The sequence below is a fragment of the Actinokineospora pegani genome, from assembly GCF_009745975.1.
GTDB lineage: Bacteria > Actinomycetota > Actinomycetes > Mycobacteriales > Pseudonocardiaceae > Actinokineospora > Actinokineospora pegani.
The window spans coordinates 56,427-114,097 of sequence record NZ_WHOL01000039.1; the positions used below are offsets into that span (position 1 = coordinate 56,427).

Genomic DNA, 57,671 nt, shown 5'->3' on the forward strand with positions numbered 1-57,671 from the left:
TGCGCTTCACCGAGCGACAGCTCTACTACGAGCTGTGCCGGGTGCTGCGCCCGTACCACCTCGGCCCCCGGCGCTGGGACTACACCGTGCGGCCCCCGGTGTCCTACAGCGCTTTCCGCGCGGCGCTGGCCGAGGCGGGCCCGGTGCCCGGACTGCTCCCGCCCGCCGCACCGCGTCGTGGCACCGGACTGCACACCGCTGAGCCGGACCTGTTCGACTACGGGCTCCCCCGGCTGCTGGTGTGCGAGTCGGTCGAGGTCGCGGGGATGCTGCGGGCCAACGGGATCGAGGTCGAGTCGGCGTGTCCGGTGGTCGCCGCGGTGGAGCTGCCGTTGGACCCGCGGGTGGTCGGGATGCTGGAGCTGGGGGGTGGCACGGTCTACGCGCTGCACGACGCGACCCCGGCGGGGATGGACTTCCCGGCGGCCGCGGCCGCGGGGGCGCCGGTGGTCGCCCTGGGGCTGCGGCCCCGGCAGGCGTGGTCGCTGCACCTGACCAGGGGGCGTGGCCCCGCGGGCAGGCCCGCGGCGGAGCTGTCCGCTGTGGAGGGGCAGTGGTTCGCCGGGGGCCGGTTCGTCGAGGTGGAGGCGGTGCGGCCCGCGTCGTTGCTGCGCACTGTGCACCGGCTGGTGCGCGAGGTCCGGCCGCGGCGGGACGGGTGGGCGAGCTGGACGGGGTGGCGGCGGTCGGGTTTCCTGACCTGGCCGCGAGGGTGAGGGGAGGGACGCGATGGCAGGAGACAGGCGCGAGGTCCGCGTGACCTACACCGACGAGCTGCTCGCGGACGGGACCGTGCACCGGTCCTATTCCGACGGCAGGCAGGAGTGGCGCGCCAAGTCCGGGCCGGTGGTCTCCTGGCGGGACAACCGGGGCGCGGCGGGCACGGACGAGGCGCTCGGGCGGCGGCTCGTCAAGCGGGTGCGCGCCGACGGCTCCACGCTCTACGGCCGCGACGGCGGCTACGGCCGGACGTTGTGGAGCGACGGCGTGCTCACCGTGAACCAGACGTCCTTCGGCGGGCGCATGGGCGCGGTGCTCGGCGCCGTCGCGGGCGGGGCACTCCTGACCGCCGTCGCCATGCCGCCGCTCACCATGTCGTCCGAGGAGGAAGAGGAGTTGCGCCGCCAAGCCGCCGACAGCGGCTCGGGGGGTGGCGGCGGGGAGGCGGGCTACTCCGGGTGGGACGGCTCCGACGGCTCCGACGACGACTTCGGCTGAGCGGGGGAGCGGGTGCGCTGGATCGCGAGGACGGGACCGGTGGAGCTGGGGCTGCTCGACGGGCCGGGCACGGCCGGGCGGTTCGCCGCGGGCGGGTTGACCGCTGTCGGCGAGGTGACCCTGCACAACGCCGACGCGCTGCGCCGCACCGTGGACGCGCCCCCCGGCTGCGACGACGGGACGCTGCTGCTGGCCGCCTACGCCCGGCGCGGGCTCGACGGGGTCGCGGCGGCGGAGGGCATGTTCGCGCTGGCCGTGGTCGACGGCGACGAGGTGGTGCTGGTCCGGGACCACGTCGGCGCCCGCACGGTGTTCCACGCCCGCGCGGGCGGCCGCTGGGCCGCTTCGACCTCGCTGCGGGCCCTGCGCGACTGGCCCGCGCTCGGCGCCGGGCTGGACCTGGCCGCCGTGCGGTCGTTCCTCACCTTCGCCTACCTGCCGGGGGAGCAGACCCTCGTGCGCGGGGTGCGGGAGCTGCTCCCCGGCCGCTGCCTGCGGCTGCGTCCCGACGGCTCGTCCCGCGAGGACGTCTACTGGGAGCCGCGGGAAGTCCTCGACCCCAAACCCGCGGGCGAGCACGCGGGCGAGCTGCGGGCGCTGCTGGAGGCGGCCACCGCCCGCAGGCTGCCCGTCGCCGAGCCGGTCGCCGTGCTGCTCTCCGGCGGCGTCGACTCCAGCCTGGTCACCGCGCTGGCGGCGAAGCTGCACGACCAGCCGGTGCGCACCTACTCGATCAGCTTCGGCGACGAGCTGCCCAACGAGCTGGGCTACTCCGGCCTGGTCGCCGCGCACTGCCACACCGAGCACGCCGTGCTGTCGGTGCCCGGCGCGGCCGTCGCCGCCCGGCTGCCCGGCACGATGGCCCTGCTCGACTCCCCGGTCGGCGACCCGCTGACCGTGCCGAACCTGCTGCTGGCCGAGCGCGTCGCCGCCGACGGGCTGACCACCGTGCTCAACGGCGAGGGCGGCGACCCGGTCTTCGGCGGCCCGAAGAACCTCCCGATGATCATTTCCGAGCTGCACCGCGCCGACCCCCGCCCCGACGCCAGGGCCAGGGCCTACCTCGACTCCTACCGCAAGTGCCTGGCCGACCTGCCCGCGCTGCTGACCCCCGAGGTCCACCACGCCCTGCGCGACGCCCCGCCGCTGACCGACCACGTCGCCCCCTACCTGCGGCAGGGGCGGATGACCGGGCTGCTCAACCAGCTCCTGCACACCAACCTGCGCACCAAGGGCGCCCACCACATCCTGACCAAGGTCGAACGGCTCACCGCCGCCACCGGTGTCGAAGGCCGAGCGCCGCTGTTCGACCGCGCCGTCATCGACCACGCGTTCCGCGTCCCGGGCCCCCTCAAGCTCAAGGGCGCCACCGAGAAGTGGATCCTCAAGGAGTCCGTGCGCGACCTGCTGCCCGCGACCATCGTCGACCGGCCCAAGAGCGGCATGCGGGTGCCGGTGCAGAACTGGCTGGACGGTCCGCTGTCGGCGATGGTCGCCGACCTGCTGCTCAGCCCGCGCGCGGCGACCCGTCCGCTGTTCCAGCCCGCCACCGTGTCGGCCTGGCTGCGCCGCGAGGGGGCGCTGCTGCCGCGCCAGGGCGGCAAGCTGTGGCTCCTGCTGTCGCTGGCCCTGTGGCTCGACGCCTACGACCTCAGCCCCTGACTAAGGTCCACCGCGTGGCTGCGGACTACTACCAGGTCGTCACGACGACGGACTCCCAGGACGAGGCTGACCGGCTGGCGGCCGCGATCGTTGAGCAGCGCTTGGGCGCCTGCGTGCACGTCTTCCCCATCACCAGCGTCTACCGCTGGGAGGGCGGGGTCGCCCGGGACCAGGAGTGGCGCCTGGCGATCAAGACACCGGCGGGCAGGCTGGCGGACCTCAAGGGGTACATCGAGGCGGACCACAGCTACGACGTGCCGATGGTCATCGCGACCGAGATCGTCGACGGGTCGGAGGGCTACCTGTCCTGGGTGGCGGACGAAACCCGCTAGGCCAGGCGGCGGGGGCCGATCAGGGCGGCGACGCCGATGAGGAGGTAGCCGACGCTGGGGCCGAAGGCGCCGGGGCTCAGGCCGGCCAGGTCGGTGAGATCGAGGCCGCCCGCCAGGTCGAGGACGGCGGTGAGGTGGAAGCCGGACAGCGCCAGCAGGACCACGCCCGCGATACGCCGGAACACGCTGATGGCGGTCTTCAACGCGAACGCGACGCCCACCGCCAGCGCCACCGCGACCGCGCCGACCGCCAGTTCGCCGGGGCTGAACCGCTCCTCGACGCCGAACAGGCCGGTGAGCGGGCCGAGGCCGAAGCGCAGCGCGACGAAGCCCAGGCCCAGGATCGCCAGGCCGCCCCAGACGACCTTCATCGCCACCGACTCCAGGACGGCGGTGAAGGCCAGCAGCACGCCCAGGACCACCAGGGGGTAGCTGAACAGCAGCACGTACCAGCCCGCGAAGTCCTTCGGGCCGCCCTCGGAGACCAGCTCCCACAGCTCCAGCAGCGACGCCGAGTCCGCGCCGCGCACCGTCACCCACGGCAGCAGCGTCAGGCTGACGACCTGCACGAGCGTGCCGACGACCGCCAGCAGCACGCCCAGGCCGGGAAGCCGGAAGCCGCCCCCGGACTCCGACCGCGGCTGGCGCGGGGGCCGCTGCGGCGCCTGCGGGCGTTGAGCGGGCGGGCGCTGGGCTTGTTGCTGCCCGTGCGCGTACGGCGCCGGCCCGTACGGGTCCTGGCGCTGGTACGGGTCCTGGCGCGGCGGCTGCCGGTGCGGGTGGTACGGGTCAGACATCCCTGCAACCTAGCGACTCGGCCGCCCGGGGGACAGGCGCGCGCCGGGACCGCTGTCCCTGGGAATGGGATTGGTCGACAGATGATCTCCTCGGTGCGAGAATTCCCCACCGGTTGTCGTTCGGGGAGGGTGGCTGGTGGCGGTCGAGACGAGCAGGCGGGCGTTCTTGGCGGTGGCGGGCTTGCTCGGCCTCGCCGCGTGCGGGTCCGACACCGGGCGCGGCGGGTCGGCGAAGGGCACGATCCAGCAGTGGTACCACGCCTACGGCGAGGACGGGGTGCAGGACGCGGTCCGCCGCTACGCCGCGCAGTACCCCGGCGCCGAGGTCGAGGTGCAGTGGAACCCCGGCGACTACGACTCCAAGATCGTCACCGCGTTGCAGAACTCCGGCGTGCCGGACGTGTTCGAGGCGCAGGTCAAGGTCGACTGGGTGCGGCAGAACCGGGTCGTGCCGCTCGACGACCTGCTCGGCGACGCCCGCGGCGACTTCGTCCAGACCCTGCTGGAGTCCCAGACCGTCGACGGGAGGCTCTACGGCATCCCGCAGTCGATCGACACGCAGGTGCTGTTCTACCGGCCCAGCCTGCTGGCCAAGGCCGGTCTGACCCCGCCCGCCACGGTCGACGAGCTGCTCGAGGCGGCCGAGCGCCTCAACGCCGACGGGGTGCGCGGGCTGTTCGCGGGCAACGACGGCGGCGTGGCCGTGCTGACCGGCCCGCTGCTGTGGTCGGCCGGGCTGGACTTCCTCGACGCCGACGGCACGGGCCCCGGGTTCGACGACCCGCGCGCGGCCACCGTCTTCGGCAAGCTGCGCGACCTGCACACCGGCGGCGGCCTGCTGCTCGGCTCGCCCACCGACTGGTCCGACCCCGGCGCGTTCGTCGAGGGCCGGGTCGCGATGCAGTGGACCGGGCTGTGGAACCTGCCCAAGATCACCGAGGCGCACGGCGACGACGTCGGCGTGGTCGCCTTCCCCGCGCTCGACGGCTCCGGCACGGCCTCCGTCCCCGTGGGCGCCTACAGCGCCATGGTCAACGCCCGCAGCGCCGATGTCGAGGCCGCCAAGGCGTTCGTGAAGTGGCTGTGGGTCGACAAGACCGACCACCAGGCCGAGTTCGCCACCAAGTTCGGCACGCACCTGCCCGCCCGCGCCAGCCTCGCGGGCGCCACCGAGGGCACGGTCAAGCAGGTCGCCCGGTTCGTCGTCGACAGCGGCCGCATCGCCAGCCCCGCCCGCTGGCCCGACCGGGCGAACACGGCCCTGTCCGACGCGGTCTCCCGCATCGCGCGCGAGGGCGCCGAGCCCGCGGGGGAGCTCAGGGCGGCGGTGGGGACCGCGCGGAGCGAGATCGCCCGGCTCGGGAAGTGACCCGGCGCTCGGCGCTGGCGTTCTGGCTGTTCGTCGGCCCGTTCGCCGTCGGGCTGCTGCTGTTCACCGTCGTCCCCATCGGGTGGAGCGCGTACCTGAGCTTCTTCGACGCGCGGAACACGGTGACGCCGTCGGAGTTCGTGGGCCTGGCCAACTACATCGACACGCTCACCGACCGCGCGTTCCTCGACAGCTTGGGCACCTTCACCGTGTTCGCGGCCCTGGTCGTGCCCACGACGGTGCTGTTGTCGTTGGGACTGGCGCTGTTGGTCGACAAGGTGCGCGTGGCGCGCGCGTTCGTGCGGTCGGTGTTCTTCCTGCCGTTCGCCTGCTCGTACGTCGTGGCCTCGCTCGTGTGGAAGATGTCGCTGTTCTCCGGCTTGGACTCCGGGGTGGCCAACACCGTCCTGGGCTGGTTCGGCGGCGACCCGCAGGCGTGGATCGGCACGGTCGACCCGCCGCTGTACTGGGTCGTGCTGACGACCGCCCGGCTGTGGCTGCAACTGGGCTTCTTCATGATCCTGTTCCTGGCGGCGCTGCAACGCATCCCGCGCCACCTCTACGAGGCGGCGGCGGTGGACGGCGCGACGCCGGGGTGGCAGACGTTCCGGCACGTGACGCTGCCCGGGCTGCGCGGGGCGTTGGTCGCGGTGGTCGCGCTCAACCTCATCAACGCCTACCAGGCGTTCGACGAGTTCTACAACATCCTGGGCGACGCGCGCGGCTACCCGCCCTTCGCCCGTCCGCCGCTGGTGTACCTCTACTACACCTCGCTCGGCTCGGGCGGCCAAGACCTCGGGCGGGGCAGCGCCGGGGCGGTCGTGCTGGCCCTCGTCATCGCGTTGGCGACCTTGTTGTCCGGTCGGCTCTTCCGGAGGCGGGCATGAGTCGCGTGCTGCGGTCGGTCGTCCTGGTGATGGCCCTTGTGCTGTTCGCGCTGCCGTTCGTGATGCTGCTGCGCACAGCGCTGTCGGGCGGGTGGTCGGTGTTCGCCGACCTCTTCACCGACAGCGATGTGCCGTTCGCCCGAAGCCTGGTGAACTCGTCGCTGGTGGCGGTGGCGCAGACAGTCGGTCAGGTCGTGCTGTGCTCGCTGGCGGGCTACGGCCTCGCCCGCGTCCCGTACCGGCACGCGGGCAAGGTGCTCGGCGTGGTGGTCGCCACGCTCATGGTGCCCACTGCGGTGACGTTCGTGCCCAGCTTCGTCGTCGTGTCGAGCCTGGGCTGGCTGTCGGACTTCCGGGGGCTGATCATCCCGGGGCTGTTCAGCGCGCTCAACGTCTTCCTGTTCCGCCAGTACTTCCTGGACTTCCCCGGCGAACTGGAGGAAGCGGGCCGCCTCGACGGTCTGAGCCGGTGGGGCGTGTTCTGGCGGATCGTCGCGCCGAACTCCGCCCCGTTCCTCGCCGCCATCGCGGTCATCTCGTTCATCGGGAGCTGGAACCAGTTGCTGTGGCCGCTGATCATCGCCCAGGATTCGTCGACCTGGACCGTCCAGGTCGCGCTGTCGAGCCTGCTCACCGACCAGAATCCGAAGGTGGCGCTGCTGTTCGCGGGCGCGGCGGTGTCGATCGTCCCGATCGTGCTCGTCTTCGTCGTCCTGCAACGCCACCTGGTGCGCGGCGTCACCGAGACCGGCCTGACCGGCTGATCGCCCGTGCTTGTGGGATCGGTCTCCTCCACGAGCAAAACTGTACCGGCTGGACGGTATAGTTCCCGGTGTGACGACGAGCGACGAGTTCCGGCGGGCCCACAGGCGGCGGTGGGCGGCCCTGGCCGTCCTGGTGGGCGCTGTGCTGCTGCTGGCGGTGGACAGCACCGTGCTGTACCTGGCCGTGCCCTCGATGACGCGGGACCTGGCCCCGACCGCCACCCAGATCCTGTGGATCGGCGACGTCTACTCCCTGGCCCTGGCCGGGCTGCTGGTCACCACCGGCACCCTGGCCGACCGCCTCGGCCGCAAGCGGGTGCTGCTGGCCGGGACGGTCGCCTTCGGGGCGGCGTCGGCGCTGGCCGCGTTCTCCACCAGCGCCGAGATGCTGATCCTGGCGCGGCTGCTGCTGGGGGTCGCCGGGGCGACGGTGATGCCGTCGACGTTGTCGATCATCCGGAACCTGTTCACCGACGCCCGGGAGCGGACGCGGGCGATCGCGGTGTGGTCGGCGGCCTCCGGTGGCGGGCTCGCGCTGGGGCCGCTGGTCGGCGGGGTGCTGCTGGAGCGGTACTGGTGGGGGTCGGTCTTCCTGGTCAACGTGCCGATCGTGGTCGTGTTCGTCGTGGCGGGGGCGTTGTTGCTGCCGGAGTCGCGCGACCCCTCGCCGGGGCGGTTCGACCTGGTCTCGGCCGGGCTGTCGATGGCCGCGGTGGTGCCGTTGGTCTACGCGGTCAAGCACGCCGTCAGCTCCGGGCCGGACGTCTGGTCGCTGGTGGCGGCGGGGGCCGGGCTGGCCTCGGGGGTGCTGTTCGTGCGCAGGCAGCGCGGGCTGAGCTCGCCCATGATCGACGTGCGGCTGTTCAACAACCCCGCGTTCAGCGGCGCCGTGCTGGCCAACGTGATCGCGATCTTCGCGCTGACCGGGCTGCTGTTCTTCTTCTCCCAGTACCTGCAGCTCGTGCGCGGGTTCGGCCCGCTGGTGGCCGGGATGGCCGAGCTGCCCGCGACCCTGGCCGCCATCGCGGTGGTCGGGATCGTCGGCCTCGCCGCCTCGCGGTTGGGGGTCGGGCGGGCGGTGGCGGCCGGGCTCGCGGTGGCCGCGGGCGGGCTGCTGCTGGTCGCGGTGGCTGAGGGCGCGCAGAGCTACCTGTGGCTGGGGCTGGCGCTCGTGCCGGTCGGCCTGGGCGTGGGCCTGGCGATGACGCTCACCGTGGACGCGGTGGTGTCGGCGGTGCCGCCGGACAAGGCGGGGGCGGCGTCGGCGATCTCCGAGACCGCCTACGAACTCGGTGTGGCGCTGGGCATCGCCGTGCTCGGCTCGGTGGTGACGGTGGCCTACCAGGCGTTCCTCGTCCTGCCCGCCGACCTCGCCGACGGGGTGCGCGCGGCGGTGACCGACTCGCTGTCCTCGGCGCTGGCCGCGGTCGGCCCGGAATCGGGGCTGGCGGCAGCCGCCCAGTCGGCGTTCACCGACGCCATGCAGGTCACCGCCATCGTGGCGGCGGCGCTGACGCTGCTGGCCGCCCTGGTCGCCTGGCGCACGATCCCCTCAGCCCGGCAGCGTCTCGAGCCCGCCGCGGAGGAGTCCTGAGATGGCCCGCACAGCCGGGCGCTCGCCCGAGGAGACCCGCCGCGTGCTGCTCGGCGCGGCGGCGGAGGTCTTCCGCGACCGGGGCGTGTCGGCCACGCTGGCCGACGTCGCCCGCGGGGCGGGGGTGTCCAAGGGCGGCCTGCTCTACCACTTCGCCACCAAGGACGACCTGGTCCGCGCCCTCGTCCAGGACATGCTCGACACCTTCCGCGCCGACGTCACAGCCGCCGTCGACCCCGACGACACCGGACCGGGCAGGCTCACCCGCGCCTACGTCCGCGTGAGCCTGCGCGCCCACGACGCCGACGAGGTCCGCGAGACCGCCGCCCTGATCGCGCAGCTCGCCGCCATCCCCGAGGTCGCCGCACTGGCCAAGTCCGACGCCCGGCACTGGGCCGCCACGCTGGCCGCCGACGGCCTGCCCCCCACCGTCCTGGCCCTGGTCGTCTCCGCCGCCGACGGCGCCAGCTTCGCCGCCCTCTGGGGCGGCGCCAGCCACACCCTGCCCGCCCACGACCTGGAACGCGGCCTGCTCCGCCTCACCCGCGACCGGGACCTGTGGGCCCTGCTGGCCCCGTCGCAGGGATGAGCCCGCTGGTCAGGACAGGAAGACCGACCTCAGCGCGCGCACCAGCACCGGCCGGTCCGCTTCCGCCACCTGTGCCAGCACCTCGGCGTCCACCGCCGAGACCACCCCTCGTGCCCACGTGCTCAACTCCACCCCGGCCGCGGTCACCCGCAACCGGGCCGTCCGACCGCGGCCGGGCTCGCTGAGGCGTTCCACCGCCCCCAGGTCCTCGAGGTGGCGCAGGGTCGCCTGCATGCTCTGGGCGGTGACCCCGGCCCGGCGGGCCAGTTCGCTGTAGGAGACGCCGGGGTCGCGGGTCAGGTGCGCCAGGGCCGAGAGGTGGCGCAGGGACATGCGGCGTTCCCGCAGCGCCTCGTCCACGCGGGCGCGCAGGCGTTTGCCGAGGGTCATGAGCAGGAACGTCGCGCTGAGGTCGCCGGGTGGTGCGGTCACCGGCACAGTGTCCCACCCCTTCCGCTGGTTTCAGTCTGGCTGTAACTTGCGGGCATGGAAGCGGTCATGGGTGTCGTCGGTCCGGTCCTCATCGGTGTGGTCTTCGTGGTGGGGTGCTCGTTCATCCCCGAACCGGGGCGCCAGCGGTTCAGCGCGGTGATGGTGGCGGGCGCGGGCGCGGTCTACATCAGCGGCGGCGGCATGGGGTGGTGGGAGTTGGCGTTCACCGCCGCGGTCACCGGGTGCGCTTACCTCGGGCTGGGCGACTACCGCTGGCTGGGGGTCGGCTGGCTGCTGCACACCTGCTGGGACGTCGTGCACCACGTCAAGGGCGCGCCGATCATCCCGCACGTCGCCGACTCGTCGCTGGGCTGCGCCATCTGCGACCCGGTCATCGCCCTGTGGCTGCTGCGCGGCGCGCCCACCCTCGGGCGCAAGGGGGAATAACGCCGCGGCGAGGCGGGTTCCCAAGATCATGTCTTTCGTGATGGACGAGCAGGAGCGCGCCGCGTTCCTCGCCGACGTGCACATCGGGGTCATCGCCATCGAGCGCCCGGGCAAGGGGCCGCTGGCCGTGCCGGTCTGGTACGGCTACCACCCCGGCGGCGACGTCCAGGTCTGGATGGACCGGCGCTCGCACAAGTTCACGGCGATCAGCGCGGCGGGGCGGTTCAGCCTCGTCGCCCAGGTGGAGACGGTCCCGTACAAGTACGTCTCGGTGGAGGGGCCGGTCGTCTCGACCGAGCCGCCCACCCGGGAGGAGGCGCTGGCGTTGGCCATCCGCTACGTCGGCGAGCGGCGCGGCACCGAGTACGTCGACGGGGCGCTCGACGACGGGTCGGTGCTGGTGCGGATGCGGCCCGAGCGCTGGCTGAGCAACGACCAGGGCAAGTAGCCCGCCTCAGCGGGCGGTGCCGAGGAAGCGGATGTGCAGGCGCCCGTCCGGGGTCGTGATCCGCGTGCGCACCCCGTAGACCTCGGCGATCAGGGCCTCGGTGAAGACCTCCTCCGGCGTCCCCGCCGCCGCCACCCTCCCCTGCCGCAGCACGGCGACGTGGTCGCAGTACATGGCCGCCAGGTTGAGGTCGTGCAGGGCGATCACCGTCGTCGTGGGCAGCGCGGTGACCAGCGCCAGCAGGTCGAGCTGGTGGGCGATGTCGAGGTGGTTGGTCGGCTCGTCCAGCAGCAGCTCCCTGGGCTGCTGGGCCAGCGCCCGCGCCAGCTGCACGCGCTGGCGCTCGCCGCCGGAGAGGGTGTGCCAGGACTGCCCGGCGCGGTCGGTGAGCCGGGTCGCGGCGAGCGCGTCGGCCACCGCCTCGGCGTCGCGCGCGGTGGGCGCGGCCCAGGCGCGGCGGTGCGGGATGCGGCCGAGGCGGACCACGTCGAGCACCGACAGGTCCACCTGCGTGTCGACCTGCTGCTCCACGACGGCCACCCGGCGGGCGACCTCCCCGCGGCGGGTGTCGGGCAGCGGCTTGCCGTCGAGGGTGACCACGCCGCTGCTGGTCGGCAGCAGCCCCGCGAGCACCCGCAGCAGCGTCGACTTGCCCGCCCCGTTGGGGCCGAGCAGGCCGATCGTGGCGCCCGGCGCGCAGTCCAGGCTGACCCCGTCGAGGATGAGGTGGCCCGCGGCCGTGCGGACGACCCTGTCGGCCGAGAGGGTCATCGCCTGCTCCGGGTGCGGTAGAGGATCAGCACGAACGCGGGCACGCCGATCAGCGAGGTCAGCACGCCCACCGGGATCTCCTGCGGTTGCAGCACCGAGCGGGCCAGGGTGTCGACCCACACCAGGAAGATCGCCCCGGCCAGCGCCGAGGCGGGCAGCAGCCGCGCGTGGCCGGACCCGGCGAACACCCTGGCCGCGTGCGGCAGCACCAGCCCGACGAACCCGATCGCGCCGGACGAGCTGACCAGCACCGCCGTCAGCAGCGCCGTCACGCACAGCAGCGCCAGCCGCACCCGCGCCACCGGCACCCCCAGCGCCGCCGCCGAGTCCTCGCCGAAGGCGAACGCGTCCAGCGCGCGGCCGTGCCCCAGGCACACCACCAGCGTCACCGCGAGCACGGCCGCCGCGATCGCGACCTCGGTCCACGACGCGCTCGACAGCGAGCCCAGCAGCCAGAACAGCACGCCCCTGGTCGTCTCCGCGTCCGCGGAGGTCAGCACGATGAACGAGGTCAGCGCGGAGAAGAGCTGCATCGCGGCCACACCGCACAGCACCACCCGGTCCAGTTGCCCGCCCAGGGCGTGGCTGAGCGTCAGCACCAGTCCGAAGGAGAGCACCGCGCCGGCGAACGCCCCCGCCGACAGCGACACCGCGCCGCCGCCGACCCCGAGCACCACCACCAGCACCGCGCCCGTGGACGCCCCCGACGACACGCCGAGCACGAACGGGTCGGCCAACGGGTTGCGCAGCAGCGATTGCAGGACGACACCGCACACGGCCAGCCCCGCCCCGCAGACCGCCGCCAGCAGCGTCCTGGGCAGCCGCAGGTGCCAGATGATCCCGTCGCGGATCGGCGACAGCACGCGCTCGCCCTGGACCAGGTGCGCCAGGACGGTCCGCCACACCTCGACCACCGCGATGTCGGCCGGGCCGACGGTGATGGCGAGCGCGATCGAGACGGCGAGCAGGACGAGACCGGCGGCGGACCACAGGGCCCGCCGGGTCACCCGAGCGGCCCGAAGCCGCGCAGCGCGGAGGCGACCTTCTCCACGCCCTCGACGGTGCGGATGGTCGGGTTGAGCGCCTGCCCGCTCAGCGGCACGAACCGCTTGGCCTGGACCGCGTCCATCCGCGAGGTGACCGGGTGCGACTCCAGGAACGCGATCTTCGCCGCCGCCGTCTCCGCGGTCTGCGACTTGCGGGTCAGGTCGCCGAGCACGATCACGTCGGGATCGCGCTCGGCCACGGTCTCCCAACTGATCTGCGGCCACTCGGCCCTCGTGTCGGCGAAGACGTTGGCCGCGCCCAGTTCGGTGGTGATCACACCGGGCGAGCCGCAGCAGCCCGCCATGTACGGCGACTCGGAGTTGGCGAACCAGTAGAGGATGCGCGCCCGCGAGGCGTCGAGGCCCTCGGTGGCGGCGTCCAGGCGCTCGCGCAGGTCGGCGATCATCCGCTCGCCGCGGTCCGCGACCTCGAAGATCGCCGCCAGGTCGCGGATCTCCTGGTAGACCGCGTCCATCGTCAGCGGTGCGGTGCGCTCCCCGTCCCCGTCGCCGTTGTTGACCTTGGTGCCGCAGTCGGTGGGGGACAGGTAGGTCGCCACCCCCAGCTCCTCGAACCGCTCACGGGTGGCCACGCCGCCGGTGCCGAGCACGGACTCGAAGGACGCGGACACGAAGTCCGGCTCCACCTCGAGCACCTTCTCGAACGAGGGCGCCTTGTCCGCCAGCCTGGGCACCTTCTCGTTGGCGGCGGCCAACTCCGGCAGCACCGTGTCGGTCCACGTCGCGGTCCCCACCAGTCGGTCGCCGAGCCCCAGCGACAGCAGGATCTCCGCGCTGCCCTGGTTCAGCGCCACCGCCCGCTTGGGCGGCTCGCTGAGCGCGACGGTCTTCCCGCAGTTCACCACGCTGATGGTCCGCGGCGCGGCCGTGTCGACCCCGGCGGACCCGCACCCGGCGAGGCAGACCCCGAGAACCCCAGCACACAACCGAACAAGCCATGTCTTGGCCACGCCGAATCCTTCACGTCGAGGGCCCAGTCGCGAAGCCCGGATCTACGCCATGCCCCGCCCGTGACGGGGTGCCAATGGGTACTCGGACTCGGCGGGCCGCAGGCCCACCTCACCGCTGCGCGACAGTTCCGGACTCACACCGGATTCCCCCGCCCGGGTCGATCACCGCCGACCCGGTTTGGCCCGCGAACGCTAACACGGCGCGATCGCGCGACCGGTGTGATGCGCGACGCCGTCAACACTCGGTGTATACACTGCATTCATACTTCTAGTGCACGAGTTGAGGAGCTGAGTCGAGTGACCACCACGGACCGGACCAAGCCGGGCACCATGCGCACCGCCGCGGTCACGGCGGTGGCGCTGGGGCTGCCACTGGGCGCGGTCACCTTCGCCCTCCAGCTCACGCCCTTCGGGCTCGTGGCCAACTCGCCCGCCTTCTGGGCGCTGTGGGGGTTCGCGGCGGGGGCGGTCGTGGCCGTGCCGGTGGCCGGGGTGCTCACCGCGATGGCGACCGAGGCGTTCGGCCTGCTCGCCTGGTACGCGATCAGTTGGGCCACCGGGAACTTCGAGTGGTCCGCCGGGGGAGTGCTGGCCCTCGGGTGGGGCGTCGGCGCGGTCCTGGCGGGCACGGTGTTCGGACTGGCCGGGGTGTGGTGGCGGACCCAGGCCCGGCGGCCGCGGCTGGAGATCGCGACGGCCCTGCCCGCCGCGGTGTTCGCGTGCGCGTCGGTTTACTACTTCGTCGTGCTCGACTATGTCGGGACCGGCGTCTACAACGCCGTCGTCGCCCTGCTGCTGTTGACCTTCCTGCCGCGCACCGGGCAGGCCCGGGTGCGCGCGGCGGGCGCGGTCGTCCCGATCATCGTCGTGGGGTTGCTGGGTGGCGCGGCGTTCGTGGCGTTCCTCAACGCCGTCGCCATGAGCTGATCCCTGACGCGCCCGGCCGGGGCCCCGCTAGCCTCGTCGTCATGGCGATCAGGCTGCGGGCCGCTGTGCTGGGGGTTGTGCTGGCGTCGCTCGTCGCGGGGTGCTCCTCGCCGTCGGGCCACGAGGAGGTCGCGGCCCCGGTCGACGCCGCGCGCCCCAGTGCCGATGGGCGGGTGTTGCACGCGACGGTGACCGGCAGTGTGCTGGTCGACCAGGAGAACCCGGTGGCGCGCGTGGAGGTGGAGCGCGACGGGGACCTGGTCGAGGTCACCGTCTGGCTGCGGCAGCGCCGGGCGGACCCCGACGAGGCGATCATCGCGATCGCGCGGGTGGTCCCGGTCGAGGTGCCGCTGGACGAGCCGTTGGGGGAGGCCGCCGTGTACGACGGCTCAGCCGACCCGCCCCGGCTGGTGCGGATCGGCTGAGCCGGACCGTCAGTTCAGCGGCCGGGTGCCCTCGGGCACGCCGCCGCCCTGGTGCGCGGACCCGACCAGGTCGGCCAGGGCCGTGAGCGCGACCTGCTGCGACAGCGGGCCGAACGAGACCCGGGCGACGCCCGCCTTCTCCTGGTCGGCCAGCGCTGGGGTGCCCGGGATGGCGATGGTGGTCAGCTTCCGCTCGCCGAACGCGTCGACCAGCGCGGAGATCTGGTCCAGGTCCAGCCTGCCCGGCACGAACACCACCGGCGCGCCCGCGGCCAGGTAGGCCTTGCCGCGCTCGATGGCGTCGGCGAGGACCTCGGCGGGGTCGCGGTCGCCCGCCTTGACGAAGGCGTCGGTGCGCGCGTTGAGGACGAAGTCCGGCACGCCCTCGGCGTCGGCTGCCCGCAGCACCGCCTCGACCTGGGCCGCCGCCTCGGCCACCGGCTTGAGCTGGTCCTCGATGTTCGCCCCGACCACGCCGACGCCGATCGCCCGGCGCACGGTCTCGGCGGCGTCGCCGTAGCCGCCCTCGAGGTCGGCGGTGACCGGCAGGCTCGTCGCCTCGACGATCCGGCGCACCTCCTCGATCATCTCCGCCACCGGGATCTTCTCGCCGTCGGGGAAACCCCGGCTGGCCGCGATCGAGTGGCTGGCCGTGGCCAGGGCCAGGGTGCCGGGGACGTCGGTGACGACCTTCGCCGAGATCGAGTCCCACACGTTCACCACCGTGAGCAGCTCCGGCGCGGTGTGCAGCCTGAGCAGTTCCGTCGCGCGAGCCGCCGAACCTGTCGTCATCGGACTCTCTCCGTTCACTTGTGCTGTGTCCTCTTCAAGGGCCCAACGTCCCGCGCGGCCGAACACATCCCGGGATCAGTGTGATCCACATCGGGCGGTGTAACGCCCATCCCGTTCGCGGATATACCGTGTCCGTGCCGGAAGACATCTTCAACCACCCCGACCTGCGGGACCCGGAGTGGGAACGCCTCAAGAAACGCATCGACGAGGCGACAGCGCCCGAGCCGCCCAAGCGGAAGCGGCGCGGGTTCCTCGCGCGGCACAAGGGCGCGGTCTTCTCGGTGTTCGCGATCGCGGCCGTCGTCGGAGCGGGCACCGTCCTGGTGTCCGGCACGGACCGGGGCGCGGTGCACACCTCGCCGACCTCCACGCCCACCAGCCAGGAGCCGGTGCGCCGGGTGGACCTGGCCCAGCCCTTCTCGGGCACGCCCGCCGCGGCCTGGGCCGACGGCGAGGCCGCGGTCGTCGTGCCCGCGGCCACCCCGATGGGCCGGTTCAGCGCCGAGGAGGTCGCCGAGGTCCTCGGCGCGGTCCGGTAGGCGCTGGTCAGCGGGCGGATGGACCCGGAGGTGGTGCACGGCCGCGACGTCGAGCGCTACGCCGCCCAATTCGCCCCGGGGATGCGCGAGGACATCCGGTCCGACGTGGTGTACCGGACGGCCGTCGCCGCCGGTCACCGCCTGCTCGACGTGCCCGTCAAGGCCACCGGGACGATGACCTTCGGTGTCGGCCAGCCGGGCGAGCTGGTGGTGCGGACCGAGCACAGCTTCGCCTACGCGTTCCAGCCGCCGGACCCTGAGCGGGTCACCGACACGATGGACATCGTCAGCATCGTGCGGGTCAGCGCCGAGTACTCGTTCTACCGCGGCAACTGGGAGCCGGAAGGCCTGGGCCTGTGGCTGACCAAGACCCAGGTCTACCTGTACTCGGCTCAGTGCGCGGCGGCCAACGCCGGGTACCTCGCCCCCGCGATCAGCGACACCACCACGGCGGAGCGCCTGGGCGACGAGGAGGAGGTGCGGGAGCAGGTGTTCGACCCCGCCCAGCCCCCGCCCACGGAGACGAACTGCTGACCCGTCAGGGGCGGTGCATCCGCTCCCACAGCTCGGGCCACGGCGCCACCGGGGCCTTGAGCACGTAGACCGGCACGCCCTGGTTGGCCGTCTTGGCGGTCGTCTCCGGCAGCCGGATCGTGTCGACCCTGCGGATGTCGCCGAAGAACTGGCTGAGCCACTCCTCGGTGCCGCCCACGTAGATGACCTGCTGGGTCGTGTCCACGGGCCTGCCGGTGAACCAGTAGCCGCGCTCGGGGCCGTAGGCCTGCGGCAGCCCGCGCTGGCGGCCGTAGTAGTCCAGGGCGCTGGCCTGCCAGTAGCTGTCGCCCATGACCACGGTGTCCGCCCGCGACGGCAGGCTGCGGTAGACGTCGGCGGCGGTCTCGGCGACCGCGGGCCACCCCAGGCTGCCGCTGGCCTGGAAGTCGACCAGGTCGACCCCGGTGAACCCGTCGACCGGGCGCACCGGCAGCGTCAGGTACACCGCGACCGGCACCGACAGCGCGAACACCGGCCACGACGGCACCCACCGCCACCACGCCGCGGTCCGGCCCGCCTCGATCCGCAGCGCCGAGGCCGCGAACAGGATCGGGTACATGCCCGCCACGTAGTAGTAGCGGTTGGCGAACACCAGGACGATCACCGTCACGACCGCGACGGCCCAGCCCAGGAACCGGTACGGCCGCAGCTCCGGCGCCCGGAACAGCGTGTAGAGCCCGTGGCAGAGCAGGAAGGCGCCGATGGGCAGGCCCGCCATGGCGACCGCCAGCGGGATCGTGCCGAGCGTGCCGCCCAGCAGGCGGGCGTTCTGCTCCTTGATGACCTCCTGCATCAGCAGGTAGGGCCAGTCGTTGTCCATCTGCCACAGCAGCGTCGGCAGGGTGACCACGACGGTGATCACGCCGCCCACCCACAGCGCCGGGCGGCGCAGCAGGTCGCGCGGGCCCGCGACCAGCACGCCCACGATGATCCCGACCCAGAGGAACGCGATGAGGAACTTGCCCTGCATCGCCACCGCCGTGGCCAGCCCGGCGCCCACCAGCAGCCAGTCCGAGCGGTCGCGCACCCAGCGCACCACCAGCCAGGTCACCAGCACCCACAGGAACGGGTCGACGGTCGAGGTGGCCAGCACGTGCCCGGAGGCCAGGATCTGCCAGGCCAGCGCGTACGCGCCCGCGGTGATGACCTGCGCCTTGCGCCCGCCGCCGAACTCGCGGGCGATCAGCGCGCTGACCACGACGCCCGCCGAGGTCAGCAGCAGCGGGATGATCCGCAGCGCGAACCACGAGCCGGGGAACAGCGCGTCCATCGATTTGGCCAGCCACGGCAGCAGCCACGGGTTGTCCGCGTAGCCCCACGCCCACTGGTGCTTGCCGGTGGCCAGGAAGTACAGCTCGTCGCCGAAGTAGCCGAATTTGCCCGCGACGGCGAGCAGCACCAGGCCGACAGCGGCGGCGATGGCGTAGACGGGCAGGCGGGCGAACTCCGGCGGTCCCGTCGGCTCGGGATCCCCCTCGTCGACCACCGCCGCCGCGCTCGCGCGCTCGTCGTCCACGTCGTCTTGGTCAGCGAAATCGGCTGCGAAATCACTGCCAAGATCTCCGCTTCCGCTGTCGGCCATGTGCTCAGCCCCCCATCCGCAAGGTGCCCTCGGCGTAGCGCGTCCGGCAGGCGGACCGCTGGATCTTGCCGCTGGAGGTGCGCGGCACCTCGCCCGGCCCGAGGATCATGACCTCGTGCACGGCCAGCGCGTGCGCGCCGGACACCGCGGACTTGACCGCGGTCGAGACCGCCTCGTGGTCCAGCTCGTCGGCGGAGACCTGCTTGGCGCGCTCGGCCACCACGATGGCCAGCTCACCGTTCTCGCCGGGCACCGAGAACGCGGCCACGGTGTGGCGGCGGATCGCCGGGTGCGCGGCCTCGACGGTGTACTCGATGTCCTGCGGGTAGTGGTTGGTGCCGTCGACGATGATCAGGTCCTTGATCCGGCCCGCGATGTAGAGCTCGCCGTCCACCTGCACGCCCAGGTCGCCGGTGCGCAGCCAGCCCTTGCGGCCCCAGCCGGGGTCCACCACGGACCCGTCGTCGTTGGTCAGGACGGCCTCGAAGACCTCGGGCGAGTCCGCCCTGCCCCAGTAGCCCTGGCCGACGTTCGGGCCGCTGGACCAGATCTCGCCGACGTTCCCGTCGGCCAGCGCCCGGCCGGTGGCCGGGTCGGCGATGCGCACGAGCTGCCCACCGGCGCCCTGCCCCGCCGAGACCAGGGTGGTGCCCTCCTCGGCGTGCACGACCCGTCCGGCGGCCAGCGACACCCGGTCGACGGTGATCTCCCTCGGGGCCTCGCCGCGCGGCGACACCGACACCATCACGACCGCCTCGGCCAGGCCGTAGGTGTGCCGGTGCATCCGCCGGTCCACACCGGCCTCGGCGAAGGTCGAGTAGAAGGTGTCCAGCGTCTTGGACATGACCGGCTCGGAACCGTCGCCCAGCGACACCACGTGGTCCAAGCTCAGCTTGGCCCGCTCCTCCGGGGTGGTGCGCGAGGCGACGTAGCCGTAGGCGAAGTTCGGCGCCGCCGACACCGCCGGGCCGGGGGTCTCGGCGAGCTGCTCGAGCCAGCGCTGCGGGCGCAGCACGAACGCGATCGGGTCCAGCAGCAGCGCCGGGAACCCGCCCAGGACCGGCGTGGCCAGGCCGACGACCAGGCCCATGTCGTGGAACAGCGGCAGCCAGCACACCGAGGTGGTCTCGCCCTGCACGCAGTCGTAGGCCTCGTAGCCCTGCGCGGCGTTGGCCACCACGTTGCCGTGGGTGATGATCACGCCCGCCGGGGTCCTGGTCGACCCGGAGGTGTACTGCAGGTAGGCCACGTCGTCGGCGGACAGCTCCACCGGCTCCGGGCCGCCGGTGGACGGCGGGATCACGTCGACCGCGATCAGCGCCGGGCCCACCAGGTCGCGCTCGGTGAGGAAGGCCTCCACCGCGTCGGCGTGCGACTTGTTGGTCAGCACCAGCTCCGGCGCGCAGTCGGCCAGCACCGCGGCCAGCCGGTCGGCGTGCCCCGGCAGCGGGTTGGGCTCGAACAGCGGGACCGCGACCAGGCCCGCGCGCAGCACGCCGAGGAAGGCCACCACGTAGTCGGTGCCCTGCTCGACCAGCACGGCCGCCCGGTCGCCCCGGTCGGCGCGCTGCTGGCACCACGCGGCGACCGCGTCCACCCTGGCGTTGAGCTCGCGCCAGGTGAGCTCGGTGATCTGGCCCTCGGGGTCGACGCGGTAGTCCACATAGGCCACGGCGCGCTGGTCGCCCTGGGTGCGGGCCCACCTCGCCAGCGCGTCGGGGAGCGAGACGTCGCCGCCGTCGACGGAGTCCGGGGTCCGCCTGAGCTGCCCAGGGGTCGAAGTCATCTGTCCTGCCTCCATCGGTGCTGATCTTGTTCGTGGGTCTTACAGACCCATGCCGCTGGCCAGGAGCGGCCACGACTTGTGCAGTTGCCGCTCCCAGTAAGGCCACGAGTGCGTACCGGGGGCGTAAAAGTCCGTGGTGATGTCCACGCCCGCGCGCTTGGCCTTGGTGGCGAAGTCGCGGGAGTTGCCCAGGGACTGGGACTCGAGCAGGCCGGGGACGATGCCCTTGCCCTCCGGGTCGAGCGGTCCGAGGTCGCCGTTGCCCGCGGACAGGTAGATCTTGGCCCCCCGCAGCTTGTCCAGTTTGTACGCCGGGTTGTGGTCGATCCACCGCTGCCGCTGCCACCACGGGTCGCCCCAGAGCACACCCCAGATCAGGAAGCCCTGCGCGATCATGTTGAGCTGGGTGACCTCGGGCAGGCCGGGGGCGAGCACGTCCGGGGCGCCGCTGTAGGCGGCCACGGCCCCGAACCGGGTGGGGTAGCGGGTGGCGTACTCGAGCGCGCCGTAGGCGCCCATCGACAGCCCGGCCACGGAGTGCTTGCCCTGCGAGGCGCCGAAGCCGCGCTGGACGATCTGCATGACCTCCTCCATGTGGAAGGCGCGCCAGTTGGGCTTGTTCGACAGCCCGTAGTTCCACCAGTCGCTGTACATGCCGATCTTGCCCGCGGTGGGCATGACGACCAGGACGGGCTTGTCCGCGGTGAACTGCTCGACGTCGGTGAACTCTGTCCAGGACTTGTAGTCCTCCTCCTCGCAGCAGCCGTGCAGCAGCCACAGCGTCGAGTAGGCGCGCCCGTCGCCCTGCTGCCACCCGGCCGGGGTGAGCAGCCGGACCTTGCCCTGGGCGCCCAGGGAGGGGGACTGGATGGTCAGGTCGATGGTCCGCGCGTCGACCTGGGTCTGGGCGACGACCCTGGCGCCGTTGTCGGCCGGGGGCGCGCTCGCCCGCTGCCTCGCCTCCGCTGAGGGCACCGCCACCAGGGCGGTGGCCGCCAGAGCGGTGGCGAGGCCCGCTAAGGACAGTCTCGTTCTGGCACGGGTCATCGCGTCTCTCATCTCCTCGGGCCGTGTGGCGACGTGCCGCGCAGCAGTGCGGTCAGCCGGTCGGCGACCACCGCCACGTGCGGAGGGTCGATCACGGTGATGTGGTCTCCCGCCACCCGGACGATGTCGAGGTCGGCGCAGAACTCGTCCCAGCCCAGCGCGTCGTCGGTGCGCAGGTACCGGGGGTCCAGGGTGGTGGTGAGCGGGTGCGGGTCCTTGGCCCGGAACAGCAGCACGTGGCCCGCGTAGGGGGTCGGGGTGTAGCGCTCGGCGATCCGGGCGTCCAGGTAGGACGTCTGCTGGTGCTCGAGCACCGCCTCGCCCATCCCCGAGACCCGCTCGCGCAGCCGCTGCATCACCAGGTCCTGCTGGGCGTCCTCGTCCAGGCCGAGCCACTCGGACTCGGGCAGGCCCAGGTCGACCTGGTAGGTCTGCTCGATGTGCTCGATGAACAGGCGCAGCCGGTTGTGCAGGAACTCGGCGGTGGGCTTGTCGGTCTTGCGCAGCGGGATGATGGTGTCGATCAGGAACAGCAGCTCGACCTCGTCGCCGAGGGCGGTGAGCTGGCGCGCGGTCTCGAAGGCCTGCAGCCCGCCGAACGACCAGCCGCCGATCCGGTAAGGACCCTCCGGCTGGATCTCGCGCATCAGCTCGATGTAGTGGGCCGCCTTCTCCTCGACGGTGACCAGCTCGTCGACCCGCTCCACGCCGTAGCAGGCGACGTCGGCGCCCAGCAGCCGGATCATCGGCTTGTACACCGCCGTCGGGCTGCCCGCGGCGTGGAACAGGAACAGCGGCGGGCTGCCCTTGGCGCCGCCCAGCAGCCGCACCGGGCCGGTCCCGGCGCCCTCCAGCTCCGCGCGCACCGCGTCGGCCATGCCCGCGATCGTCGGCGTCGCGAACAGCTCCTCCGCGGTGACCTCGCGGCCCAGCTCGTCGCTGACCGCGGCGAGCAGCCGCGCCGCCGCCGCGTTGTCCCCGCCCGCCTCGGCGAACGGCACGTCCACCGCGACCGGCTTGTCGCCCAGGACCTTCCTCCACACCAGCGCGGTCCACCGCTCGGCCAGGTCCCGGGTGCCCGGCCCGGCCGCCGCCGGGGCGTGCGCCGAGGGCGCCGCGCCCAGCTCGCCCGCCAGGTGGTCGGCCAGCTCGGCCAGGCTCGCCCCGCGCAGCAGCAGCGGCAGCGGCAGGGTCAGGCCGAAGTCGCGCTCCATCGCGGCCCTGGCCCGCATCGCCATCAGCGAGTCCAGGCCCAGCGAGGTCAGCGGGTCGGTCAGCGGCAGCAGGTCCGGGTCCATGCCCATCAGCTCGGCCACCACCGCCACCACGTGCTCGCGCACCAGCTCGCGGGCCCGGTCCGGGTCGTCGGCGGCCAGCGAGCGCAGCCCGTCGATGCCCGCCCACGGCACCTCGCCCGCCGCCGGGGCGCTGTCGACCACGTCGCCGAAGAACGGCCGCTCCGCCAGCCTGGGGAACAGCTCCACCACGGCCGAGGCGTCCATCCTGGTCACACCGGTCTCGCCGCGGCCCGCGGCCAGCACCGCCGACAGCGCGGCCATCGCCTCGTCGGTCGGCATCGGCTCCAGCACGGGGTTCTGCGCCCCGGCCGCGCCGCCGGTCTCCGCCCACGCGCCCCACTGCACGGTCGTGCCGGGCAGGCCCTGGCCGCGCCGCCACGCGGTGAACGCGTCCAGCCAGGCGTTGGCGGTGGCGTAGGCGCCCTGGCCGGGTGAGCCGAGCAGCCCGGCGGCCGAGGAGTAGGCCAGCCACCAGTCCAGCTCGTGGCCCGCGCTGGCCTCGTGCAGGCGCAGCGCGCCCTCGGTCTTGGCCCGCCACACCGCGGCCAGGTCGTCGCCGGACATCGACAGCACCGCGCCGTCGGCCAGCACACCGGCCGCGTGCAGCACACCGCGCAGCGCGGTCCCGCCCGCGACACCCCGGCTGACCATCTCCGCGGCCACCCCCGGCTCGGCGATGTCCCCGGTGACCACCTCGACCTCGACGCCGAGGCCGCGCACGGCGGCGATGACCGCCTCCGCCTCCGCCGACGGCGCGCGGCGCCCGGTCAGCACGACCCTGGTCGCGCCGCGCTCGGCCAGCCAGCGGGCGGCGACCAGGCCGAGGCCGCCGAGACCGCCGGTGATCAGGTAGGCGCCCTCGCGCACGACCGGCGGGGCGACGTCGGAGGGGGGCAGCGCGGTCCGGCGCAGCACCCGCGCGCTGCGGCGGCCATCGCGCCAGGCCACCTCGTCGGCGGCGGACCAGGCCACCAGCTCGCGCACCAGCTCGTCGGCGCCGGTGGCCACGTCCGCCGGGGTCAGGTCGACCCAGGTCGCGCTCAGCTCGGGGTGCTCGAAGGCCAGCACCCGCACCAGCCCGCGCAGCGCGGCCAGGCCCACGTCGCCGGACTCGCCCGGCCGGGCCACCGCCGCGCCGCCGGTCGCCAGCCACAGCCGCGGCGGGGCGTGCTCGACGGCGGCCAGCGCCCGGACCGCGCCCGCGACCGCGAGCACCTTCTCCCGCGCCGCGGCGGTGCCGTCCGGCGACCCGGCGCCCGTCGGCAGCAGCACGACACCATCGACGTCCTCGTGGGATGCCTGCACGGCCGAGGGGTCGTCGGTCAGGGGCGCGGTGGTCGCGGTCTGGCCGCGCGCGGCCAGACCGTCGGAGACCATCGCCGCCAGGCCCGCGGCGCCCTCGTCGTGCAGCAGCAGCCACCGCCGCCCGCCGTGCGCCGGGCCCGTGGGCAGCTCGGTGGGGACCCACTCCGCCCGGTAGGCCAGGTACTCCGGCGGGAACGGCACCGCCGCGCGGGTCAGCGGCTCGAACTCCACCCCGTCGATCTCGGCCAGCACGCCGTCCGCCGCGTCGAGCGCCCGCGCCCGGCCCCCGGCGGCCACCACGCGCGCCGCGTGCCTGCCGTCCCCGGTCACCCGGACCCGGCCGACCCGCACCACCCGCGCCGCCTCGCCCAGGGCCCCGCCCGCCGTCGCGACGGCCTGCGCCAGCGCCTCGCCGAGCACCGGGTGCAGGGCGAACCCGGACCGGGGCGGCCCGTCGGCGAACTCCACGCCCGCGCGCACGACCCCGTCCCCGGCGCGCACCTCGCGCAGCACGCGGAACGCCGGACCGCTCACCAGGCCCACCGCGTCCAGCGCCGGGTACGGGTCCACCGGCTCACCGACGCCGTCGCCGATCGCGAACGGCTCGTCGACCCCGGGGTCCACGGCCACCGCGGCCGCGCACAGCACCCACTCGGCGTTCACGCGCGCGTGCACGGACAGCCGCGTGCCCGACTCGTCCGGGACCGCGCTGACCGACACCTCGGTGTGCTCGGTGACCGGCAGCAGCCGGTGCAGCGCCACCGCCCGCAGCTCGGGCGCGCCCGAGCCCGGGCGCGCCTGGCGCGCGGCGGCGAGCAGCAGCTCGACGAAGCCGAAGGCGGGCACCAGCGGCACCCCGTGCGCCACGTGGTCGGCCAGCCACGGGTGCGCCTGCGCGCCGATCCCGCCGCGCCACAGGCTGCGGTCGCTGTCGGGCAGCTCCACCCGCTCGCCCAGGAACGGGTGCCCGGACCGGGACGCCCCGGCCGGGCGGGTGCGCACCCAGTGCGACCGGTGCTGCCAGGTGACCGGCGGCAGGTCCGCGACCACCCGGTCCGGGTAGCGGCGGCGCAGCGCGGTCGGGTGCCCCAGCACGTGCACGGCGGCCAGCGCGGCGGCGAAGCCGTCCGAGGCCCCGTCGCGGTCGCGGCGCAGCGACGCCACCACGGCCACGTCGCCGATGCCCAGCGCGGTCCCGGTCTGCTCGACCGCCACGGCCGCGACCGGGTGCGGGGAGACCTCCACGAACGTCCGGTGCCCGTCGCGCAGCGCGGCGGCCAGCGCCTGGGTGAACCGCACCGGCCTGCGCAGGTTCGCCGCCCAGTAGTCGGTGTCGAACGCGGGCGCGTCCTGCGGGTCGTCGAGCACGCTGGTGTAGCAGCGCACGGCGGGCTCGCCGGGGGTCAGCTCGCCGAGCGCGGCGCGGAAGCGGTCGAGCACCGGGTCGACGGCGGCCGAGTGGCCCGCGCCGGTGACCGCCAGCCTCCTGGCCAGCCCGCCGCGCTCCTCCACGTGCGCCACCAGGGCGGCGACCTCGTCGGTGGGCCCGCTGACCGTGCACTGGGTGGGGGAGGCGTAGACGGCGACCTCGACCCCGGGGAAGCGCTCGGCCAGGTCGTCGAGCTCGGCGGCGGTCAGCTCGACAACGGCCATCGCGCCCACGCCCAGGGCGTTGACCTCGTCGAGCAGCGCCGAGCGCTCGACCATCACCCGCAGGCCGTCGGCGACACCGAGCGCGCCGACCGCGACCGCGGCGGCGACCTCGCCCATCGAGTGGCCGACGACCGCGGCGGGCCGCACGCCGTGCGCGCGCCACAGCTCGGCCAGCGCCACCTGCGCGCCGAACAGCGCGAGCTGCTGGCGGGCCAGCGGCTCCGCGTCGCCCGAGCCGTCGAGCAGCGCGGTCAGCGAGATGCCCGCGCCGTCGGTGAACGCCGGGTCGAGCGCGGCGACGGCGGCGGCGAAGGCGGGTTCCTCGGCCAGCAGCCGCGCGCCCATCGCAGGCCACTGCGAGCCGTGCCCGGAGAAGACGAACACCGGGTCGGCGGGGGAGCCGGACGGCGTGCCCACGGGCACGGCGCGGTCGGCGCGGCCCTCGGCCACGCCCAGCAGCCTGGCCCGCAGCTCGTTGTGGTCGCGCGCGGGCACGGCCACCCTGGCGCCGTCGCGCTCGTCGCCGTGCACCAGGGCCGCGGCCAGCTCGGACAGGTCGTGGCCGTCGTCGAGCCAGCCCGCCAGCGCGCGCGCCTTGGCGCGCAAGCGCGCGGGGGAGCGGGCCGACAGCGCCACGACCTCGGGCCTGCCGCCGGGCTGCCAGGTCGCGGCGTAGCGGTCGTGCGGCCACTCCTCCAGCACCACGTGCGCGTTGGTCCCGCCGAAGCCGAACGCCGACACGCCCGCGCGCGCCACCCCGGCGTAGCGCGGCCAGTCGGTGGCCTCGCTGACCACCGAGAGCCTGCCCGCGGCGAAGTCGATGTGCGGGTTGGGCGAGTGGTAGCGCAGGCTGCGCGGGATGCGCGAGTGGCGCAGGCCGAGCACGACCTTGATCAGCCCGACGATGCCCGCCGCGCCCTCCAGGTGGCCCAGGTTGCTCTTGACCGACCCGAGCAGCAGCGGCCGCTTGGCGTGCCGCTTCTCGCCGAGCACCGCGGCCAGCGCGCCCGCCTCGATCGGGTCGCCGAGCAGGGTCCCGGTGCCGTGGGCCTCGACGTAGTCGACCGTGCGCGGGGTGACGCCCGCCTCGGCGTAGGCGCGGGCGAGGAGCTGCTCCTGGGCCAGCGGGTTCGGCGCCATGATCCCGTTGGACCGGCCGTCGGAGTTGACCGCGCTGCCGCGCAGCACCGCCAGGACGCGGTCGCCGTCGGCCTTGGCGTCGTCGAGGCGCTTGAGCACGACCACGCCGCAGCCCTCGCCGCGCACGATGCCGTCGGCGGCGGCGTCGAACGGCTTGCACCGGCCGTCGGCGGCCAGCGCGCCCGCGAGCTGGAAGTTGGCGGTGATGCCCGGCGACAGCAGCAGGTTCACCCCGCCGACCAGCGCGGCCGAGGCCTCGCCCGCGCGCAGCGCGCGCATCGCCAGGTGCACCGCGACCAGCGACGACGAGCAGGCGGTGTCGACGGTCATGCTCGGGCCGTGCACGCCCAGCGCGTAGGAGAGCCGGTTCGCGGCCAGCGAGGCCGCCGCGCCGGTGCTCGACCACGCGTCGATGCGGTCCAGGTCGGTCATGGTGAGCTGGGCGTACTCGGCCGCGGACAGGCCGACGAACACGCCGGTCTCGGTGCCGCGCAGGTCCTTGACCGGCAGACCCGCGTTGACCAGGGCCTCCCAGGCGACCTCCAGCAGCAGCCGCTGCTGCGGGTCCATCAGCTCGGCCTCGCGCGGGGAGATGCCGAAGTACTCCGCGTCGAACGCGGACACGTCGTCGAGGTAGCCGCCCGCCCGCGACAGCCCGTGCTCGTCGGCGTCGTCGGCGAACTGCGCCCAGCGGCCGGGGGGCACCTCGCCGATGGCGTCCTCGCCGCGGGTCAGCAGCGACCAGAACCGCTCGGCCGACGGCGCCCCCGGCAGCCTGCACGCCAGGCCGACCACCGCGATCGGCGCGCCCGGGTCGACCGGGCCGGACTCGGCGCGGGCGGCCGCGCGGCGCGCGCCCTCGGCCAGGGTGCGGGCCAGGTCCGCGATCGTCGGCGCGGTCCAGACCAGGGTGCTGGGCTGCGCCTCGCCCAGCTCCTCGCTGATCTTGGCGGCGAGCATCGTCGCCGAACGGGACGAGACCCCGAAGTCGCGCAGCGGCCGGTCGAACTCGGACTCGGTGACGTCCCGCTCGATCAGCGCCGAGAGCCACTGACCCAACCAGGTCCGCCACTGCTCCTCGGTGCGGGGGGCCTGCGGGGTGCTGGACTGCGGTGACATGTCGTCTGCCGTTCCTTCTGGGTTCGCGCCGGATGGAGGTCCCCTCGGCGCCTCGTCGCTGGGGAACGGGAACTGGTCCGGTGCGGCTCAGGCTCCGGGGAATCGCCGGTGGATGATGGCCAACCCGATGCGTGACTCGCGAATCGAGATGGACATATTCCGCTCCCCGCTGGCCAACACGCGTGATTGTTCTGCGCGCCCGAGGAGAGGATGGGCCAGGCCTGACAGAACTGTCAATGGCGGACCAGCGTCCCTGGGGAGGTGTCTCCCACGTCCCCGTGTTGTTGTCATCCAAGCGCGTGTCGCGCGGGGTTTTTCAGCACTGGCCGAACAAGTCGGCGTACCGCTGCCCACTTCGGCGCACAGGGCGTAGCCAGAAACAGTCATGTTGTGCCAACTTGTGCGCGAAGTGCTAATCGATCACTTTGACTATGTCCGATAACGCCGTTATCTAGTCTTGACCGAATTGGGCTAAGCCTGGTCGTGATCAAAGTTTCACGTTTCCGAGTCGCTTCGAGCCGCCCTCGGGGCCGAGTGGGCAAAACGGACAAGATTTACTCGGGCGGTCCTGCGCGAGCCCCGGTGGACGACGGCGGGCCGACCCTCGGTCCGAGGGTCGGCCCGCCGTCGTTCGATCAGGCGATCAGAAGTGGTCGGCCTTGGTCAGTTCCCGCTCGAAGGTGTCGGCACTGGCGACGAGCAGCGCCAGCGGCCGCTCGAACTCCTCGCGCACGCTCAGCTCCTGGATCGGCACGGTGTGCTTGAGCAGTGCCACCCCGTCGATCACGGCCGCCCCGCCGACCAGCGTCGTGCCCGCCAGCTCCAGCAGTCTGGCCAGGTCGATCGACCCGGCCCGGCCCACCGCGGAGGAGATCTCCAGCCACGCCCGCCCGTCCTCGTCCGGCACGTGGTGCACGGCCACCTGCTGGCTCCGCCCGCCCTCCGTGTCGAGCCGGAAGCGCAGCCAGCTGTCGCTCTCCTCCAGCACCTCGTACCGAGCGCGGACAAAGTTGATCACATCAGTCCAACTGGTCACCGTCGTATCCTCCCGCGTCACGCCGCCGGGTCATCGTAGTACCCGGTGTTCGGCGTTCGCGGCCGAACGGTAAGGGCAATGTGTCGGGTATAGTAATTTACTATTATATATCCAGATATTCAGGCTGGCTTCACGCAGGTGACAGGGCGGAAACGCCCCGGCGGGGTCAGGTGCCGCAGAACGTCTGGTAGCCGGCGCCGAAGTCGCCCGGGGCGGGCTCGGCGTAGCGGTCGAGGCCGTCTCGTTCGGTGTAGGGGTCGCGGACCGCTGCCACCAGTCGCTCGAAGGGGGCGGTGTCGCCCTCGGTGGCGGCTGCCAGGGCTTCCTCGACGAGGTGGTTGCGGGGGATGTAGACGGGGTTGACGCGGTCCATCGCGTCCGCGTCGGGGGCCAGGGCGGTCCAGCGGGACAGCCACTCGTCGACGGCCGCCAGGTCCAGCACGGCCTCGCGGGCTCGTTCGAGGTCGCCGCGGGCGGCCTCCCCGAGGCGGCGGTGGAAGGAGGTGTAGTCGACGCGGTTGTCGCGCAGCAGCACGAGCAGGTCGTTGACCAGGGCGGTGGTCACCGTGTCGTCGAGGCCCTCGGGGAGGCCGAGCTTCGCGCGGGAACCGGCCAGCCAGGCGGTGTTGTAGCGGGAGCGGAAGGCGCCCAGCCGGTCGACGGCGAGCTCGATGGCCTTGTCCTGGTCGTCGTCGATCAGGGGGAGCAGGGCCTCGGCGAGGCGGGCCAGGTTCCACTCGGCGATGGCGGGCTGGTTGCCGTAGGCGTAGCGGCCCGCGTGGTCGATCGAGCTGTACACGGTGGACGGGTCGAACGCGTCGAGGAAGGCGCACGGGCCGTAGTCGATCGTCTCGCCGGAGATGGTCACGTTGTCGGTGTTCATCACCCCGTGGATGAACCCGACGAGCATCCACCCGGCCACCAGCGAGGCCTGGGCGTCGAGGACGGACTCGAACAGCGCGAGGTGGGGGTTCTCGGCCTCGGCGGCGTGCGGGTGGTGCAGGGCGATGGCGTGGTCGGCGAGCCTGCGCAGCAGGTCGGTGTCCTCGGTGGCGCGCGCGTACTGGAACGTCCCGACGCGCAGGTGGCTGCTCGCCACCCGTGCCAGGACCGCCCCGGGCAGCGCTTGCTCCCGGTAGACCGTGCGGCCGGTCGCCACCACGGCCAGCGACCGGGTGGTGGGGATGCCGAGCGCGTGCATGGCCTCGCTCACGACGTGCTCGCGCAGCATCGGCCCGACCGCGGCGAACCCGTCGCCGCCCCGGGAGAACGGCGTGCGCCCGGACCCCTTGAGGTGCAGGTCGCGCGGGCGCCCGTCGGCTGGGGTCAGCTCGCCGAGCAGCAGCGCGCGGCCGTCGCCGAGGCGGGGGGAGTAGCTCCCGAACTGGTGCCCGGCATAGGCCTGGGCCACCGGCTTCGCCTCGGGCGGCACGCCGGTGCCGACCAGCAGTCGCAACCCCTCCTGGCCGCGCAGCCACTCCGGGGCGAGCCCCAACTCCGCGGCCAGGCGGTCGTTGAGCACAAGCAGGCGCGGTTCGGGGGCCTCGGCGGCCTCCCAGGCGATCGCCAGGTCCGGGAACGCGCGGGCGTAGTGGTCGCCCAGCGCGAGGGTGGAAAGCGATGCTGTGCTCATCCCTTCGACCCTACCCGCGCGCGTCGGGCGCGGTGGCGTCACCGGTTCCGGGAGCGCCTGCGGGTGGCGGCCAGGACGCCCGCCAGCAGCACGCCCAGGACCAGCGCCGCGACGGCTGTCGTGCGCGAGGGCGTCCACTGCTCGACGGTGATGGCGACCAGTCCCCACACCACGGCGAACCCGTAGGCGAGCGAACCGGGCAGCGGGCCGCCGGAGCCCGCGTGCAGCACGTACGCCGCGACGGCGGCGGCGAGCACCAGCAGGACCAGTCCGGTGACCTGGCCCGCGCCGCCGCCGAGCGCGGAGACGGTGTTGGCGAGGCCGACGAAGGTCGCCGCCGTCAGCCAGCCCGCCAGCAGGCCGAACGAGCCGCAGAACAGGGTGGCGACGAGGCGGTTGCCGTCGGCGGCGCGCTGGGCGGCGATCGTGGTCCAGACCGCGGCGGCCATGCCGATCACGATGACCACCTGGGACAGGACGAACAGCCGTTCCGGGAAGACCAGCGCCCACACCGTGTTCGCGGCGAAGGCGACGGCGACCGGCCAGCCGGTGGCGCGGACGACGGGGTGCGCGGCCAGCGACGGCGTGAGCGCGGCGACGGCGTAGGCCAGGGACGCGGCGAAGATCAGTCCCCAGATGGCGAAGGCGTACCCGGCTGGCAGGATCGACGACGGGTTCTCCCTGGCCACGGTGCCCGCCGACTGCCCGAGGGTGTACGACGAGCCGATCTGCGCCACGGCGAGGACCGCGACGACCCCCTGCCGGACACGATCGGGTGCGGTCGGCGCGACAGATCGTTCATTCGGTGAGCTATTCATGCGGTGAGCGTAAAATCGCGCCATGACCACCCGCAACTCGACAACCCTGCTGATCGGCGACCTGCTCCGCGAGTACGGGGTGCTGGGCCTGCGGATCGGCGAGGCGTTCGCGGGTCGGCACGCGATGGAGCACGTCGACCTGCGGGCGCTGACGATCATCAGCCAGGCCGAGCGCGACGGTGAGCCGGAGACCGTCCGCGGCCTGCGCGAGCGCCTCGGCCTGTCCTCGGGCGGCACGACCCTGGTCGTCGACCGCCTCGAACGCGCCGGGCACGTCCAGCGCGCCCGCGACCCGCACGACCGCCGGGTCGTGCGGCTGACGATCACCCCCGACGGCGCGGCCACCGGGCGCCGCTACTTCGGCGGCCTGGCCACCGGCCTGGCGGCGGTCGCGGCGGGGTTCGCCGACGACGAACTCGACACCGTGCGCCGATTCCTGGCGGGTGTCGTGACGATGACCGGCGAGCACCTCGCCGACATCGCCGCCGCTGACCAACGCGAGTAGCGCCTCCCTGCACGGCTGTCGCGCCCGGGAGCATCCTGTGGGCCGTCTGTGGCTCGTCTCAGACGGCGAAAACCTGGGAGTCGTCGGCGAACGCCTTGAACTCCAGCGCGTTGCCCGCCGGGTCGAGCAGGAACATCGTCCACTGTTCGCCCGCCTGGCCCGCGAACCGCAGGTAGGGCTCGATGACGAACTCGGCGCCCGCCGCGCGCAGCCGGTCGGCCAGCTCGTGGAACCGGTCGACGGTCAGCAGCAGGCCGAAGTGCGGCACCGACACGTCGTGGCCGTCGACCGGGTTGTGCGCGTGCCGCTGCCGCTCGGGGGCCAGGTGGGTGACGAACTGGTGGCCCAGCATGTCCCAGTCGACCCAGGACGCCGCGCTGCGTCCCTGCCGCAGGCCGAGGACACCGCCGTAGAAGGCCCGCGCCGCGTCCAGGTCGTCGACCGGCACGGCCAGGTGGAAGCGCGGGATGGGGGAGTCGAGCACGCTCATGGCGCGGTCCTTCCTGGTCGGTTCGCGATCGGTGGCACAATGTTAACATTCAGACATGATTGCTCCCGGGCACGCCGAGCCCGCCCGCCGCCGGGGCCTGGCCGACGAGGTGGCCGACCGCCTCCGCGAGGGGATCTTCGCCGGGGTTTACGAGCCGGGCAGGCAGTTGCGCGAGGTGGAGCTGTCCGCCGCGCTCGACGTCAGCCGGGGCCCGGTGCGGGAAGCGTTGCGACTGCTGGAACGCGAAGGGCTCGTGCGCTGCTCCTGGCACCGCGGCGCGACGGTTACCACCCTGTCGCCCGCCGACATCGTCGAGTTGGACAGCCTGCGCGGCGCGCTGGAGGAGTTGGCCGTGCGCGAGGCCGTGCGCAACGCCACCGACGACGACCTCGCCGCCGTGGCCGCGGCGGCTGAGGCGATGCGCCGCGCCCCCGACCCGCGCGAGGTGGCGCGCCACGACATCGCCTTCCACGACGCCGTGTTCGCCGCGAGCCACCACCGGCGCCTGGTCGAGGCGTGGCAGGGCATCCGCAACCAGGTCCACCTGTTCCTGCTGACCAGGATCGCGCGCGGCACCGAGGGCTACCTCGACGCCGTTCCCGACGAGCACCGGGACCTCGCCGCGCTCCTGCGCGCCCGCGACGCCGCGGCCGCGCTGCCGAGGTTCGCCGAGCACCGCGCGCGAGCCTTCGACGTGCTGACCGCCGAGGGCTGACCCGCGTGGGCGGGCCAGTGCGTCCACATCGGCCTCCCCGGCCACCGCTCCAGCCTGCCCGCCGCGGTTCGTGACTTGTCCACACCTCGGTGTCCGACCGCGTTGGCAGTCGTTTTGTGGACTTCCGACGTTTTTGTCGGTGGTCGCGGCTAACCTCCGGCACAACACTTCGCAACATCTTCGGACTCGAACACGCAGGAGGAACCGTGGGCTGGCTCGACGCCGCGTCCGGGTACCAGGTGCGACTCGGGGAGAACCGGCGGGTCCAGTGCCGCAACGGCAAGGGAAAGCAGCTCTCCTCGGTCCCCGCGTCCATCAAGGACGACCCCCAGGTGGTGCGGTTGCGCCAGCTCGCCGAGTGGCTCGCCCGGCACGACGACGAGTGCCTGTCCGCCGTGGACGGGTGGATGGTGCGCTCGCTGCCGGTCCCCACGGCGCTGCTGGTCGAGGTGTGGCCGGACGAGGCGTGGTCCTCGGCGCTGCGCGACCTGGTGGTCACCGCGGGCGACGAGGTCGGGTTCCTGCGCGACGCGGACCCGGACAAGGGCGTCGGCGTGGTCACCCTCGACGGCGACACGGTGCGGCTCAAGGCCGACGCGGTCACGGTCCCGCACCCGGTGCTGCTCGATGACCTCGAGGAGCTGCGCGAGTTCGGCGCGGAGCTGGGGGTCGAGCAGAAGGTGCAGCAGCTCTTCCGGCGCACCTTCGCCAAGCCCGCGGAGTTCGCCGCGGGCAAGAAGACGGTGGACGAGTTCGCGGGCGGCAGGTTCGAGCAGTTGACCCACGCGCTGAGCCGGTGCCGCGGCCTGGGCTACCCGGTGCGCGGCGGCGACGCGGTCTATTCGGCGTTCGAGGGCGGCCGCGAGGTCGAGGCGCGGTTCTGGCTCGGCGGCGACTACCCCGAGAGCGAGACCTGGACCGGCGAGCTGCGCTGGTCGCTGGCCGACGGCACCGGGGTGGCGCTGGCCGAGGTGGGGCCGGTGGCGTGGTCGGAGGGCATGCGGATGGCGGCGGCGGTCCACGCGGGGCGCGTGGTCGAGGAGAAGGCGGCGGGGCAGTGAGCGCGAAGACGACCAAGCAGGACAGCGGGGAGAAGGCAGCCTCGGCGCTGATCGCCGCCGGGGCCGTGCTGCCCGGCGTGGGCGCCGCGGGCGACGACCGCGACACCATCACCGCCCGCCGCTACACCCACCCCGCGCTCGAGGGCCGGGTGGTGGTCCGGCTGGTGCCCCAGGTGCTCGGCGTCGCCGAGGACCTCACGGCCGAGTTCCTCGGCTTCGACGCCCCGGACCGCGCCGAGGGCGTGGGCACCGGCAGGCGCAGCGCGCTCGGGTTCCCCGCGTGGGCGCTGATCAACGACCCGGACAACGCCCACCACGCGCTGAACCTGGTCAAGGACGTGGAGAAGCTGGCCAGGACCGCCCGCTCCCGCGCGGGCGCGGCCAAGGACGGCTTCACCGCGCTCGGCGAGATGCTCGGCCGCTCCGCCCCGCACTTCCTGCCCACGTTCTACGAACAGGCCGGGCGGGTGTTCCTCGAGCACGGGAACCAGACCTACGCCGCGACGATGTTCGGCAAGGCCCGCGAGGCCGAGGAGGTCCACGACCTCCAGGTCGACCCGGACCGCATCCGCGAGGTGTTCCTGGAGTTCGCGTTCGCGGGCGCGCTGACGGCCAAGGCGCTGTCCGCGCACGCCAAGGGCCTGGCCCGCAAGCACGACCCGGTGGCCGCCTACGAGCTGTTCCGCACCCTGTGCGTCGAGCGCACCCGCGGCGGCCTGGCGCCCTACACCGGCATGCCCGAGGACCTGCGCAGGCTGGCCAAGGCCGCCGAGCTCGACCTCGCCGCCGAGGACGAGCGGCTGCTGCGCGCCATCCTCGACAGCAGCGCCATCAACCGGGCGGGCGCCGGGTTCTGGAAGTCCTACCGGGCCGCCGTGGTCCGGCTGGCCACCGCCGACGCCGCGGTCCGGGCGCAGCTCCTCACCTTCGTGCCGGACGCCGCCGCCGCGATCGACCCGTGGATCTCCATTCTGGAGGAGTGCGGGGCCACCGCCGCGCTCACCGCCGCGCGGCCGCGCGCGGGCGACACCGTCTCGCCCGCCCGCTGGCTGTCGTCCGCCGTGGCCTCGAGGGCGGGCACCTGGAGCGAGGTCTCGCGGTCCGCCGCGCTGCTCGACCTGGTCGAGCGCATGGGCCCCCGGCTCGTCGCCGACGGCGTCGCCGTCGAGGCGGTGCACGGCTGGCGGCAGCGCGAGGTGGACCTGCTCGACCTGCTCCTGGCCCTGGGCGTGCCGATCGTGCGCAAGGAGCGCAGGCAGATGCAGCTCCTCGTCGGCAAGTGGCTGGCCGACGAGGAGCCCGGCCGCCGCGACCTGACCGCGCTGGCCGCCGACCCGGACATGCTCTCCGCGCTGGCCACCGGGTTGCTCGGCCACGCCAAGGACACCGCGGGCAAGGGCGCCATGGGCGTGGAGACCGTGCAGACCGCCATGTCGGTCCCCGGCCTGCGCGCCGCGCTGCGGCACTGGATCGTCGAGCGCGCCGAGGCCGAGCCGAGCACCGGCCTGCTCGTGCTGGGCAACCGGCTGGACGCGCTGCGCGTCGTGGGCACACCGGAGGCCTTCGCCGACGTCCCCGACGCCGCCGCCGCCATCGCCGCCACCGACGTGGTCGGCGCCCTGGCCGCCACCCTGCGCGCGGGCCTGCTCGACGAGGTGGGCTGGGCCGCGCTCGACGAGACCGTCACCCGGCTGCGCGCGGGCGCGGGCAAGGACGGCCGGGTGGAGGTCTGCGGCGAGGGCTGGCCCGCCCTGGTGCTGCGCTGCGGCGAGCGGTTCGTCGTCGTCGGCCCGGACGGCGTGCTCGCCGAGCACACGTCCCGCATCCCCGCCGACGACCGCCACGAGTGGCGCTTCTCGCCGCGGGCGAGCTGGTTCGACGGCGTGCTCCTGGTGCGCTGGAACGGTCGCGAGCGCGACCAGGCCTACTGGAGCGACGCCCCCGACACCATCATCGACCTCGGGGCGACCTCCCTCACGCGCGACGACTTCCCGCCCTCGATCGCCCTGCCCGGCGGCGGCCGCTGGGCCGGCGGCCGGGTCGTGCGCCCCGGTGACACCAGCGTGCCCGCGGCCGAGAACGCGCACAGCGACGGCGTGAGCCTGTGGACCAGCGCCTACCAGGGCGATAGCTGGCGCTGGTACGAGGTCGACCCGGCCAGCGGCGAGCGCGGCCGGGCCAGCGCGCCCCGGTTCCTGGAGGACTTCGCCGCGGACGGCACCAGCCTGCACCTCACCGCCAGCCACCTGCGCCCCGCCGTGGCCTGCACCGAGGCCAGCCCGCTGGGCGCCGCGAACGGCCTGCACGGGTGGCGGCTGCGCACCGAACCCGACGGCTCGCTGCTCGGCGAGGGCGTCGACGGCAGGAGCGTGCGCCTGGCGAAGGGGTCCGAGGAACCCCGCGGTCTGCTCGACCTGCCCGGCGGCGGTCAGATGCTGCTGTCGCAGCGCTACCGCAACATCGGGCTGCGCACAGTGGACGACGCGCTCCAGGGGGCGGTCATCCCCGGCGAGGCCCACCCCGACGCCGCGCCCGGCACCCCGATGATCGTCCCGCTGCACTGGTGGCACCTGCTGCGCCCGCGCGACGAGGCCGGGTCGGCCGCCCTGCGCGCGGTCACCGACGAGGTCGCCCGCGCGCTGCTCGACGCCGCGGTGGGCGAGCCGCGCGAGGAGGACGCGCGCTCCCCCTGGGCCGAGTACGCGGCCCTGGTCCAGGGCGAGCGCGGTGTCCTGGCCTCGGCCGTCGTCGCGGCGCTGCCCGCGCTGACCCACCCCGGCCTGCTCGCGAGCGTGGTGCGGGTGGTGCGCCGGGCGGCGCGGCTGAGCACCGGGTACGGGGAGTTCGCCGCGATCGCCGAGGCGGCCCGCGCGATCGACCCGGCGGCCCTGGTCCCGACCGGGCCCGTGGTCACCGACAACGACGTGGACGCCGCGCTGGGCTGGTTCGGCTCCCACCGGTCGCACGGCTCCCGGGGCGCCGCGCGCACCGAGGTGCCCGACCTGGTGGCCGCGCTCGTCGCGGCCACGGCCGAGCCGGGCACGGCGGCGAAGCTGCCCGAGCCCGCGGCGGGGCAGTGGTACGAGGTCCTCGGCTCGCTCGGCGCCGTGGCCTACCGCGCCGCGTCGCCGCTGACGACCGACGCCGAGCGAACCGCCCTCGTGCTGGTGCTGCGCTGCCTGGCCGGGCTGGGCCTGGCGGGCGCCGCCGGGCACTGGCGCAAGGTCAGTGTGCGCGCGCCGAAGGACACCAGCGTTCCCCTGCACCAGGTCATCCCGACCCCGGGCGGGTTCCTCGCCCTGTTCACCAGGAGCTACAACCGCAACGAGGGCCACAGCTCGCACGGGCTCCAGCACACGTCCACGCCGGGCGCCTTCACACTGCCCGCGGGCTGGTTGCTGGAACGCTCCGAGGACCTGAGCGAGCGGCTCGACGCCGTGGGTGTCGAGCGGTTCCTCGACACCCTCGCCGAGCGCGGACCCGTGCCGCTGACGACGGAGGCGGCGGCCGCGCTGGCCGAGGCCACCGGGCTCGGCGAGGCCGAGGCCGCCGTGCTGCTGGCGACCATGCCCGCGGTCGACGCGTGGGGCGCGACCTACCTCGACGCCGCCCAGCGCAAGCTGATCGGCGTGTCCACCGGCGCGGCGAAGGCCGCCCGGCAGCGGTTCAAGAGCCTCGGCAGGCGCTACCGCCGCGAGCTGTTGTCGGCGGCGCTCCCGGCCGACCCGGCCCGGCTGTGGGACACCGGCCCGGACCTCGCCGCGGTCGCCGACGTCTGGGTCGCCCAGCACGGCCGCCGGGTACCGGTCCCCGAGGACGTGCTGGTGGACGCGGCCAAGCAGCTTCGCGGCGACCGGACGGTGGAGTACCTGGCGGGCATCGCCAACCCGGACACCGCGGCCTGGCTGACCAGGGACGCCCACGCCTACCTGGACGGGGGCCAGCTCAAGGTCCGCGACGGCACGGGGTTCCTCAACATCCACTTCAGGGAGGTCCCCCCGGTGCTGCTGTGGCTGGCCCAGCGCCTGCCCGCCGCCGCGCCGCTGCGGGCCCGGCTGCCCGAGGCGCTGCGCCTGCTGCACGACCGCGTCACCGCCGCCGACTTCGCCGTCGAGCTGAGCTCCTGGGCAGGCACCGAGGAGGTCTGCTCGGTGCTGGGCATCGACCAGCTCGCGGTGGGCGCCACCGTCGAGCACCGGCCCTGGCTGCACGTGATCAGCGGCGGCGAGCGCTACTGCCGCGTCGTCGTCCACCCCGGACTCATCGGCGAGCAGGACACGCCGCTGCTCGCCGCGCTCGTCCAGGTCACCCACGGCCATGGGCTCGTCCAAGCGATGAGGCTGATCCTCTCGGACGGGCTCGCCGCCGCGTGCTCGGTCACCGCGCCGCCCGACACCGACCCCGGCGCCTACCACCAGGACCCGACGGTGTCCGTGCCGCACCTGGTCGCCGACGTCGCCGCCCGTCACGGCCTCGACGAGGACACGGCTGTGCTGTACCTGCAACTGCTGGCCCTGCACGACCCCACCGACGCCAACGTGGCCAGGTGGACCGGGTGGAAGCCCGCGCGGCTGCGCAAGGCCAGGGCGGCGCTGGCCGAGACCGACCTGGTGCTCTCGGCCAAGCGCGCCAGGGCGGGCCGGTCGCTGTTCCTGCCCGGCGGGTGGCTGGCGCTGTCGGCGCCGCACCTGCCGCTGGAGCGGTGGAAGGCGCCGATGTTCGGCTTCACCGCCACGCCCGGCCGGGTCATCACCCCCCTGGGTCCTGTCGCCGACCTGTTCACCACGGCCTGGGGGCGGGTGCTCGACGGCGACGCCCCCGCCTACGAGGAGCTCAAGACCGGAGGACGCCGGTGACCGCCACCGCACCCCCCACCCGGCAGGTCGAGCCCGCCGAGGACGCGCACGCGGCCGAGCTGGCCTTCCTGGCCGCGTTCGACCAGGGCCGCCGCCCACCCGGCTGGCGGCTGACCCCGCGTGCCGCGGTCACCTTCGTCATGGGCAGCGGCGGCGACGCGCTGCCGCTGCCCGGAAAGGTGGCGGGCCTGCCCGCCCGGCTGGCGATCACCCCGAAGTTCGTCGGCGACCGCGCCCTGGTCGAGCGGGCCGTGGTCACCCTCGCCGGGGAGCGCGGCCTGCTGCTGGTCGGCGAGCCGGGCACCGCCAAGTCGATGCTCTCGGAGTTGCTGGCCGCCGCCGTGTCCGGCAGCAGCCAGCTCACCGTGCAGGGCACCGCGGGCACCACCGAGGACCAGTTGCGCTACGGCTGGAACTACGCGCTGCTGCTGGCCGAGGGGCCCAGCCCGCGCGCGCTGGTGCCCTCACCGGTGCTCACCGCGATGCGCACCGGGGCGGTGGTCCGGGTCGAGGAGGTCACCCGCTGCCTGCCCGAGGTGCAGGACGCGCTGGTGTCGATCCTGTCCGACCGGCGCATCTCCGTCCCGGAGCTGTCGGGCACCGACGGGGCCACCGTGCACGCCGCGCCCGGGTTCACCGTCATCGCCACGGCCAACCTGCGCGACCGGGGCGTGTCGGAGATGTCGGCCGCGCTCAAGCGCCGGTTCAACTTCGAGGCGGTCGGCCCGATCGGCGACCTGGCCGCGGAGACCGAGCTGGTGCGCAGGCAGGCCAAGGCCGCGCTGGACCGGGTCGAGGCGCCGTTCGCGGTGGACGACGTCGTGCTCGAGGCGCTGGTGACCGCGTTCCGGGACCTGCGCAACGGGGTGTCGGAGGAGGGGTGGGCCGTCGAACGGCCCTCCACGGTGATGAGCACCGCGGAGGCGGTGTCGGTGGCCACCGCGATCGGCCTGGCCGACGCCTACTTCCCCGGCGACCGCGACCCGCTGTCGCTGCTGCCCGGCCACCTGCTCGGCGTGGTCCGCAAGGACGACCCCGCCGACGCGGCCCGGCTGCTCGGCTACTGGGACGGCGCGGTCCGGCGGCGCGCCGAGGGCGGCGCGCGCGCCTGGCGACGACTGTGGGAACTCCGTGACGTCCTCGACTCCTGACAGCCCCGGTGTGGTCGGCCAGCTGGCCGACCACACCGCTCCGCACCTGATCGGGGTGCGCCACCACTCGCCCGCGCTGGCCGCGGTGCTGCCCGCGCTGCTCGACGCGGCCGCCCCGGAGGTGCTGCTGGTCGAGCTGCCAGGGGAACTGGGGCAGTGGCTGCCGCACCTGGCCGACCCGGCGCTCACCGCCCCGGTCGCGCTGTCCGGCGCGGGCCGGGACGGGGCAGGGGTGGCGTTCTACCCGTTCGCCGACTTCTCCCCGGAGCTGGCCGCGATCCGCTGGGCCCGGCGCAACGGGGTCGAGGTGCGCCCGTGCGACCTGCCGCTGGCGTCGCGCGACGACCACCGTGACGACCACCGCGGCGGTGGGCCCCGGCACGGCTCGCCGCTGGCGGACGCGTTGCGCCGCACGGTGACCGGCCGCCAGGGCGACGACCTGTGGGACCGGCTCGTCGAGGCGGCCGCCCCCGGGCAGGCCCCGGAGGCGGTGCGCCGGGCCGCCCTGTACGTGGGCTGGGCACTGCGCAGCGACTCCGCCGGACCGGACGGGGACGGGGTGGACCCGCACGACCTGCGCCGCGAGGAGTGGATGCGGCACGCCGTGGCCGAGGTCGGCGGGCGGCGCTGCGCGGCGGTCATCGGCTCCTTCCACGCCGCCGCCCTGCTGCGCGGTCCGGACGGGCCGCGCGAGCCGGTGCCCCCGGCCGACGTCGTGACCTCGCTGGTGCCCTACGGGTTCGCGCTGCTCGACGAGCGGTCCGGCTACCCGGCGGGCATCCGCGACCCCGAGTGGCAGCAGGCCGTGCTGGCCGCCGCGGGCGACCCGGCCGAGATCGAGGCCGCCGCCGCCCGGGTGATCACCGCCGTGTGCGCGGGGGTCCGCCGCCACGGCCACCCGGCCGGGCCCGCCGAGGCGCGCGAGGCGCTGCGGCTGTCGATCGACCTGGCCCGGTTGCGCGGGCTGCCCGCCCCCGGGCGCGGCGAGGTCGTCGAGGCGGTGCAGACCGTGCTCACCCACGCCGAACCGCTCGGCCGCGGCCGGGTCGTGGCGCAGGCCGCGGGCGAGGTCCTCGTCGGACACCGCACCGGGCTGCTCGCCCCCGGCACACCCCGCTCCGGGCTCGCGCCCGCTGTCGAGGAGCTGCTGGAGGAATTGCGCCTGCCGGGCCCGGCCAGCCGCGAACCCGTCCAGTTGCGCCTGGACCCGCTGCGCTCCCCACTGGACGCGCGCCGCGAGACAACCCTGCACCGCCTGCGCGCACTCGGCGTCCCCTACGCCACCGAGACGGCCACCACCGGTGTGGGCGGCGGCGACACCCTGAGCACCCGGTGGACCGTGAAATGGACCCCGGCCACCGCCGCCACCCTGCCGGTCGCGGGCCTGTGGGGCGCCGCTGTCGAACCGGCGGCCCGCGGCAGGCTGCTCGCCCGACGCGCCGACCGCGCCGCCGGACCGGGCCACACCCCCTCCGACGTCCTCACCGACCTCGCCACCGCCGCCGCGTGCGGCCTGCCCGAGGTCGTCGACGAGGTCCTCGACGACCTGGCCACCGTCCTGCCCGCCGCGGCCACCCTGCCCGAACTGCTCACCGGCCTGGACCTGCTCGACCGCCTCCGCGCGGGCCACCTGCCCGGCACCCCGGCCACCGTCCTCGACGGGCACCCCCTGCTCGTCGAGGAACTGGAATCGGCGGCTGTCGCCCAGGTCGACGGCCTGGCGGGCTCGCACGACCCGGCCGACGCCCGCGCCATGGTCGAACTCGGCCTGCGCCACGACACCCGGGGCACCGCGCTGCGCCTGGCCGCCACCCTGGCCCGCCTCACCACCGACGGCGCCCCCGTCATCGCGGGCGCCGCGGGCGCCACCCAGGTCCTGCTGGGCCTGGCCACCCCGACCGACCTGGGTGCCCGCGTCGGGTCCTGGTCGGACACGGCCACCACCCCCGACCGCCGCGACCTGCTCCGCCTCGGCCTCACCGGCGTCCTCGCCGCGGCGGCCCCGCTCCTGGAGACCCCCGAGGCGCTGAACCCCCTGCTCGACCGCGTGGAGGCCTTGGCCGACAAAGACTTCCTCGACCGGCTGCCCGCGCTCCGCGGCGCGTTCACCACCATCGGCCCGGCCGCGCGGACCCGCGTCCTGGAGGTCGTCGAGCACCGCACCGGGGCCCGCGTGGACGTGGCGGGCGCCCCGGACCCCGAAGACCTCGCCGACTGGCTGGCCGCCGAACAGGACGCCGTGGCCGTGGCCGCCGCACACAGCATCCCCGCGCCGTCGCCCGCGAGCCCGGACAGCGCTGTGGCGCGGCCTGAACAAGCCGAGCAGCCCGCGCCCGACGTGGGCGGGCTGGCGGCCGGGGTGCGGTGGCGGCTGGTGCTCGGCACCCGGGGCGACCGACCCGAGGGCGCGGTCCGCTACGCCGCCGCCCTCGACGAGCTCTACGGCCGGGAGCGGGGCGAGGGCGCGGCCCAGGGCGGCCTCGGCGCCGACCGGTCCAGTCCGTTCCCCGACGTGCGCGAGTGGTCCGACGAGCTGGCGGAGCTGTTCGGCGACGGTGTCCGCGAGGAAGTGCTCGCCGCCGCCGTCGAGGGTGGCCGGGTGGAGGCCGCCCTCGAGATCGACCCGGCCAGCGTCCGCCCGTCGGTGGAGCTGCTGCGCACCGTGCTCTCGCTGGCGGGCGGGTTGTCGGAGTCGACGCTGGCCCGGCTGCGCCCGCTGGTCGCCAGGCTGGTCCAGGAGCTGACCGCGCAACTGGCCACCCGCATCCGCCCCGCGCTGTCCGGCCTGCTGCTGCCCACCCCGACCCGCCGCCCCGGCGGCAAGCTCGACCTCCCGCGCACCCTGCGCGCCAACCTCGCCACCGCCCGCCGCGACGCCACGGGCCGGGTCGTGGTCGTCCCCGAGCACCCGGTCTTCCGCACCCGGGGCCGCAAGGCCAGCGACTGGCGCCTGATCCTGGCGGTCGACGTCTCCGGCTCCATGGAGGCCTCCACCGTCTGGTCGGCCCTCACCGCCTCGGTCTTCGCGGGCGTCCCGTCCCTGTCCACGCACTTCCTGGCCTTCTCGACCGAGGTCGTCGACCTCACCGACAAGGTCGGCGACCCCCTGTCCCTGCTCCTGGAGGTCCGCGTCGGCGGCGGGACCCACATCGCGGGCGCGCTGCGCCACGCCCGCTCCCTGGTCACCGTCCCCGAGCGCACCATGGTCGTCCTGGTCAGCGACTTCGAGGAGGGCGGCCCGGTCGCGGGCCTCACCGCCCAGGTCCGCGAACTGGTCACCACCGGGGTCACCGTCCTGGGCTGCGCCAGCCTCGACGACACCGGGGCGGCCCGGTACTCGGCCTCGGTGGCGGGCGCCCTGGTGGCCGCGGGGATGCCGGTCGCGGCACTGAGCCCGCAGGAGTTGGCCCGGTGGGTGGGGGAGAAGGTGCGCGGGTGATCGCGCTGTTCGAGCGAGAGGCTGTCCAGTGACCGTGCCACCGGTGGCGCCCGCCGTGGTCGCCGACGTCCTCGACGCGCTGCCGCCGCGGCTGCGCAAGCGGGTCGACGCCTCGCTGGGCCGGGCCGCGGAGTGGGACGTGGTCGTCGAGGGGGACAGCGCCAAGGCCGCCCTGGACGAGGAGACCACGCTGCGGTGGGGTCTGCGGGGTGGGGTCCTGGCCGCCGCGGACGATCTGGTCTGCGGGTGCCTGTTGGCGCCCAAGTGCCTCCACCGGGGGATCGCGGTCGCGGCGGCGGAGGTCGCCGAAGGTGGTGAGCCGGAGGTCGTGGCCGAGCCCGCGGCGGAGGTGGCCGAGGACGTCGAGGTCGTCGAGGTGCGGGCGGACGAGCGGGAGGCGGCTTCGGCGCTGTGGGACGCCGTGGCGACTGTGCTGCGCGGGGGAGTGGCGGGCAGCGGCGCCGTGGTGCGGGCGGAGTTGCTGAGGGCCGTGCACTCCGCTCGGGTGGCCGGGCTGCACCGGGCGGCGGCCGGGGGACTGCGGGTGGCGGCCGCGCTGGCGGGTGCCCGGGCGGGGGCTGACTCGTTCGACCGCGAGGTGCTCACCGAGGACCTGACGGAACTGCTGTTGCTGTGCCACGACCTGCGCTCCGGGATCGGCGACCCGGGCGAGCTGCGGGGCACGGCCCGTCGCGAGTACCGCCCCGCTGGCGCGCTGCGGCTCTACGGTCTGTGCACGGAAACCGTTGTCGCCTCTTCCGGATACGGCGGTGTGGTCACCCATTTGGCCACTGAGGACGGTGTGCTGTGGACAGTGCAGGCGGTGCTGCCCGGTGGCGCCGAGCGCGTCGCACCCGCCGCTGACGGGCCCGTCGCGCTGGGCGAGTCCGGCCTGAGCCATCGCGCGCTGGGGCGTGGTGGGCTGCTCCTGTCCGGCGGCACCGCCTCCGCCGATCGGCGACTCGGGGCGGGCCAGGCGGTCCGGGCCGTCGCCGCCGCAGGGGTGGACTGGTCCGCGCCGCCGCTGACCGCGTTGTGGGAACGCCCCTTGTCCGAGCAGGTCGCCGCAGCGGCGCTGGCCGCGCGGCGCCCGGACGGACACCGACCCGCCGGGGACGACCTGCTGTTCCTCGACGCGCTGGTGCTCGGCCCCTCCGGGTCCGCGCTGCGGGTCGTGGTCCAGGGAGCCGAACTCGACCTCATCGCCTTCGGCGAGCGCGCCCGGCAGAACCTGCGGGTCCTGGGCCAGTCCCCGGGAACGCGCACCCGGTTCATCGCCCGCCTGCGCCCCGACCAGCCGGGCACCGCCGTCGCCATCGCCGTCTCCGGCGGGCTCGCCCTGCCCGGTGACCGCAACGGCCGGATGGACCTCGGCCTCGACCGGATCCAGCGCTCCCACCTCCCCGAGGGCACCGCCGTCCCCCAGCGGCCAACCCCCCACCAGGACCGCGTGCCCGCCCCCCTGCGCCCACTGGCCAACGCCGTGCACCGCGTCGCCGTCGGCGGCCGGTCCGCCGCCGCGTTCACCGCCACCGACCGGGACGTCGCCCGACTCACCGCGATCGGCATGACCGCCACCGCCACCGTCCTGGCCGACCTGTCCGCCACCGCCCGCGACCGCCACCGGGACGCCTTCGGCCGCGTCCGGCAGGACCAGGGCGACGCCTTCCCCACCGCCTGGCTGCGCGCCGCACTGCACGTCCGCGAGACCACCCGCGCCAGCGCCCGCCGAGGCTGGCAGGCGGTGGTCAGCACGGGCTGAGCGCGATGCGTCCGAACCGGTCGCGCAGCAGCGCGATGATCTCGGCGGCGACCAGTCCGAGGTCGGTGATGGGACGTGGTGGCCGGAGTGCCCGGCGATGACGTGCCTGCCGCGTGCGGACCGCGCTGCCCGGTGGGCGTTGGCCTCGGCCCGCGTCGGGGGGCGCATGCCCGACTCGGTCAGCGCACCGGAGATGACGGTGGCCGCGATGTCGCCCAGCGGCGGGGGACTGTCGCGCCACGCCAGGGGTGAAGCCTGCGCGGTCGAGGTCGCGGCGCGCGTCCTCGGGCAGGGCGCGCGGCAGCCAGTCGAACCTGCGCTTGGACAGGCCCAGCCCGCTCTGCACCGAGTTGGCGCCGATGACCACGCGCTCGCCGATGCGGACGAGGCAGCCGCCCGCGCTGTGCCCGACGAGCACGAACGGGCCCGGTCCGAAGTGGTCGAGCACGTGGCCCAGGTCCTCGGCCATCCGGGCCAGTGTGCGCCCGGCCGGTCCGGTGCGCTGCGGCCCCGGCCGGACCGGTCGTAGACGACCGCCCGCGCGGCCTTCGCCACGAGCGGCCGCACCAGCGCCCATGTGGACCGGTTCGCCGCCGCGCCCGCCTCGAACGCGACCGTCGCCCCGCAGCCCGGGCCGGGCAGCGCCATCGCGAACAGTTCGCGCCCGTTCTGGACATGGTCGCACACGAACTTAGGTAGCCTAAGTTATCGGTGGGGCTCGCCGAGGATGCCGCGCAGCGCGGGCAGGACCGCGTCGAGGTCCCGGCTGGTGCGGAACACGACGATCGCGTCGTCGCCGTGTCCGGCGGGGCGGGCGGTGAACAGGTCGACCGTCTCGGTCAGGGCGGCCTCGAACTCGGCCTCCGGGGCGCTGGTGACCCCGCGCAGCCAGCGGCGCAGGACGTGGTTGTGCGCGGTGACCACGCCCGCCGCCATCAGTTCCGCCTTCAGCGCGGTCTCCGGCGTGCGGCCCATCCAGCCGTGCAGGAACTCGCGGAACAGGCGTTGGTAGCGCTGCAACCCGGCGATCTCCCGCGCGCGCAGGGCGGGGACGCCGCGGGTCAGCCGGTAGCGGGCCAGGGCCAGGTCGCCCTCGGCCAGGTAGTGGCGCAGCACGAGCCGGGCGGCGTCGGTGACCGCGACCAGGGCGGTCTCCTGGCTCGACCCGGCGAGCCTGGCCTCGATCGCGCTCAGCAGGGCGTCGCGGTCGGGGAAGATGACGTCTTCCTTCGAGCGGAACGTGCGGAAGAACGTGGTGCGGCCGACCTGGGCGCGGTCGGTGATGTCCTCGACCGTCGTCTGGTCGTAGCCGCGCTCCTCGAACAAGGCGAAGGCCGCATCGATCATCCGGTCCTTGGCCGACCCCTCGGGCATCCGCTCCTCCGCTCCGCTCGGGACAACCCTATTGGTGCCCCGCGACACCGGTGCCCCGGGACACAGCGACTCGACGAAACGGTGGGTACTAAGTACCGTCGAGGTGGAATCCAGTTCCAGGGAAGCGGGGTCGCGGGATGGCGTTGCGGCGGGTCGGTGTCGTGGGGTGCGGGCTGATGGGCGCCGGCATCGCGGAGGTCTGCGCGCGCGCAGACCTGGACGTGGTGGTCGTCGAGTCCGGCGCGGCGGCCGCGGCCGCGGGCCGGGCGCGGCTGGCGGCCTCGCTCGAGCGCGCCGAGACCAAGGGCAAGGTCGCCGACGCCGCCGCGGTGCTCGACCGCGTCCGGCTCACCACCTCGCTCGACGAACTGGCCGACCGCGACCTGGTCATCGAGGCGATCGTGGAGGACGCGGCGGCCAAGGTCGAGCTGTTCGCCAAGCTCGACGCCATCGTGTCCGCGCCGGGGGCGCTGCTGGCCTCCAACACCTCGTCCATCCCGATCATGAAGCTGGCCACCGCCACCCAGCGGCCCACCCACGTGCTGGGCATCCACTTCTTCAACCCCGTGCCGGTGCTGCCGCTGGTCGAGCTGGTGCCCAGCCTGCTCACCCTGGACGAGACCACCGACCGGGCCGCCGAGTTCGTCGGCGCCGTGCTGGGCAAGCACGCCATCCGCAGCAAGGACCGCGCGGGCTTCGTCGTCAACGCCCTGCTGATCCCGTTCATCCTCGCCGCCATCCGGATGCTCGAGTCCGGCTTCGCCGAGCGCGACGACATCGACGCGGGCCTCGTGCGCGGCGCCGCGCACCCGCAGGGCCCGCTGGCGCTGGCCGACCTGATCGGCCTCGACACGACCAAGGCCGTCGCCGAGTCGCTGTACGAGGAGTTCAAGGAGCCGCTCTACGCCCCGCCCCCGCTGCTGGCCCGGATGGTCGACGCGGGCCTGCTCGGCCGCAAGACCGGCCGCGGCTTCTACACCTACTGAGAGGAGGCCCAGGATGACCTTTGACCTGTTCCGCACCACCGACGACCACGACGCCCTGCGTGCGGCGGTCCGCGAACTCGCCGATGAGCGGATCGCCCCGCACGCGGCGGAGGTCGACGAGCTGGCCCAGTTCCCGAAAGCCGCCTACGACGCCTTGGTGGCCTCGGACTTCCACGCCCCGCACGTGCCGGAGGAGTACGGCGGCGCCGGGGCCGACGCGCTGGCGACGTGCGTCGTCATCGAGGAGGTCGCCCGGGCCTGCGCGTCCTCGTCGCTGATCCCGGCGGTCAACAAGCTGGGCAGCCTGCCGCTGATGCTCGCCGGGTCCGAGGAGCTCAAGCGCCGGTACCTGCCGCCCTTGGCCTCCGGGGACGCCCTGTTCTCCTACGGCCTGTCCGAGCGCGACGCCGGGTCCGACACCGCCTCGATGCGCTGCCGCGCCACCCCGACCGGCGACGGCTGGGTGCTCAACGGCCAGAAGTCGTGGATCACCAACGCGGGCGAGTCCGAGTACTACACCGTCCTGGCCGTCACCGACCCCGACGGCACGCGCGGCAAGAACATCTCCGCCTTCGTCGTGGAGCGCTCCGACCCGGGCTTCACCTTCGGGGCCAAGGAGAAGAAGCTCGGCATCAAGGGCTCACCCACCCGCGAACTGCTCTTCGACAACGTCCCGGTCCCCGGCGACCGCATCATCGGCGAGCCCGGCCAAGGTCTCAAGATCGCCCTGCGCACCCTCGACCACACCAGGGTCACCATCGCCGCCCAGGCCGTCGGCATCGCCCAGGGCGCGCTCGACCACGCCGTGGCCTACGTCAAGGAGCGCAGGCAGTTCGGCAGGAGCATCGCCGACTTCCAGGGCATCCAGTTCATGCTCGCCGACATGGCCATGGCCGTCGAGACCGCCCGCCAGATGGTCTACGTCGCCGCCGCGAAGTCCGAACGCGACGACCGCGACCTGGCCTTCTTCGGCGCCGCGGCCAAGTGCAACGCCTCGGACGTGGCCATGAGGGTCACGACGGACGCGGTGCAGCTACTCGGCGGGTACGGGTACACGCAGGACTTCCCGCTGGAGCGCATGATGCGCGATGCCAAGATCACCCAGATCTACGAGGGCACCAACCAGATCCAGCGCGTCGTCATGGCCCGCCACCTGCTCAAGGGCTGAGCCGGCCTGCGTGCCGGTGGGGAACGCCTCTGCGCGGCAGGCGCTCGTCCTCGACGTGCGCCAGGGAGGACGAGCGCCTGTCCGCGGCCCCGCCGCCAACGAGAAGTCAGACGGTCAGCACGAGTTTGCCGGTGACCCGGCCGCTCTCGCCGACCTCGTGCGCCTTCCCGGCCTCGGCGAGGGGGAACTCCTGGTCGACGTGCACGCGGAGCTTGCCCGCCTCGACCAGGTCGACGAGGCCGAGCAGGCCCATCCGGTCCGGCTCGACCAGCAACGGCGCGGTGCGCACACCCCGCTCCTCCGCGGCGGCCACGACGCTGTCGGCCAGGCCGCCGGGGAAGGCGATCAGCAGGCCGCCGGGCTTGACCGAGGGCAGCCACCGCAGGTCGCTGTCCGCGCCGACCAGGCCGAGCACGAGGTCCAGGCCACCCACCTCGACGCCGGGGTCGTGGTAGTCGATGGGCTCGTCGACGCCGAGGGAGCGGAGGAAGTCGTGCTTGGCCGCGCTGGCGGTGCCCAGCACGTGCGCGCCGCGGGCCTTGGCGATCTGCACGGCCAGGTGACCGACCCCGCCCGCGGCGGCGTCGACCAGGACCCGTTGCCCCGGCCGCAGGTCGGCGACGACCACCAGGCCCTGCCACGCCGTCAGGCCCGCCAGCGGCAGCCCCGCCGCCTCGGTGTGCGAGAGCGCCCGCGGCTTGCGCACGAAGTGGCGCGACGGCGCGGTCACGTACTCCGCGTACGCGGCGGCCTCGCGGGGGAACCACGGCATCCCCAGGACCTCGTCGCCCACGGTGACCCCGGTGGCCCCGAAGCCGACCTCCTCGACGACCCCGGAGACGTCCCAGCCCACCGAGTACGGCGGCGTGCCGAGGAAGACCTCCTGCGCCCGCGACTTCCAGTCCACCGGGTTGAGGCCTGCGGCGCGCACCCGCACCAGCACCTCGGTCGGGCCGGGGACGGGGTCGGTCCACCTCGACCACCCGCAGCACCTCGGGGCCGCCGAACTCCTGCTGGGTCACCTCGCGCATGCCCTGCTCACTCCTTCGTCGATGGACTCCGCGCCATCTTGGGGCCTGGAGCGGGGGCCGCACCGCTTCGGCGAGCTGCGCCGGTCCGTGGACGGCATCAGCCAGAAGACGCTCACCCAGAACCTGCGCAACCCGGAGCGCGACGGCTTCGTCACCCGCACCGTCTACCCGACGACGCCACCCACGGTCGAGTACGCGCTGACCCCGATGGGCGCCGAGGTCAGCGCGTACCTGACCGCGCTGAGCGCGTGGTCGCAGGCCGACTTCTCCCGCATCCGCACCGCCCGCGACGCCTACGACACCCGTTCGCTCGACCCCGTCACCTGATCTGCCCGGTTTTTGTCCTTCACCCCCGGGGCCCCGTGGCCCTACAGTGCTGGCCTTGGCCACGGCGACACGGGATCGGGTGAAGTGAGCGGCAAGATCGCGTTCTGGTCGTACTCGCGCCACGACGACGAGGCGGAGGGACGCAGGATCCACCAGCTCGCGCTGGACATCGGCGAGCAGTTGCACCTGATCACCGGCGACCGGCTCAGCGCCTGGGTCGACCTCGACGACCTGGAGTGGGGCACTCCCTGGCGGGAGACGGTCGACGACGCGGTGACGGCGGTCGACTTCTTCGTCCCCATCGTGACCCCCCGCTACTTCCAGCGGCTGGAGTGCAGGCGGGAGCTGAACCTGTTCGTCCGGGGCAGGCGCCAGGTCTCCGGCAGCGCGCGCCTGCTCCCGATCCTGTACCAGGACCTGCGCGACGACCCCCTGACCGCCGCGGACCCCGCGGTCGCCGACATCCGGTCCATGCAGTACCGCGACTGGACCAAGGTCAAGCACCTCGAGCGCGACTCGCAGCCCTACCGCCAGGGCACGCACGGCATCGCCACCAAGCTGGTCGAGCTGGCCGCGACGCCCGCCGGGCCGCTGCCCGCCGCCGCCGACCGCGCCCACCGGCTGGTCACCTCCGTCCTGCGCGGCCTGGTGGACGTGACCGACCTGCTGGTCGCCGCCACCGCCGAGGGCGCCGACCCGGACTCGCTGGTGCCGCGGCTCAAGCAGCGCGCCCCCAAGCTGCTCGCGGCCGCCCACGTGGTCAACGGCGACGTCTACGAGGCCCAGGTCCGCGCGAGCCGGGCGGGCGACGCGGAGCTGGACGCGGCGCTGGTCCGGCTCGGCGGTGTCCTCGCCGCCACGCTCGACCGGTGCGGCGAGGTCGCCGAGGCCATCCGGGCCTGGGGCAAGGGGGACGACCGGGTGCGCGACGCGCTGCGGCCGGTGGAGCTGGGCCTGCGGCTGGTCGCCGACGGGCGGGAGACGATCGAGCGGTGGACGGGGGGACGTCGGTGACTGACGACCAGGGGCGGTTCCGCGACCGGGCGCGCGACCTGCGCGGCAGGCTGCGCGAGGTCGAGGCCGACCCGGGCCTGCCGCTCGACGAGGTGGTCGACGGCGTCGCCGAGTTGGTCAGCGCCGCCCTCGACCACGTGCACGCGGTGATCACCGCCGCCGCCTCGGTCGACGCCCCCGCCCCGAGCGCGCGGCGCCCCGCCGCCCGGCCCCGCGATCCCGAACCAGAGGCCCGCCCCGCGACGGTGCGCAACATCGTCAGCGGCGGCCACCACGGCTCGATCATCCAGGCGGGCCAGATCCACGGCTCCGTCCACTACAACGACTCCGGCCGCTGATCCCGAGTCCGGTTCAACGGCCGGACCAGGGTGAGGGCGGCGTCGGTGCTGGGGCGCTCGGTGAAGCCGAGGCGGTGGTAGAAGGCGATCGCGCGGGTGTTGGCGCGGTGGACGCCCAGGTGGACGCCGGGGGCGCCCGCGGCGGCGAGGGCTTCGAGCATGGTCGTCAGGAGGAGCTTGCCCGCGCCCCGGCCCTGCAGGCGGGGGAGCAGGTCGATGTGGAAGTGGGCGGGGTGCTCGCGCAGGATCCCTGGGTCCGCGCGTCGGGGGGAGTGGATGTGCCGGATGACGCGGCCCTCGAAGGTGTCCGCGTCGGTCGGCGGGTAGCGGGGGCGCAGGGCGGGCCACCAGTGGTCTTCGCACCAGCGCTCCAGGGCGGCGGTGTCGGGGGTGCCGACCACGTAGCCCGCGACGCCCCGGTCGTCGACGCCGACGAAGCCGAGCGCGTGCGGGGACACGGCGTAGGGGCTGGCGTAGGCCTTGCCGATCAGTGCGGGGTCGGTGAAGTCCGCGGTGGCGTCGCCGCCGGTCTCGGTGCCGGTGCGCAGGCAGATGTCGGCCAGGGCCGGTTCGTCCGCGGCGGTCGTGCGGCGGACGATCACGTGATCAGTCCCGGTAGGACTGTTGCGGGCACGGCGCACCTCCTGTCGGGGCACCCAGTCAAACGGGGCCTCGACGGGTTCGTCAAGCAGACGGGACTGTCGGTGGGCGGCGGTACGGTCCCGCCACCGACGAGGACCCCGCCGCCCACGAGAACGGAGTGTCACACGGCCGACACCGAACCGCAGAACGCCGCCGGGAAGGTGCTCTGGCACTTCACGATGTCCCTGGACGGCTTCGTCGCGGGCCCGGACCACGGCATGGACTGGTTGACCGGCATGGCGTTCCGGCCGGGCTTGACCGAGGAGTACGCCGCGACGACGGGCGCGGTGCCGGGCGGCCGCGCCGGGTGGGACGCCTCGCCGGACCCGCGGCTCTACGGCGGGGCGTGGACCGGGCCGGTCTTCGTGCTCACCCACCACCCGCGGGACGCCCCGGCCGTCGAGGGCGTGACCTTCCTCGACCGCGACCCCGCCGAGGCGGTGCGGATCGGGCTGGCGGCGGCCGGGGGCAAGAACCTGGAGGTGCTGTCGCCGACCATCGGCCGCCAACTGCTCGACCTCGGCCTCATCGACGAGATCGACATCCACCTGGCGCCCGTGCTGCTCGGCGCGGGCATCCGGCTCTACGACAACCCCGGCGCCACGCCCGCCCGGCTGCTCGGCACGGGCGCCGATCCCACGGCGGTGGTGAACCTGCGGTACAGGCCGGTCTGAGATCGGTTGCCGCGCAACGACCCCGGTCGGCATGGAGCGTGCGGTCGAGCGAGCCGAGGCCGCTGGGAGCGCGGCGGGACAAAGCCGCGCCGTGGGGGCGGGAGCAGCCTGGTCCGCGCCGGTCGTGGCGGACCAGTCGCGGTCCCGTCCTGGCCGCCGGACAGGGCGGGACCGCGTCGAGGACTGTCAGGCGCCCACGTAGGCGGCGAGGTGTTCGCCGGTGAGGGTGGAGCGCTTGGCGACCAGGTCGGCCGGGGTGCCCTCGAAGACGACCTGGCCGCCGTCGTGGCCCGCGCCGGGGCCCAGGTCGATGATCCAGTCGGCGTGGGCCATGACGGCCTGGTGGTGTTCGATGACGATGACGGACTTGCCGGAGTCGACCAGGCGGTCGAGCAGGGTCAGGAGTTGTTCGACGTCGGCGAGGTGCAGGCCGGTGGTGGGCTCGTCGAGGACGTAGATGCCGCCCTTGTCGCCCATGTGGGTGGCGAGTTTGAGGCGTTGGCGCTCGCCGCCGGACAGGGTGGTGAGGGGTTGGCCGACCTTGAGGTAGCCCAGGCCGACGTCGTGGAGGCGGGTGAGGATGGCGTGGGCGGCGGGGAGCTTGGCCTCGCCCCCGGCGAAGAACTCCTTGGCCTCGGCCACCGACATGGCCAGCACCTGGCTGATGTCGCGGCCACCGAGGGTGTACTCCAGGACCGAGGCCTGGAAGCGCTTGCCCTCGCACTCCTCGCACGTGGTGGCCACGCTCGCCATGACGCCCAGGTCGGTGTAGAGGACGCCCGCGCCGTTGCAGGTCGGGCAGGCGCCCTCGGAGTTGGCGCTGAACAGGGCGGGCTTGACCCCGTTGGCCTTGGCGAAGGCCTTGCGGACCGGCTCGAGCAGGCCGGTGTAGGTGGCCGGGTTGGAGCGCCGGGAGCCGCGGATCGGGGTCTGGTCGACGGTCACCACGCCCGCGTCCCTGGGCATCGACCCGTGCACCAGCGAGCTCTTGCCCGACCCGGCGACACCGGTCAGCACGCACAGCACGCCGAGCGGGATGTCGACGTCCACCTCGCGCAGGTTGTGCTTGTCCGCCCCGCGGATCTCCAGCGCCCCGGTGGGCGCGCGCAGCGCCTCCTTGAGCGCGGCCCGGTCGTCGAAGTGGCGGCCGGTGACGGTGTCGCTGGCGCGCAGGCCCTCGACCGTGCCCTCGAAGCAGACCGAGCCACCCGCCGAGCCCGCGCCGGGACCGAGGTCGACGACGTGGTCGGCGATCGCGATCGTCTCCGGCTTGTGCTCCACCACGAGCACCGTGTTCCCCTTGTCGCGCAACAGCAGCAACAGGTTGTTCATCCGCTGGATGTCGTGCGGGTGCAGGCCGGTGGTGGGCTCGTCGAAGACGTAGGTGACGTCGGTGAGCGACGACCCGAGGTGGCGGATCATCTTCACCCGCTGCGCCTCGCCGCCCGACAGCGTGCCAGACGGCCGCTCCAGCGACAGGTAGCCCAGACCGATCTCCACGAACGAGTCGAGGGTGTGGCGCAACGTGGCCAGCAGCGGCGCCACGCCCGGCTCGTCGAGCCCGCCCACCCACTCGGCGAGGTCGCTGATCTGCATCGAGCAGGCGTCGGCGATGCTCACGCCCTTGATCTTCGACGACCGCGCCCCCGCGCTCAGCCGCGTGCCGTCGCACTCGGGGCAGGTGGTGAAGGTGACCGCCCGGTCGACGAACGCCCGGATGTGGGCCTGCATCGACTCGCGGTCCTTGGACAGCATCGACTTCTGGATCTTCGGGATCAGGCCCTCGTAGGTGAGGTTGACGCCCTGGATCTTGACCTTGACCGGTTCCTTGTGGAGGAAGTCGTGCATCTCCTTCTTGGTGAACTTGGCGATGGGCTTGTCCGGGTCGAAGAACCCGGAGTCGCGGATCACCCGCACCGTCCAGCCGTCGCCGGTGTAGGCGGGGATGGTGAACGGGTCCTGGTTGAGCGACTTGGTGTCGTCGTAGAGCTCGGCGAGGTCGATGTCGGACACCGACCCCCGGCCCTCGCAGCGCACGCACATGCCGCCCGTGCGGGTGTAGGTGGCCTTCTCGGCCTTGGTCGCCGCGCCGCGCTCGACGGTGATCGAGCCGGAGCTGGTGATCGAGGCGGTGTTGAAGGAGAACGCGGTCGGCGGCCCGATGTGCGGGTCGCCGAGCCTGCTGAACAGGATGCGCAGCAGCGCGTTGGCGTCGGTGGCGGTGCCCACGGTGGAGCGCGGGTCGGACCCCATCCGCTGCTGGTCGACGATGATCGCCGTGGTCAGCCCGTCGAGCACGTCGACGTCGGGCCGCGACTGCGTCGGCATGAAGCCCTGCACGAACGCGCTGTAGGTCTCGTTGATCATCCGCTGCGACTCGGCGGCGATGGTGCTGAACACCAGCGAGCTCTTGCCGGAGCCGGACACGCCCGTGAACACCGTGAGCCTCCGCTTGGGCAGCTCGACGCTGACGTCCTGGAGGTTGTTCTCGCGCGCGCCGTGCACGCGGATCAGGTCGTGGCTGTCGGCGGCGTGCCGCGCCTCGGCCTTGGCGGCCCTGCTCATCCCATCTCCCTCGCTCGACGGGGCCGGGTGCGTGCTCACGTCATCACCCGACCAGCCCAGCGCAGTATGTCCGACCGGACCGACACTCCGCCGCGGCACCGCCCCGGCCAGGGCGGTCCTAGCTCGGACAGGTCCCCCGTCGCAGGGTTTGCCCGCCGCCGCGCAGGGTCACCGTCGCCGTGCTGGAGTCCTCCCCGGCCAGCACCGTGCACACGATCTGGCTGACCGCCAGGGGGCTCAGCCGCGTGAGGTCGTCACTCAGGTCGACCTCGATCCCGTCCGCCGTCCACCGCGACTCCGCGGGGGCGGCGGACGCGGGCACCTCCGTCGTCAGCCCGTTCGCCGACTCCTCCGGGGTCGGGCCAGCGGCCAGCGCGGCGACCACGTCCGTCCCCCCGGGGCGCCCGACCGCCACGACCGCCCCGGCCGCGACGAAGTGCAGCACGGGGACCGCCGCTCGCGTGGGCCCGTCCGGCGCTTCCACCCCGGAGATCACACCGCTCGGTCGCACCCCGCAGCCTGCCAGCACGAGGCCGACCAGCGCCGCGCACACCACCCGCCTCACCGCGCGGCCACCGGAAGCCGCAGCGTGAACACCGCGCCACCCCCCGCCCGGTTGGCCGCCGTCAGCGCGCCCCCGTGCAACCGGGCGTTCTCCCAGGCGATCGCCAGGCCCAGACCGCTGCCCTCGGAGCGGCCGCGGGCGGTGTCGGCCTTGTACAACCGGTCGAACACGTGCGGGAGCACCTCCTCGTCGAGTCCCGGGCCGTGGTCGGCGACCTCGATGACCACGTCCCCTCCCGAGCGCGTCAGGGTCACCGCGACCGGGGGCGCGCCGTGGCGCAGGGCGTTGCCGACCAGGTTGGCCACGATGACGTCCAACCGGCGCGGGTCCAGCGTGGCGAGCACGGCGGGGGACAGGTCCGCGTCGACGTCGAAGCCCCGCACGCGCAGCGTCGCCCGGACGGCCTCGGCGACGTCGACCTCGTCCACCGCGAGCCCGGCCGCGCCGGAGTCGAAGCGGCTGACCTCGATCAGGTCGTCGACCAGGCGGGCCAGGTTCTGGGTCTCGCGGCTGACCAGCCGGACCGCCTGGCCCGCGACCTCGGGCAGGTCGGCGGCCTCGGCGTCGAGGACGTCGGTCACCGCCGCCATCGCGGCCAGCGGGGTGCGCAGCTCGTGGGACACGTCGGCGACGAAGCGGCGGGCGTCCGCCTCCAGCGCGCGCAGCTCGGCCACGTGGGCGCGCAGGGACTCCGCGGTGGTGTTGAAGGTGCGGGAGACCTCGGCCAGCTCGTCCGTGCCGCGCACCTCGATGCGGGTGTCCAGGTCGCCCTCGCCCAGCCGCCGGGCGGCGGTGCGCAGCTCGCGCACCGGGCCCAGGACGCTGCGCGCCGCCAGCAGCGCCAGCAGCAGGCCGAACAGCAGGCCCGCCCCGCCGATCAGCCACGCGTCCCTGGCCAGCCCCCCGACCGCTTCGGCTTCGGCGGTCAGCCGGCGCAGCACGTACACCTCGACACCCGACGGACGGGTGTCCACCCGCAGTCGCATGCCGATGACCAGCGCCGTCGTGCCCCCCAGGTCGACCCGCTGCCAGGCGACCCTGCCCTGGCCGACCTTGGCGCGCAGCTCGTCGGTGACCACAGCCGGGTCCAGCCCACCCCCGCTGAGCCCGCCGCCGGAGGCCAGCGCGACGCCCTCGCGGCCGGACACCGCGCCCGCGACCTGCCGCAGCAACGCGGCGCTGAGCGGTGTGGTGTCGAGCGGGTAGAGCCGCTGGACGCGGTTGGTCGTCTCGATGACGGCGTTGTCCTGGGCCCGTTGCACGATCGCGTCCCGGGCCCGCACGTAGCCCGCGCCCGCCACCGCTGCCGCGGTGACGACGCTGAGCAGCGCGAACGCCAGCAGCAGCCGGGTGCGCAGGCCCAGCCTCACAACGGGCCGAACCGGTAGCCGAACCCGCGGACCGTCCGGATGTACACCGGGGCCGCCGGGTCGTCCTCGACCTTGGCGCGCAGCCGCTGCACGCACGCGTCGACCAGCCGGGAGTCGCCGAGGTAGCCCTGGTCCCACACCGACTCCAGCAGCACCTGGCGGCTGAACACCCGGCCGGGCGCGGCCGACAGCTCCAGCAGCAGCCGCAGCTCCGTCGGCGCGAGCGCGACCGGCTGCCCGCGCTTGGCGACCACCAGCCCGTCGCGGTCGACGACCAGGTCGCCGTGGCGCTCCTGCCGGTCGGCGCCCGGCCGCCGTTCGCCGCGCCGCAGCACGGCCCGGATCCGCGCCTCGAGCACCCTGGCCCGCGCGGGCTTGACCACGTAGTCGTCCGCGCCCGCCTCCAGCCCGGCGACCACGTCGATGTCGTCGTCGCGGGCGGTGAGCATGATGATCGGCAGGTCCCCGGCCGCCCGGACGCGCCTGCACACCTCGAACCCGTCCACCCCGGGCAGCATCAGGTCGAGCACCACCACGTCGGGCGGGTCGGCGGCCACCGCGGCCAGGCCCGCCTCGCCGGTGCCGACGGCCTCGACCTCGTGGCCCTGGTAGGTCAGGGCGATCCGCAGCCCGTCCCGCACGGCGGCGTCGTCCTC

At 74.2% G+C, this 57,671-nt stretch carries 49 protein-coding genes, 1 pseudogene and 1 riboswitch (2 of these 51 cut by a window edge); of the genes and pseudogenes, 28 read left to right on the top strand and 22 right to left on the bottom strand.

Going from position 1 to position 57,671, the window contains the following annotated elements; all coding sequences use genetic code 11:
• The 4 genes in view from GCL84_RS02345 to cutA are tightly spaced (at most 14 nt apart) and all read left to right on the top strand, a layout consistent with a single transcriptional unit that may run on beyond the window.
• On the top strand, positions 1–716 hold the 3' portion of the coding sequence (locus GCL84_RS02345; protein ID WP_156753654.1) for a hypothetical protein. 58 nt of this gene lie to the left of the window's left edge; the window shows 716 of its 774 coding nt (coding positions 59–774); the start codon falls outside the window, past its left edge; the stop codon is at positions 714–716.
• A gap of 13 nt (positions 717–729) precedes the next feature.
• Positions 730–1,218 (top strand): hypothetical protein, encoded by a 489-nt coding sequence (locus tag GCL84_RS02350; protein ID WP_156753655.1) that lies wholly within the window; start codon positions 730–732, stop codon positions 1,216–1,218.
• Between the two features lie 12 nt (positions 1,219–1,230).
• Positions 1,231–2,880: an asparagine synthetase B family protein gene (locus tag GCL84_RS02355; RefSeq protein ID WP_156753656.1), complete on the top strand. Its 1,650-nt coding sequence runs from the start codon at positions 1,231–1,233 to the stop codon at positions 2,878–2,880.
• A 14-nt stretch (positions 2,881–2,894) separates the two neighbouring features.
• Positions 2,895–3,212, top strand: coding sequence for a divalent-cation tolerance protein CutA (gene cutA / locus GCL84_RS02360; protein WP_156753657.1), 318 nt, complete (start codon positions 2,895–2,897; stop codon positions 3,210–3,212).
• Here the strand turns inward: cutA and GCL84_RS02365 are convergent.
• Entirely contained in the window at positions 3,209–4,009 is an 801-nt protein-coding gene (locus tag GCL84_RS02365; protein WP_156753658.1) for a hypothetical protein, read from the bottom strand. The genes cutA and GCL84_RS02365 overlap by 4 nt on opposite strands.
• 136 nt (positions 4,010–4,145) lie before the next feature.
• Between GCL84_RS02365 and GCL84_RS02370 the strand changes: the two genes are divergently transcribed.
• From GCL84_RS02370 to GCL84_RS02390, 5 genes are all read left to right on the top strand, one after another.
• Positions 4,146–5,378 (top strand): ABC transporter substrate-binding protein, encoded by a 1,233-nt coding sequence (locus GCL84_RS02370; RefSeq protein WP_156753659.1) that lies wholly within the window; start codon positions 4,146–4,148, stop codon positions 5,376–5,378.
• On the top strand, positions 5,375–6,265 hold the full coding sequence (locus GCL84_RS02375; RefSeq protein ID WP_156753660.1) for a carbohydrate ABC transporter permease: 891 nt from the start codon (positions 5,375–5,377) through the stop codon (positions 6,263–6,265). The genes GCL84_RS02370 and GCL84_RS02375 overlap by 4 nt, the downstream gene beginning before the upstream one ends.
• A complete protein-coding gene (locus GCL84_RS02380; RefSeq protein ID WP_235925939.1) occupies positions 6,262–7,029 on the top strand; it encodes a carbohydrate ABC transporter permease in 768 nt (255 codons plus the stop codon). Before GCL84_RS02375 ends, GCL84_RS02380 begins: the two co-directional genes overlap by 4 nt.
• A gap of 70 nt (positions 7,030–7,099) precedes the next feature.
• A complete protein-coding gene (locus GCL84_RS02385) occupies positions 7,100–8,623 on the top strand; it encodes an MFS transporter (protein WP_156753661.1) in 1,524 nt (507 codons plus the stop codon).
• A gap of 1 nt (position 8,624) precedes the next feature.
• Positions 8,625–9,212: a TetR/AcrR family transcriptional regulator gene (locus GCL84_RS02390; RefSeq protein WP_156753662.1), complete on the top strand. Its 588-nt coding sequence runs from the start codon at positions 8,625–8,627 to the stop codon at positions 9,210–9,212.
• Between the two features lie 9 nt (positions 9,213–9,221).
• Here GCL84_RS02390 and GCL84_RS02395 read toward each other — a convergent pair whose 3' ends face one another.
• Positions 9,222–9,644, bottom strand: a complete 423-nt coding sequence (locus tag GCL84_RS02395; RefSeq protein ID WP_156753663.1) for a MarR family winged helix-turn-helix transcriptional regulator — start codon at positions 9,642–9,644, stop codon at positions 9,222–9,224.
• Positions 9,645–9,698: 54 nt separating this feature from the next.
• Here GCL84_RS02395 and GCL84_RS02400 point away from each other — a divergent pair, with 54 nt between their 5' ends.
• On the top strand, positions 9,699–10,091 hold the full coding sequence (locus tag GCL84_RS02400; protein ID WP_235925940.1) for a DUF6010 family protein: 393 nt from the start codon (positions 9,699–9,701) through the stop codon (positions 10,089–10,091).
• A 28-nt stretch (positions 10,092–10,119) separates the two neighbouring features.
• Positions 10,120–10,539 (top strand): pyridoxamine 5'-phosphate oxidase, encoded by a 420-nt coding sequence (locus GCL84_RS02405; RefSeq protein ID WP_456236890.1) that lies wholly within the window; start codon positions 10,120–10,122, stop codon positions 10,537–10,539.
• Between the two features lie 6 nt (positions 10,540–10,545).
• On the opposite strand, the gene GCL84_RS02410 is transcribed toward GCL84_RS02405, so the two are convergent.
• From GCL84_RS02410 to GCL84_RS02420, 3 genes are read right to left on the bottom strand one after another with little or no spacing between them, the layout of a single operon-like run.
• Positions 10,546–11,310 carry an ABC transporter ATP-binding protein gene (locus GCL84_RS02410; RefSeq protein WP_156753665.1) on the bottom strand — a complete coding sequence of 255 codons (765 nt, stop codon included), beginning with the start codon at positions 11,308–11,310 and terminating at the stop codon, positions 10,546–10,548.
• A complete protein-coding gene (locus GCL84_RS02415) occupies positions 11,307–12,317 on the bottom strand; it encodes a FecCD family ABC transporter permease (protein WP_156753666.1) in 1,011 nt (336 codons plus the stop codon). The genes GCL84_RS02410 and GCL84_RS02415 overlap by 4 nt, the downstream gene beginning before the upstream one ends.
• Positions 12,314–13,219: an ABC transporter substrate-binding protein gene (locus GCL84_RS02420; RefSeq protein WP_235925941.1), complete on the bottom strand. Its 906-nt coding sequence runs from the start codon at positions 13,217–13,219 to the stop codon at positions 12,314–12,316. Before GCL84_RS02420 ends, GCL84_RS02415 begins: the two co-directional genes overlap by 4 nt.
• Before the next feature lie 166 nt (positions 13,220–13,385).
• Positions 13,386–13,523, bottom strand: a riboswitch (cobalamin riboswitch).
• Positions 13,524–13,624: 101 nt separating this feature from the next.
• Between GCL84_RS02420 and GCL84_RS02425 the strand changes: the two genes are divergently transcribed.
• Together GCL84_RS02425 and GCL84_RS02430 are read left to right on the top strand one after the other, a co-directional pair.
• Positions 13,625–14,254: a DUF6518 family protein gene (locus GCL84_RS02425; protein ID WP_156753668.1), complete on the top strand. Its 630-nt coding sequence runs from the start codon at positions 13,625–13,627 to the stop codon at positions 14,252–14,254.
• Positions 14,255–14,295: 41 nt separating this feature from the next.
• A complete protein-coding gene (locus tag GCL84_RS02430; protein WP_156753669.1) occupies positions 14,296–14,679 on the top strand; it encodes a hypothetical protein in 384 nt (127 codons plus the stop codon).
• 9 nt (positions 14,680–14,688) lie between these two features.
• On the opposite strand, the gene GCL84_RS02435 is transcribed toward GCL84_RS02430, so the two are convergent.
• Positions 14,689–15,471, bottom strand: coding sequence for an isocitrate lyase/PEP mutase family protein (locus tag GCL84_RS02435; RefSeq protein ID WP_156753670.1), 783 nt, complete (start codon positions 15,469–15,471; stop codon positions 14,689–14,691).
• A gap of 134 nt (positions 15,472–15,605) precedes the next feature.
• Between GCL84_RS02435 and GCL84_RS02440 the strand changes: the two genes are divergently transcribed.
• A complete protein-coding gene (locus tag GCL84_RS02440; protein ID WP_156753671.1) occupies positions 15,606–16,010 on the top strand; it encodes a hypothetical protein in 405 nt (134 codons plus the stop codon).
• Positions 16,011–16,028: 18 nt separating this feature from the next.
• Positions 16,029–16,544: a hypothetical protein gene (locus GCL84_RS02445; RefSeq protein WP_156753672.1), complete on the top strand. Its 516-nt coding sequence runs from the start codon at positions 16,029–16,031 to the stop codon at positions 16,542–16,544.
• Positions 16,545–16,548: 4 nt separating this feature from the next.
• Here the strand turns inward: GCL84_RS02445 and GCL84_RS02450 are convergent, their stop codons facing one another.
• From GCL84_RS02450 to GCL84_RS02480, 7 genes are all read right to left on the bottom strand, one after another.
• Entirely contained in the window at positions 16,549–18,081 is a 1,533-nt protein-coding gene (locus tag GCL84_RS02450; RefSeq protein WP_197522970.1) for an ArnT family glycosyltransferase, read from the bottom strand.
• Between the two features lie 70 nt (positions 18,082–18,151).
• Positions 18,152–19,933, bottom strand: coding sequence for a fatty acyl-AMP ligase (locus tag GCL84_RS02455; RefSeq protein WP_156753674.1), 1,782 nt, complete (start codon positions 19,931–19,933; stop codon positions 18,152–18,154).
• 39 nt (positions 19,934–19,972) lie between these two features.
• Positions 19,973–20,980 (bottom strand): alpha/beta hydrolase, encoded by a 1,008-nt coding sequence (locus GCL84_RS02460; protein ID WP_156753675.1) that lies wholly within the window; start codon positions 20,978–20,980, stop codon positions 19,973–19,975.
• 8 nt (positions 20,981–20,988) lie between these two features.
• Positions 20,989–27,495, bottom strand: a complete 6,507-nt coding sequence (locus GCL84_RS02465) for a type I polyketide synthase (RefSeq protein ID WP_156753676.1) — start codon at positions 27,493–27,495, stop codon at positions 20,989–20,991.
• A 643-nt stretch (positions 27,496–28,138) separates the two neighbouring features.
• Positions 28,139–28,531 (bottom strand): hypothetical protein, encoded by a 393-nt coding sequence (locus GCL84_RS02470; RefSeq protein WP_156753677.1) that lies wholly within the window; start codon positions 28,529–28,531, stop codon positions 28,139–28,141.
• 166 nt (positions 28,532–28,697) lie between these two features.
• Positions 28,698–30,164, bottom strand: coding sequence for a protein adenylyltransferase SelO (locus GCL84_RS02475; RefSeq protein ID WP_156753678.1), 1,467 nt, complete (start codon positions 30,162–30,164; stop codon positions 28,698–28,700).
• A gap of 38 nt (positions 30,165–30,202) precedes the next feature.
• On the bottom strand, positions 30,203–30,982 hold the full coding sequence (locus tag GCL84_RS02480; protein WP_156753679.1) for a hypothetical protein: 780 nt from the start codon (positions 30,980–30,982) through the stop codon (positions 30,203–30,205).
• A 22-nt stretch (positions 30,983–31,004) separates the two neighbouring features.
• Here GCL84_RS02480 and GCL84_RS02485 point away from each other — a divergent pair, with 22 nt between their 5' ends.
• Positions 31,005–31,487 carry a MarR family winged helix-turn-helix transcriptional regulator gene (locus GCL84_RS02485; RefSeq protein WP_156753680.1) on the top strand — a complete coding sequence of 161 codons (483 nt, stop codon included), beginning with the start codon at positions 31,005–31,007 and terminating at the stop codon, positions 31,485–31,487.
• 58 nt (positions 31,488–31,545) lie between these two features.
• On the opposite strand, the gene GCL84_RS02490 is transcribed toward GCL84_RS02485, so the two are convergent.
• Positions 31,546–31,977: a VOC family protein gene (locus GCL84_RS02490; protein ID WP_156753681.1), complete on the bottom strand. Its 432-nt coding sequence runs from the start codon at positions 31,975–31,977 to the stop codon at positions 31,546–31,548.
• Positions 31,978–32,032: 55 nt separating this feature from the next.
• On the opposite strand from GCL84_RS02490, the gene GCL84_RS02495 reads away from it, so the two are divergent.
• The 6 genes from GCL84_RS02495 (at position 32,033) to GCL84_RS02520 (ending at position 44,961) form a co-directional block, all read left to right on the top strand.
• A complete protein-coding gene (locus GCL84_RS02495; protein ID WP_156753682.1) occupies positions 32,033–32,692 on the top strand; it encodes a GntR family transcriptional regulator in 660 nt (219 codons plus the stop codon).
• Between the two features lie 206 nt (positions 32,693–32,898).
• The gene (locus GCL84_RS02500; protein ID WP_156753683.1) at positions 32,899–33,753 is read left to right on the top strand and encodes a DUF4132 domain-containing protein; all 855 of its coding nucleotides are present in this window, start codon (positions 32,899–32,901) and stop codon (positions 33,751–33,753) included.
• Positions 33,750–38,609, top strand: coding sequence for a hypothetical protein (locus tag GCL84_RS02505; RefSeq protein ID WP_156753684.1), 4,860 nt, complete (start codon positions 33,750–33,752; stop codon positions 38,607–38,609). Before GCL84_RS02500 ends, GCL84_RS02505 begins: the two co-directional genes overlap by 4 nt.
• The gene (locus GCL84_RS02510; protein ID WP_156753685.1) at positions 38,606–39,760 is read left to right on the top strand and encodes an ATP-binding protein; all 1,155 of its coding nucleotides are present in this window, start codon (positions 38,606–38,608) and stop codon (positions 39,758–39,760) included. Before GCL84_RS02505 ends, GCL84_RS02510 begins: the two co-directional genes overlap by 4 nt.
• Positions 39,761–39,770: 10 nt before the next feature.
• Positions 39,771–43,199, top strand: a complete 3,429-nt coding sequence (locus GCL84_RS02515; RefSeq protein ID WP_197522971.1) for a DUF5682 family protein — start codon at positions 39,771–39,773, stop codon at positions 43,197–43,199.
• Between the two features lie 28 nt (positions 43,200–43,227).
• A complete protein-coding gene (locus GCL84_RS02520; RefSeq protein ID WP_156753687.1) occupies positions 43,228–44,961 on the top strand; it encodes a hypothetical protein in 1,734 nt (577 codons plus the stop codon).
• Here GCL84_RS02520 and GCL84_RS02525 read toward each other — a convergent pair.
• Together GCL84_RS02525 and GCL84_RS02530 are read right to left on the bottom strand one after the other, a co-directional pair.
• Positions 44,948–45,430, bottom strand: coding sequence for an alpha/beta fold hydrolase (locus GCL84_RS02525; protein ID WP_235925942.1), 483 nt, complete (start codon positions 45,428–45,430; stop codon positions 44,948–44,950). The two genes, GCL84_RS02520 and GCL84_RS02525, sit on opposite strands and share 14 nt — an antisense overlap.
• A gap of 236 nt (positions 45,431–45,666) precedes the next feature.
• Positions 45,667–46,335 carry a TetR/AcrR family transcriptional regulator gene (locus tag GCL84_RS02530; RefSeq protein ID WP_156753688.1) on the bottom strand — a complete coding sequence of 223 codons (669 nt, stop codon included), beginning with the start codon at positions 46,333–46,335 and terminating at the stop codon, positions 45,667–45,669.
• Positions 46,336–46,472: 137 nt separating this feature from the next.
• Between GCL84_RS02530 and GCL84_RS02535 the strand changes: the two genes are divergently transcribed.
• Both GCL84_RS02535 and GCL84_RS02540 read left to right on the top strand, forming a co-directional pair.
• Positions 46,473–47,321: a 3-hydroxybutyryl-CoA dehydrogenase gene (locus GCL84_RS02535; RefSeq protein WP_156753689.1), complete on the top strand. Its 849-nt coding sequence runs from the start codon at positions 46,473–46,475 to the stop codon at positions 47,319–47,321.
• A gap of 13 nt (positions 47,322–47,334) precedes the next feature.
• The gene (locus GCL84_RS02540) at positions 47,335–48,489 is read left to right on the top strand and encodes an acyl-CoA dehydrogenase family protein (protein ID WP_156753690.1); all 1,155 of its coding nucleotides are present in this window, start codon (positions 47,335–47,337) and stop codon (positions 48,487–48,489) included.
• Between the two features lie 106 nt (positions 48,490–48,595).
• Here the strand turns inward: GCL84_RS02540 and GCL84_RS02545 are convergent.
• A pseudogene (locus tag GCL84_RS02545) lies at positions 48,596–49,520 on the bottom strand (NADP-dependent oxidoreductase).
• Here GCL84_RS02545 and GCL84_RS02550 point away from each other — a divergent pair.
• From GCL84_RS02550 to GCL84_RS02560, 3 genes are all read left to right on the top strand, one after another.
• Positions 49,503–49,847: a winged helix-turn-helix transcriptional regulator gene (locus GCL84_RS02550; protein ID WP_235925949.1), complete on the top strand. Its 345-nt coding sequence runs from the start codon at positions 49,503–49,505 to the stop codon at positions 49,845–49,847. The pseudogene GCL84_RS02545 and the gene GCL84_RS02550 overlap by 18 nt on opposite strands.
• A gap of 84 nt (positions 49,848–49,931) precedes the next feature.
• A complete protein-coding gene (locus tag GCL84_RS02555; RefSeq protein ID WP_197522972.1) occupies positions 49,932–50,861 on the top strand; it encodes a toll/interleukin-1 receptor domain-containing protein in 930 nt (309 codons plus the stop codon).
• Positions 50,858–51,199, top strand: coding sequence for a hypothetical protein (locus GCL84_RS02560; protein ID WP_156753692.1), 342 nt, complete (start codon positions 50,858–50,860; stop codon positions 51,197–51,199). Before GCL84_RS02555 ends, GCL84_RS02560 begins: the two co-directional genes overlap by 4 nt.
• On the opposite strand, the gene GCL84_RS02565 is transcribed toward GCL84_RS02560, so the two are convergent.
• Complete coding sequence (locus GCL84_RS02565; RefSeq protein ID WP_156753693.1) at positions 51,178–51,801, bottom strand: GNAT family N-acetyltransferase; 624 nt, start codon at positions 51,799–51,801, stop codon at positions 51,178–51,180. The two genes, GCL84_RS02560 and GCL84_RS02565, sit on opposite strands and share 22 nt — an antisense overlap.
• Positions 51,802–52,002: 201 nt before the next feature.
• On the opposite strand from GCL84_RS02565, the gene GCL84_RS02570 reads away from it, so the two are divergent.
• On the top strand, positions 52,003–52,515 hold the full coding sequence (locus tag GCL84_RS02570) for a dihydrofolate reductase family protein (RefSeq protein WP_268891317.1): 513 nt from the start codon (positions 52,003–52,005) through the stop codon (positions 52,513–52,515).
• Positions 52,516–52,701: 186 nt separating this feature from the next.
• Here the strand turns inward: GCL84_RS02570 and GCL84_RS02575 are convergent, their stop codons facing one another.
• The 4 genes from GCL84_RS02575 to GCL84_RS02590 form a co-directional block, all read right to left on the bottom strand.
• Positions 52,702–55,080, bottom strand: a complete 2,379-nt coding sequence (locus GCL84_RS02575; RefSeq protein ID WP_156753694.1) for an ATP-binding cassette domain-containing protein — start codon at positions 55,078–55,080, stop codon at positions 52,702–52,704.
• A gap of 118 nt (positions 55,081–55,198) precedes the next feature.
• On the bottom strand, positions 55,199–55,645 hold the full coding sequence (locus GCL84_RS02580; RefSeq protein ID WP_235925943.1) for a hypothetical protein: 447 nt from the start codon (positions 55,643–55,645) through the stop codon (positions 55,199–55,201).
• Entirely contained in the window at positions 55,642–57,015 is a 1,374-nt protein-coding gene (locus GCL84_RS02585; RefSeq protein WP_156753695.1) for a sensor histidine kinase, read from the bottom strand. The genes GCL84_RS02580 and GCL84_RS02585 overlap by 4 nt, the downstream gene beginning before the upstream one ends.
• Positions 57,012–57,671 carry the 3' portion of a response regulator transcription factor gene (locus GCL84_RS02590; RefSeq protein ID WP_156753696.1) on the bottom strand. 21 nt of this gene lie beyond the right edge of the window, so the window shows 660 of its 681 coding nt (coding positions 22–681); its start codon lies beyond the right edge, outside the window — the gene reads right to left on this strand; the stop codon is at positions 57,012–57,014. Before GCL84_RS02590 ends, GCL84_RS02585 begins: the two co-directional genes overlap by 4 nt.

Coding starts and splice junctions, on each gene's coding strand:
- GCL84_RS02490 (WP_156753681.1), bottom strand. CDS start 31,977: ATGAGCGTGCTCGACTCCCCCATCCCGCGCTTCCACCTGGCCGTGCCG.
- GCL84_RS02410 (WP_156753665.1), bottom strand. CDS start 11,310: ATGACCCTCTCGGCCGACAGGGTCGTCCGCACGGCCGCGGGCCACCTC.
- GCL84_RS02460 (WP_156753675.1), bottom strand. CDS start 20,980: ATGACCCGTGCCAGAACGAGACTGTCCTTAGCGGGCCTCGCCACCGCT.
- GCL84_RS02390 (WP_156753662.1), top strand. CDS start 8,625: ATGGCCCGCACAGCCGGGCGCTCGCCCGAGGAGACCCGCCGCGTGCTG.
- GCL84_RS02405 (WP_456236890.1), top strand. CDS start 10,120: ATGTCTTTCGTGATGGACGAGCAGGAGCGCGCCGCGTTCCTCGCCGAC.
- GCL84_RS02365 (WP_156753658.1), bottom strand. CDS start 4,009: ATGTCTGACCCGTACCACCCGCACCGGCAGCCGCCGCGCCAGGACCCG.
- GCL84_RS02380 (WP_235925939.1), top strand. CDS start 6,262: ATGAGTCGCGTGCTGCGGTCGGTCGTCCTGGTGATGGCCCTTGTGCTG.
- GCL84_RS02455 (WP_156753674.1), bottom strand. CDS start 19,933: ATGACTTCGACCCCTGGGCAGCTCAGGCGGACCCCGGACTCCGTCGAC.
- GCL84_RS02350 (WP_156753655.1), top strand. CDS start 730: ATGGCAGGAGACAGGCGCGAGGTCCGCGTGACCTACACCGACGAGCTG.
- GCL84_RS02485 (WP_156753680.1), top strand. CDS start 31,005: ATGACCACCCGCAACTCGACAACCCTGCTGATCGGCGACCTGCTCCGC.
- GCL84_RS02400 (WP_235925940.1), top strand. CDS start 9,699: ATGGAAGCGGTCATGGGTGTCGTCGGTCCGGTCCTCATCGGTGTGGTC.
- GCL84_RS02575 (WP_156753694.1), bottom strand. CDS start 55,080: ATGAGCAGGGCCGCCAAGGCCGAGGCGCGGCACGCCGCCGACAGCCAC.
- GCL84_RS02465 (WP_156753676.1), bottom strand. CDS start 27,495: ATGTCACCGCAGTCCAGCACCCCGCAGGCCCCCCGCACCGAGGAGCAG.
- GCL84_RS02480 (WP_156753679.1), bottom strand. CDS start 30,982: ATGAATAGCTCACCGAATGAACGATCTGTCGCGCCGACCGCACCCGAT.
- GCL84_RS02475 (WP_156753678.1), bottom strand. CDS start 30,164: ATGAGCACAGCATCGCTTTCCACCCTCGCGCTGGGCGACCACTACGCC.
- GCL84_RS02525 (WP_235925942.1), bottom strand. CDS start 45,430: ATGGCCGAGGACCTGGGCCACGTGCTCGACCACTTCGGACCGGGCCCG.
- GCL84_RS02435 (WP_156753670.1), bottom strand. CDS start 15,471: ATGACGACAGGTTCGGCGGCTCGCGCGACGGAACTGCTCAGGCTGCAC.
- GCL84_RS02535 (WP_156753689.1), top strand. CDS start 46,473: ATGGCGTTGCGGCGGGTCGGTGTCGTGGGGTGCGGGCTGATGGGCGCC.
- GCL84_RS02540 (WP_156753690.1), top strand. CDS start 47,335: ATGACCTTTGACCTGTTCCGCACCACCGACGACCACGACGCCCTGCGT.
- GCL84_RS02430 (WP_156753669.1), top strand. CDS start 14,296: ATGGCGATCAGGCTGCGGGCCGCTGTGCTGGGGGTTGTGCTGGCGTCG.
- GCL84_RS02530 (WP_156753688.1), bottom strand. CDS start 46,335: ATGCCCGAGGGGTCGGCCAAGGACCGGATGATCGATGCGGCCTTCGCC.
- GCL84_RS02445 (WP_156753672.1), top strand. CDS start 16,029: ATGGACCCGGAGGTGGTGCACGGCCGCGACGTCGAGCGCTACGCCGCC.
- GCL84_RS02495 (WP_156753682.1), top strand. CDS start 32,033: ATGATTGCTCCCGGGCACGCCGAGCCCGCCCGCCGCCGGGGCCTGGCC.